The organism is Paenibacillus sp. FSL R5-0407, assembly GCF_038009185.1.
Taxonomy (GTDB): domain Bacteria; phylum Bacillota; class Bacilli; order Paenibacillales; family Paenibacillaceae; genus Fontibacillus; species Fontibacillus vini.
The window spans coordinates 346029-402016 of record NZ_JBBPAX010000001.1; the positions used below are offsets into that span (position 1 = coordinate 346029).

Genomic DNA, 55988 nt, shown 5'->3' on the forward strand with positions numbered 1-55988 from the left:
GCAGGCGGTGAACGATATTTTTCAGGTAGTCGAAAGAAACGCGCATATCCACAACCGGAACCGGCTGCTGGAAGAACTGCTGCATTTGTTCCAAGGCGGCAGCCGATTGGAGGAACCCCGCGAAGAGGATTACGGCTTGACCGCACTGCTGGCCCCGGAATCGATCTCGCTCGGAGCGGAGGGCATGTCTTGGGAGGACGCGGTGCGAGAGGGGAACCGGCTGCTTATGCAGCAAGGCGTCACGGACATCAGTTATGGAGAGAAGCTGATTGAGATCATCTCCACTAACAAGCATCCGTTCATCATCCGTGCGGGCGTGGCTTTTCCTCACGTATACATGCCGGAGTGCGTGAAGCGCACGGGCTTCAGCATCATGACCTTTCAAGAGGAATTGGCCTTCGGGCCGTCCGGTCACCCGGTCTGGTTTGTCATCACGCTGGCTGCGGTGGACAAGGAGCGGCATGTTGCCGCGCTCGGCACGCTGCTGGATGCGCTGAACGATGATGCATTCATGGCGGAACTTAAGAGTTCGCGCAACGGTCGGGAGATTTGGCAGAGACTGCGGGAGAAGGAGGGCTTCGAATGAAAAGAATCATCGTAGCTTGCAACAGCGGGCTCGGCACCAGCCTGATGATTCGGCTGAACGTGGAAGCACTCCTGAAAGAGTGGGGTCTCAAGGCCTGGGTCGAGCATACGGACATTTCGTCGGTCGACACCTTTGATGCCGATCTGATCATCGGCTCCAATTATATTATGGAATCGCTGCAACTGATCAGCGGGGTCGAGATCATCGGCCTGGACGATATTACGGACCGGCAATATTTGAAAGCGAAGCTGCTGGACAGCGAAACGTTCAGACAGTGGCTGGCCGGTTAGGCTTGTTAGAGTCATTGAGCGGATTACGAATATAACTTACAGACAAAAGCGGGGGTTGCCCATGAACGCAACGCAATTGGTCAGCAAGGGTTTGCTTGGGGAGCCTGCCCTGCTGCTCGGGTTAATCGCGTTTCTCGGATTGCTGCTGCAGAAGCAGCCGTTCCAGCGGTTGATCCACGGCACGATCAAGACGATGCTCGGCTACACGCTGCTCCAGATCGGTGCGAACGCCGCCGGCTCGTCCCTATCCAATTTATCGGCGGTCATCCAGAAGGGATTTCAAATCATCGGGATCATTCCGCATAACGAGACGATTACGGCGCTCGCACAGATTAATTACGGCGAGGAGATCGCGCTCATTATGCTGGCCGGGATGATCGTCCACTTGATGATCGCCCGTTTTACGCGGATCAAATATATTTTTCTAACGGGACACCATATGCTGTTCATGGCTTCGCTCCTCGCGGGAGTGCTCGTGTCGATGTCGATGCCGCTATGGAAGGTGGCCATTGCCGGAGGGATCGTTTTGGCTTTGTGCATGTCCTTTGCGCCCATGATCTCCCAGCCATATATTCGGCGGGTAACGGGAAACAATGACTTTGCGGTGGGACATTTCAACAGTATCGGCTATGTGCTGAGCGGGTTCGTCGCTTCCTGGTTCAAAAAGGGACCGGAGCCGCCGGAGTCGAAGGGGCTGCAGAAGCTGCGCTCTTTTTTTCAGGATCATATGGTTGTCATTACGGTGTTTACCTTCGTGCTGTTCCTCTTCTCCGGGTTGTTCATTTCCCCCGGGGGGATCGAAGAGATGTTCTCGGGACGGCATATTCTCGTCGTGTCCTTGATACAGGCGACCTGGTTCGCAGGGGGTTGCTACGTTATCTTGGCAGGGGTGCGCATGCTGTTGTCCGAAATCGTGCCTGCCTTCAAAGGAATTGCCGACCGGGTCGTACCGGGAGCGATTCCTGCGCTGGATTGCCCGGTGTTGTTCAAATTTTCGCCGTTCGCCGCGATGATCGGATTCCTGCTCAGTTTCACCGGTGGCCTGGCGGCGATGGTCGTGCTGTTACAGGTGCAGTATACCGTCATTATTCCTGGAGTCATCCCGCATTTCTTCGCTGGCGGCGCGGCGGGCGTTATCGCTTATCAAATCGGCGGCCGTAAAGGGCTGATCGTATCCTCCTTGATCCACGGATTCGTCATTACGATTCTGCCGGCATTCCTCATTCCGCTGCTGACGAACCTCGGATATTTGCGCGCGACTTTTGCCGACAGCGATTTCTCGGTCATCGGGGTGCTAGTGCATCAGCTGTTCAGCTGGTTTCAATAACGCCGGTACCCGTCCCGGAAAACATATGCTACACCTCCAAAACAATAGTAGTACGAGAGCCTGATCTCATCCTCATCAGAGGGTGAAATCGGGCTATTTTGTGTGTCTGTTTTATTGCCGCGAGAAGTGGCAGAGACTTGGACTCACAGGTTTGTAAGCGCAACCAATATAATTAAGCCATAAACATTGAAGGGGGATATAACAGATGGGAAAGAAAAAATGGATCAGCTCAATCTCCGCTATAACGATGGCCGCGTTGCTGTTTACGGGCTGCGGATCTTCGGGCGGCAACACGGCTGCACCAGCAGCTAACGGAGGCGGGGATGCCGCTCCGGCGAAGCCGCAAGGCAAGCTGACCGTATACATCGGTTTCCAGGAAGATCACGCGGTCGCCGCGATCAAGAAGTTCACCGAGGACACGGGCATTGAAGCCAGCATGATCCGGATGTCGGCAGGCGAGATCCTCGCCAAGGTCCGGGCGGAGAAGGATAACCCGCAGGCGGACGTCTGGTACGGCGGACCGGCAGACACCTTCGTGCAAGCGACTTCGGAAGGACTGCTTCAGCCGTACAAGTCGCCGGTTGCCGAGAAGATCGATGCGAAGTATAAAGATGCGGACGGCAATTGGACAGGCGTCTATGTCGGCGCGGTCGGCTTTGCTTCCAATAAAGAATTTTTGGCCAAAAAAGGCGTAGAAGCCCCGAAGACATGGGAAGATCTGCTCAACCCGGCGTTTAAAGGCGAAATCGTCATGGCGGACCCGGCTTCCTCCGGAACCGCGTACACCGCAATGTACACGGTGCTGAAAGTAATGGGCAGCGAAGAGAAGGGCTTCGAATACCTCAAGAAGCTGCATCCGCAGGTTCAGCAGTATACGACGAGCGGCGCCGCACCGGGCCGGATGGTCGGTATGGGCGAAGCCGGCGTAGGCATTCTGTTCGCGCACGACATTATCAAGTACCAGGAAGAAGGCTTTAGCAGCCTTGAAATGACGATCCCAGAGGACGGAACAGGCTATGAGACCGGCTCGATCGGCATTATCAAGAACACGAAGAACGAAGAGCTGGCGCAAAAATTTGTAGACTGGGCACTGTCCCCGGCCGCTCAAGAGCTGGGTAAAACCGTAGGCAGCTTCCAGAACCTGACGAACCCGGATGCGGTCGGACCAGAGCAAGCCGTTAATCTGTCTGAAATCAATACGATCGATTACGACGTCGTTGAAGCCGGTAAAGAGCGTCAGCGCCTGATCGACAAATGGAGTGCCGAAGTTAAGAAATAATATCAGTTTGAACTCAGAGAGGAGAGAGCTTGAATGAGCGCCATGTTCAAGAGATTCAAGCGCGAGCCGCTCCTGCCGATTCTCATCGTGTTGGTCATGCTCTGCTTACTCGTTTTTATCGTCTATCCGCTATTCCAAATCGCAAAGTCCAGCTTCGTCGGGTCCACCGGCGAAGTTGGCTTACAAGGATATCGGCGGGTGCTGTCCGGGGGCGGATTATTCCACGCCCTGGTCAACTCCCTCGTGCTGGCCGTCCTGACGGCGACGTTGTCCACCGTGATTGCGTATGTTTTTGCATATACGTTCGCTTATGTAAAAGTACCGTTCAAAAAACTCTTTAACGGCATTGCCATTCTCCCGGTCATTTCACCGCCGTTTGTCATTGCCTTATCCGCCATGCTACTTCTCGGGAAGCAGGGGCTGATAACGAAAAACTTACTGGGACTTGAAAATGCGAATATTTACGGGCTGCATGGCCTGGTTCTTGTACAGACGCTTTCTTTTTTTCCGATAGCCTTCCTGACACTGTCCGGGCTGCTGCGTTCGATTAGTCCTTCGTTGGAGGAGGCCAGTCAGAACATGGGGGCCAGCCGGCTGAAGACGTTCATTAGCGTCACGCTACCGCTGTCCGTCCCGGGAATCGCCAACGCGTTCCTGCTCGTGTTCGTTCAGTCGCTTGCGGACTTCGGGAACCCGATGACGATCGGCGGGAACTACTCCACCGTAGCCAGAGAGATCTACTTACAGGCCGTCGGAAGCTACAACTTGCAGGCCGGGGCCGCCTTGGCGATGGTGCTGCTGACGGTGACGATCATCGTCTATATTCTGCAAAATTTCTGGGTCGGCAAAAAAAGCTACGTTACCATCACAGGCAAGCCTACCGGACAACGGAGAATGATCGAGTCCGGGGCGATTAAACATGGACTATTCACATTTTGTATGATCATGTCGTTCGTCGTTATTGCCTTCTATGCCCTTGTCCCGATCGGTTCGTTCATCAAGCTGTGGGGCATCAACAACAGCCTGACGCTGGATCATTACAAATATGTTTTCTCTATAGGACAGAAGGCGATCAAGGATACGCTGACGCTCGCCATTGTCGCCACGCCGATTGCAGGATTGCTGGGTATGATTATCGCATTCCTGATTGTCCGCAAACGTTTCTTCGGTAAAAGAGCCTTGGAAGTCATCAGTATGCTCTCGATCGCCGTACCGGGTACGGTCATCGGGATCGGGTACATTCTCGCGTTCAACAAAGCGCCGTTAGCGCTGACCGGAACCGGCATCATTATCGTTGCCGCATTCGTGGTACGCTCCATGCCGGTGGGCATCCGCTCCGGAGTTGCTGCCCTGCAGCAGATCGATCCGAGCATCGAGGAAGCCGCGACGAATCTCGGAGCCAGCGGAAGTAAAGTGTTCACGAGCGTCGTGCTGCCGCTCATCAAGTCCGCTTTTTTCAGCGGTCTCGTGAACAGTTTCGTCAAGAGCATGACCGCGATGAGCGCCGTTATTTTCCTCATCTCGGCCAAGTACAATCTGATTACCGCGTCGATTCTGGCGCAGGTCGAGGCCGGCCGGATCGGTGTAGCAAGCGCCTACTGTACGATTCTGATTCTGATCATGATCGTGGCGCTCATTCTGTTAAACTTGCTCGTGAGATGGATGGGCGGCAAAGAGCGGTCCGCATAAGCGGCCGCGCCCATCCTTAAGGAGGTATGTTAAAATGGCTAAATCCGTCACACTGAAAAATATATCGAAAGCCTTCATGAACGATAGAGGCGAGAAGTCTTACGCCGTCTCCGGGGTGAACCTGGAGATCGGAGAAGGGGAGTTCGTCACCCTCCTCGGTCCGTCCGGCTGCGGAAAAACGACGACGCTGCGCATGATTGCCGGTTTTGAAGACATCACCGAAGGTCACATCTACTTCGGAAACGAGGCGGTGGACCAAATTCCGCCGAACCGCCGGGACTGCACGATGGTGTTCCAATCGTATGCGCTGTTTCCGCATCTGAATGTATTTGACAACATTGCTTACGGCCTCAAAATCAAGAAAATGGCCAAATCCGAAATGATCTCGAAAATTGAATCCGTCTTGGATATAATGAATCTACAGGATTATCGGGATCGGATGCCAAACCAGCTGTCGGGCGGTCAGCAGCAGCGTGTGGCGCTGGCCAGAGCGCTTGTCATGGAGCCGGGCGTTCTGCTGTTCGATGAGCCGCTATCCAACCTCGACGCGAAGCTACGCCTAGTGATGCGGGATGAAATCCGCCGCATTCAGCAGCAGATCGGCATCACCGCCGTGTATGTAACGCATGACCAGAGCGAAGCAATGAGCATGAGCGATAAGGTCATCGTCATGAATAAAGGAAAGATCGAGCAGGTCGGCACGCCAATGGAAATTTATCAGCGTCCGAAGAGTAAGTTCGTGGCCGATTTCATCGGAACCGCCAACTTCCTGGAAGGCACTGTCAAGGGAACGGAAGACGGCCGGCTGCTCGTGGAGACAGCTTCGGGTGTGCTGCGGATTCGCCGCGACGGGTTTAAAGCGGGGGACCGCGTGACCGTGGTAATCCGCCCGGAAGCCGTCACTTTAGCTAAAGGCACAAGACATCAGGGCATCGTGCAGAAAAGCGTGTTCATGGGCCAGACCCAGGAATACGAGGTTCTGTTCGAGGGCCAGATGTTCCAGATTACCGAGCATAACCCGATTCAGGAGAAGGTGTACTCGGTCGGCTCTTCCGTATCTCTGCAGTTTGCGGAGGACGCCCTTCATGTAATTTAACTTCTGTACTCATCCAAAGAAATGACATCACACCAAGAAAGAAGGGATTGCATGAGAAAAATAGCGCTATCCGCGTTGCTGCTCTCCTTGCTGATGTCATTTCTTCTTTCTGCCTGCGGCAAGGAGAGCAAAGGCACGCTTACCGTGTATGCCGGATTGTATGAGGATCATGCGATCAAGGCGATGGAGACCTTTCAGAAGCAGACTGGCATCAAAGTAAATTATGTGCGCATGTCGAACGGAGAGATTCTGTCGAGAATTCGGGCTGAGCGGAATTCCCCCAAAGCGAGCATCTGGTTCGGAGGGCCGGCCGATACGTTCATCCAGGCCAAATCGGAAGATCTGCTGGAGCCGTATGTATCCAAAAATGTGGAGGCCATCCCGCCGGAATATCGCGACCCGGAAGGGTATTGGACCGGCATATATGTCGGGGCGATCGCCTTCGTCTCCAACAAAACCTGGCTGCAGGAGGTCGGTCTGCAGGCTCCGCAATCGTGGTACGATCTGCTGAAGCCGGAATACCGGGGCATGATCTCGATGGCGGATCCACGTTCCTCAGGAACAGCCTATACCATGCTAGCGACGCTCGTACAGCTGTTCGGCGAGGAAGAAGCGTTTGACTTCTTGCGTCAGCTGCATCAGCAGAATGTCATTTACACCACCTCCGGCAGTGTCCCTGGACGCACCGTGGGAATGGGAGAGGTCGGGACAGCAGTCATGTTCTCCCATGACGCGCTGAAGTTCTACAAGGAGGGCTTCCAAAACCTCATCATCGGATTCCCGACGGAAGGCACGGGCTACGAGATCGGTGCCGTTGGCATCATCAAGGGCGGCCCGCACCAGGAGGAAGCCCGCCGATTTGTCGACTGGGCGCTGACCAAGCAAGCCCAGGAGCTCGGCAAGCAGGTTGGCAACTACCAGCAGCTTACCAATCGCGATGCCGTCGCGCCCGAGGAAGCCATTCCGCTGGAGAAGCTGAACGTCATCCCCTACGACCTCGACTGGGCCGGCCAAAACCGTGAGCGTCTGATTAACAAATGGACAACCGAGGTGCTGGGGGCGCGGTAACCGTTTTGCTTTACGTGCTTCAAGCTCAATCTTCCAGATAAGAAAATAAGCTCAAGATAAACGTCCCAGCCAAAGATGAGTGCTGTCTAAGGTTGGGGCGTTTTTGTAAACTTGGTTTGGAATGAATTGAAGGATAATAAGAGATTGATCGTGAGCCTGGCTGTCATTGTGAGCTAGGCTCTTTTTGCGGTTTTCTCAAATTTACGTATGGTGTATATTGGGTATAAATGGGACTGTTTAGCAAGGTCGATGGCTTAAACGTGTTGCATTTTGTCCCACAAAACCGGATCGTGTCTCAGATGCGGGAACGCTAGCTGAGATAACTGCAATACAATAAAAACAAAGGCCGGATCTTTTCATGATTAAGGATCATCTCAAATTTTTAGAAATAGCATTTGAATAAGCAACGTTAGCAGAGAGTGAAGGGACCTACCCAATCGGGGCTGTAATTGTTGATAACGAAGGCAAAGTAGTTAGTAGAGGGAGAAATAGAGTATTCACGCAGGAGGACTGCACCGCACATGCAGAGGTGGATGCAATTAGAAAGGCCGGACACATCTTGTTAGATACATCTAATAAAAGATTCAAGAAAAACGACTTGACTCTAAATACAACTTGCGAGCCGTGTCCCATGTGTACGTGTACTATTTTGCTATCAGGGATTAAACAAGTCGTTTGGGCAGCGGATGATGATGAATATGGAGCAATAAGACGTATGAAAGAAGGCCCTCATTTCATAAATCAATTTAATACAATCAATTACATAGCATCACCAAGTCTGGATTTAGAGAATAAACAAAGGAAAATGCTGAAAGAATGGAATATTAGACGTGGAATAGTAAATACAGAATGGGAAGCGAAATAAATAAGGGAGGCCGTATGAAGACAACTATATATGGTTAGGCATGGAGAATCACCATATACTGAAGGAAATGAAAGAACAAGAGGGCTTACCCCAAAAGGAAAGGTCGATATTGAAAAGGTAACGAAGATACTTATAGGTGAAGGAATAGACATGATTATATCAAGTCCTTATACACGGGCAATTCTTAGTGTTGAGGGATTGGCCAAGCTTTTAAACAAAGAGGTTCAAATATTTGAAGATCTTAGAGAGCGTCATTTTGCCGCAGAGCTTATTGAAAATGCAGAGTTAATGTCTAGTATCCGAGAGAGTTTTAATGACCCTGATTATACCTTAATAGGTGGAGAGTCTAATGCTGAGTGTCAGAATAGAGCAATCGCAATTCTAAAACCCATACTAAATGAGCATAGAGGGAAGAAAATAGCTGTCGGAACCCACGGTCTTGTAATGACTTTGATGATGAATCATTTTGATCCGGCTTATGGTTTGGATTTTTTGAATCAATTAACGAAACCGGATATCTATAAAATGCAATTTGAGGATTTAGAATTAAAAGAAGTAACCAGATTGTGGAATGATGATCTTTCATAAAAAAGGAGAATTGAACATGAGAAAACTCGTTTTATTTCTGCATTCATCGCTTGACGGCTTTGTAGAAGGGCCGAGCGGTGAAATGGACATTGGCTGGGTTTCCTACGATGCTGACTTGGAAAAGCACGCCAAGGAAATTCTGAGTACTGCCGACACGGTCCTTTGGGGACGCGGGACTTATCAGATGATGTACAGTTACTGGCCTTCCGTGCCTTCGAATCCAGCAGCTTCGGAGCATGAACGGAATCATGCCGAGTGGATCGAAAAGACTGACAAAGTCATTTTTTCCACGACGCTGGAGAACGTAGAATGGAACAATTCCAGACTGGTGAAAGAAGATGTTGAAGAAGAGATCAAAAACCTCAAACAGCAGCCAGGGAAGGATATGGTTATTCTCGGCAGTCCAAGGTTCGCACATTACCTTATGCAGCTTGATTTAATAGATGAGTATAAAATTACGGTTTCTCCTGTCCTGATCGGCAGCGGATTGCCGTTGTTCCAAGGTCTCAAGGAGAAGATCGATCTTAAACTTATCGAAAACAAGACCTTTGATTCTGGAGCCATAGGTCTCGTTTACCAGACGATAAGATGAGCTCAGCAACAAACTATCGCCCCTTGGTTGTCAGATGTATAATCATAGAATAAACTCAGACAACAACACGACCCAGTCTATGATAGGAGTCTATCTAAGGCTGGGTCGTGTCGTAGAAACCGTCTTAAGGAGTTGTATTGAGTATCTACAAAGATAGATTTGAACCGATTGTCATTTTAGATGATGCAAAAAATGAAGTAGAGGCATACGCCAATATTTATGCGGATGAGCTTGAAGATGATAGTTTTTGGCTAGGAAACGTAATTGTTTCACCAGCAAGCAGGGGGAGCATCCCAGTATTTATTAAATGTAATGATTGAAAAAGCCAAAAATACATTGAAAACTAAAAAGCTGAAATTAGCCTGTCATAGTACGAATTCAAGAGGGCTGGCTTTTTATTCAAAAAGTGGCTTCAAACCATTCGATATGAAGATTCATGATATAGGTTCAAAGAAATTCATAACCATCCATATGATAAAAAATTTAGTTTGAGCGTTCCTTTTTTAAAGCCTATTAGGAGTTGGATTGCCACTGACAATTAATATTACCAAAGGCATGAAGCTGGAATTGAGGCAAGTGTTGAAAAATTAATATACGCTGTAACTTTTCAGACGGATCAGAATAGACAAATCGTTCTACTATCTTCCAAAGGCAATAATTGAAGATTTTAATAAATACAATGTTTTGAAGATGCCTGATTTAATATAATAATACTGACTAAGTCTGTCGGATCTCGCTAAAATATCTGTTTTTCGGGGAGGATTGCATAATGATTTATTCAAAACCAAAAATAATTGCTATTGCTGCGGTTTCTGGTGGAGGAAAAACTACGATTACTTCGCGTTTAAATCAAGTGTTGAACAATTCAAGAGCTCTTTATTTCGATGATTATCATGTTGAAGGACCAGAGGATATTATAGATTGGGTTGAGCGGGGAGCAGATTGTAACGAGTGGAGCATCGAACCGATCGTAACTGATGTAAATAGCCTAATAAACTCCCGTGATGTGAGGTACATATTAATAGATTATCCATTTTCAAGACTGCACCATGATTTGAAGACCATTGATTTGACTGTCTTTGTAGATACACCTCTAGATATAGCTATGGCAAGAAGGTTATTAAGAGATTTTAGAAACACAAATACAGAAGTGATAATGGATGAATTAAGTAATTATCTATCCCGGGGAAGAATGGGGTATGAAAGTATGTTAAAGACAACAAAACCTAATTCAGACGTTGTTATTGATGGGGCTTTACATACAGACGAGATTATTAAGCTTATTTTGGATGAAATAAATAAGACCGAAGGTAAAATCAAAGAAAATAGGTGATAAATGTGGAAATCATAAATTATAACGGGAAAACTTTTAGAACCATAAAAAACACTAAAAACGGAGAAGTGACTCAAGAAACAATTTTTCACTACAATCAGGAAGGAAATCGAGTATGGGCAGAATATGCCGGGGGCGGGATACTAGTAGGTCATTTAATTGCCTTGGTAGATGAGGCTGGAAATCTGGACATGAGATATCAACATATTAATGATAAGAATGAGTTGATGACGGGGATATGTAAATCGAGACCAGAGAAACAAGAGGATGGAAGATTGAGAATGCATGAAGAATGGGAATGGACTTGCAAGGATCATTCTAAGGGATGGTCAATTATTGAAGAGATAGAGATCTAAGATTGGGATCGAAGGCCTTCTAATCGGATTGTTTATAGAAGCTTACAATAGGGAGAACCACAATGAAGAAAATCCTAAGTAAAACAGGCACATCAATAATATATGTCATCCTACTTATCGCAATCATTACTACTATAGCGTGTTGAGATGAACTTGGCAGTTTGGTAAGGACAGGGAATTATGATACTACGGATAAAATGGTGGAAACCATCATGGCCAAATCAGCGACTCCAGGAGTGACCATGGTAGTATCAGACCAGGGCAAGACTGAATTTAAGAATTACGGATATGCAGATGTGAATAATAAAAAGAGGGTAACTGAAGAGTCATTATTTGAGTTGGGATCGACTACAAAGGCATTTACGGCTCTGGCCGTTATTTTATTGGAAAATGAGGGCTCCTTATCTCTTTCAGATTCTATTACAGATTATATTCCATCGTTTGAGCCAACCATTAAGGGTGAGAAAGTTAATATTACGATTCATCAGTTGTTAGCACATACAAGCGGAATTCCTCCGTGGAGTATTCGGTTAATTCCTGAGGGTACCACGGAAGATATGCTCAAAAAAACGATACATAATGTGTCAGACATTGCATTAGATACGCATCCTGGGACAGCATATAATTATGCTACTGTTAATTATGATATTTTAGCGATGATTATTGAAAAAGTTACAGGCAAACGCTATCAGGATTATATGACTGAAAACATACTGGTTCCTTTAGGGATGATTCATAGTTATTTTTCAACAGGTCAGGAAAAGGAATCTGATACGCTTACCAAAGGATATCGTGTATTTTTTGGAAGAAGCTTAGAATATGATGCCCCTAGATATTATGGGAATATCGCTGCAGGATATTTGGTAACGAATTCAAAAGATCTAGAACGCTGGATTAATGCCCAAATGGGGATAGGCGATATACCAGATAATTTATTGAAAGCGATACAACAATCACATCAAGTGGACATCAAAACGGCGGGATACGAAAGTGAAAATCAATACTATTCATTCGGATGGAGTGTCGATACGAAAAATAGAGTTATAAGTCATAATGGATCTAATCCTAATTACTCTTCACAGGTTCTTATTGATTTAGAAAAGCAGCAGGCCATATTTGTTATGGCTAATTTGAATTCAACTACACCAACGCTAATTGCTAATAACATTTATGAGAATATGAATGGAAATCAAATGAATAAATTTAATTATGATGACGTGTATCTATTAATTGATTTGGTATTTTCATTCTTAGTAATAATAGCCATCATTATCTTATGTGTCCAAGCAAATAAGCTCATTAGAGGTATAAAACTTAATATTAAAGATGAAAAGACAAGGTTCAGAAAAATGACAGGAAGCAGTGTAGCACTAATTCTAAGCATTCTACTTTTGGTATTGGTAATAATCTGGCCTTATCTATTAGACAATAATTATATGATGATAAAGGTGTGGATGTCGTATTCAATATTTATTTGGATGGGGCTAACTTTTATTAATTGTATTTTATCGATAATAATTAATATGAAGAAAATCGGAATGATTAGACGAAAGTTAAAATGGAAGGAGAATATATGATAGTAAGAGTGTTACAAGAGCCGGATGCTAAATCGTATCAAGAAGTTCGATTGAGTGGACTTAGAAACGATCCGGACGCATTTGGATCCACCTTTGAAAGAGAGAAAGAATTCTCCCTGGAAACAGTAATTAGTCGAATAAGTCCTAATCAAGATAGATTCGTTCTCGGAGCATTTGTTGAAGGTGAATTAGTTGGAATCGTTGCTTTTGTACGTGAAGTTGGGATGAAAATAGCCCATAAAGGAAATATATTCGGCATGTATGTAGTACCCGAGGCGAGAGGAACTGGTGTAGGACGAGAGTTATTACTTGAGTTGATAAAAAAAGCTAAAGACATGGAAGATCTGGAACAAATAAATTTAACTGTTATTTCCGGCAATAGTAATGCCAAGAAGTTATATGCATCACTCGGATTTGAGATTTATGGGACAGAAAGAAATGCTCTTAAATATAATGGACAATATTTTGATGAGGATTTAATGGCTCTTAAATTATGAAGAACTGCAGTAAGAGGGAGGGCTCAATGAAAAGAGTGGTATTAGTCGAAGGAATTCCTGGATCGGGTAAATCGACATTCGCTAGATTTGAGTCTGTAAAATAATTTGTGTAAACTCCCAATTCTACTAAAATGGAAAGTAATAGAAAGGTTGGGGGAACACATGGGACTTTGGACAAAAGAGCAATTACGAGCTTTCATTAAGGAGAACAAACTGGTAACGGCTCAAGATGCACAGAACGCTTTGAAAGAGTTGTTTGCAGAGACCATTCAAGAGATGTTGGAGGCAGAACTCGATACACATCTTGGATATGAGAAGCATGAAGTTAAAGCCAAAGTAACACCCAATAGCCGGAATGGCAAGAGTAAAAAGACAGTGGTTAGCGAGTACGGTGAGCAAGAAATCATGGTCCCTCGGGATCGTTTGGGTGAGTTTGAGCCCTTGGTTATACAGAAACATCAGAAGAATGTGACCGGAATCGAAGATCAGATTATAGCTCTTTACGCTAAAGGTGTCAGCACTCGGGAGATTCAGGATCATCTCCAAAATCTGTACGGAATCGAAGTCTCGCCTACACTCATATCCAATGTTACGAACAAAATCGTACCTCTCATCAAGGAATGGCAAAATCGGCCACTTCAAGGTGTCTACGCGGTCATATACATGGACGCGATTCATTTTAAAGTGAAACAGGACGGAGCTATTGTAAATAAAGCTGCATACATGGTGATCGGAATTGATCTGGATGGGAATAAGGATGTGCTGGGTATGTGGATTGGCGAGAACGAATCCAGCAAGTTCTGGCTCAGCGTACTCAATGACCTTCGAAATCGAGGGGTCCAAGATATCCTTATTATCTGTGTGGACAACCTAAGTGGCTTCTCTGAAGCGATTGCAGCTTGCTATCCAAAGACCGAAATCCAAAAGTGTATCATTCACCAGATCCGTAATTCCACTCGCTACGTATCGTACAAAGATCTTAAGAAAGTCACCGCTGACTTGAAGCCGATTTACAAAGCAGCCACGGAAGAAGGCGCCCTGCTTGAACTGGATCGGTTCGAGGAAGTTTGGGGCACCAAGTATCCGCTCATTGTTCGCTCTTGGAGAAACAACTGGGGAGAGCTCTCAACGTTTTTCAAATACCCGCCGGAGATCCGCAAACTCATCTATACTACCAACATGATTGAAAGCTACCACCGGCAGCTTCGTAAAGTGACCAAAGGAAAAAGCATTTTCCCTACCGATGAAGCCTTGCTTAAAATGCTCTACCTAGCCACAATGGATGTTACTCGTAAATGGACAGGTCGTGTCCAAAATTGGGGGCAAATGCTACTCCAGCTATCCGTCTTCTTTCCGGATCGCATCAGTAACTATTTACGTTAGAAACGCCAAATCCCCCTCGGGGGATTTGCTTGACAATGAGTTTACACAAAAATCTTGACAGACCCCTAGATTTCTTGCTAATCAATTTGAGAGAAATGGCCACACATGCAACTTGTTTTTCGAGACTACCTATAACCATCCGATCATTCATTCTGTATCCTTTGACGATTACAATATGTTTATTGAGTCGTATTTAGATAGATGGAACAAGTTCCTTTCTAATCAATCTGGTGGCGATGTGGTTGTTATGGAATCTGCTTTATTCCAAAGTCCCATTGTTCACTTGTTACATAAAGATGTCGATCGAAACTTAATTAAATCTGTAATTGTTAATGCGAGCGAGCTTTTAGGAGATATTGATTGCAAATTGATATATTTCTATCAAGAAGATGCTGAAGCCACAATTCATAAGATGATTGACGTTAGAGGCAAAGAAGACTTTTTACTAAAGAAACATAATGAGTATAAACATGAGATGTATTTCATAAATCGGATGGAGTTGGGCATAAATTCACATATTAGCTTTTTTCTGGATTATGCTGCACTTGCTAATGAAATTGTGAAAGAAGTATCCCTCGAAACAATATCTATTGAAAATTCAAAACAAGATTATTCGTTATACGAGCAGCAATTGATCAATGAATTTGACTTGGAATATTTTCCTGATCCTTATGTCGATATAACTATACTTACTAAGTATAAAGGAATCTATTACAATCAGGATTTAAACTTTAGTATAAATATCGAACTGATCGATGATCAATTATTTATATTTGGTAATAAAAAGCTGAAACCTAAAGATAATAGTCAATTCTATCTTGATGACATGAGCGTAACTGCAAATTTTATTAAAGGCGATAGAGTTAATCGGGTGGTTATAACTGAGAAGGATTTATATGCAAATAGAAATGACAATGGAACTGTTTTTGAAAGAATCTCTTAGTAGTACCCGAACATCTGCTAAACACCCTATACACGGTGGTGATTTTTTATGGGAGTCGCTTGTATTTTTAGTTGTCGTCAATGCTCATACAACAAGAATGTTTTTTTGGGGATTGGATTTAGATATATTAGTTTGCAGGCTATTTTAGAATGGTACGAAGAGGAAGAAGGAAGAAAGCAAATAGCCGAATATATTAATAAGAAGGAACCGATTTATGAGTGCTATGATGGGCTTTATTGGAAAATGAACCTGAGATCAACAGGCTGAAATGTCCGGATTGTAAGTGCAGCAATCTAAAAGTTGAATTTTATATGGATTGGGATTAGGTACATAATCAGATACGCAAATCTAATATGTGAGGGTGATTTGCTTGAAGCAAGGAATCATTGTGTTATTGAATGGAACTTCAAGTTCAGGAAAGACTAGTATTTCTAATGAGCTGGTAAATCAGAAAGAGATTCTTTTTCATCACCTATCTATAGATGATTTTTTTATTAATTTTAATGAATTTGTTGATAAAAAATTTCCGGACCTTAAACCTACAAGAGAAGTAGATGATCAAGCTGTCGCGCAAATCATTTTTGATCCCATCGCCTCAATGTTCTACTCGACGATTAAATTGTTTTCCGAAATGGGTTTGAATGTAATCGCAGATACGGTAATCGATAATGATAAGAGTTTTAATCAGTGTCTTGATGCATTTTTTGACCAGCCTACATTATTCATAGGTGTAATGTGCTCAAAAGAAGAACTCATGAGAAGAGAGCAAATAAGAGGCGATCGGCAGATTGGACTAGCAAATTCTCAGTTTGACAAAGTGTATTGCTTTAATGAATATGACCTCGAAGTAAGCACGGAAGAGTTGAGTCCAATAGAATGCGCCGAAAAGATATTAAGTTTTATTAAGTCCGATAAGGATTACTCGGTTTTTAAGAAATTAAGTAAAAGGGAAATTAGTGTTTCTTAGAAGGCGAATCCGTTAGGGGCTATCGTCCCGTGGTTGTTAGGTGTGTAAATGTATAATAGTGGAAGAAGCTCAGCCGTAATATGACCTAGCCTAAGGTAAGAGCTATTAAGGGCTGGGTCATTAGTGAACACAACCTATAAGAAATCCACATATTAAATAAAGTATGGAAAAACAATATAAGGAGACTCTATGGGTACAGACATTTGGTTTTTTGTAGAGAAAAGATACTATAAAGAATATGAACAGTTGGATGGTACTTGGAGGAAAATTAATAAGAGTAAAGAGGATTTAGTTAGTACTTCTATTTGGCTAAGTGTTGATAAGTGGACCGTTAACGGGTCTGTCAAGATTTTTGTGTAAACTCATTGTCAAGCAAATCCCCCGAGGGGGATTTGGCGTTTCTAACGTAAATAGTTACTGATGCGATCCGGAAAGAAGACGGATAGCTGGAGTAGCATTTGCCCCCAATTTTGGACACGACCTGTCCATTTACGAGTAACATCCATTGTGGCTAGGTAGAGCATTTTAAGCAAGGCTTCATCGGTAGGGAAAATGCTTTTTCCTTTGGTCACTTTACGAAGCTGCCGGTGGTAGCTTTCAATCATGTTGGTAGTATAGATGAGTTTGCGGATCTCCGGCGGGTATTTGAAAAACGTTGAGAGCTCTCCCCAGTTGTTTCTCCAAGAGCGAACAATGAGCGGATACTTGGTGCCCCAAACTTCCTCGAACCGATCCAGTTCAAGCAGGGCGCCTTCTTCCGTGGCTGCTTTGTAAATCGGCTTCAAGTCAGCGGTGACTTTCTTAAGATCTTTGTACGATACGTAGCGAGTGGAATTACGGATCTGGTGAATGATACACTTTTGGATTTCGGTCTTTGGATAGCAAGCTGCAATCGCTTCAGAGAAGCCACTTAGGTTGTCCACACAGATAATAAGGATATCTTGGACCCCTCGATTTCGAAGGTCATTGAGTACGCTGAGCCAGAACTTGCTGGATTCGTTCTCGCCAATCCACATACCCAGCACATCCTTATTCCCATCCAGATCAATTCCGATCACCATGTATGCAGCTTTATTTACAATAGCTCCGTCCTGTTTCACTTTAAAATGAATCGCGTCCATGTATATGACCGCGTAGACACCTTGAAGTGGCCGATTTTGCCATTCCTTGATGAGAGGTACGATTTTGTTCGTAACATTGGATATGAGTGTAGGCGAGACTTCGATTCCGTACAGATTTTGGAGATGATCCTGAATCTCCCGAGTGCTGACACCTTTAGCGTAAAGAGCTATAATCTGATCTTCGATTCCGGTCACATTCTTCTGATGTTTCTGTATAACCAAGGGCTCAAACTCACCCAAACGATCCCGAGGGACCATGATTTCTTGCTCACCGTACTCGCTAACCACTGTCTTTTTACTCTTGCCATTCCGGCTATTGGGTGTTACTTTGGCTTTAACTTCATGCTTCTCATATCCAAGATGTGTATCGAGTTCTGCCTCCAACATCTCTTGAATGGTCTCTGCAAACAACTCTTTCAAAGCGTTCTGTGCATCTTGAGCCGTTACCAGTTTGTTCTCCTTAATGAAAGCTCGTAATTGCTCTTTTGTCCAAAGTCCCATGTGTTCCCCCAACCTTTCTATTACTTTCCATTTTAGTAGAATTGGGAGTTTACACAAATTATTTTACAGACTCCCGTTAACCCGGATTACTACCTTTATCCAGGGTACAAAACTTCTAGATTGAAACCCAGCGATCCTACTGAATTTTATAGTGAGGATAGAAACTATGATTTATTTAGTATTTTATCGAATACAAGGAATGATCATAATCTAAAATTTATTTCTTTGCCAAGAGGTCTCCCGGTTGATATTTCTCCTGAATTGAGAGAGATTGCATTCGAGAATAAAGAAGATTTTTATGACCACAGTTGGCTATTTTTGAATGAGTTAGTTACTTTTAATTGGAATGAAATCTATTTTTGTGATCAATTTCAAGAACACAGGAATACTTTGAATACATGTTCAAGTTTCATAAATGAGACAATTCCCAAACTAACTAAATTAGGAGAACCTGAAGATGTGAGAGTTATTTTCTGGTTTGGTTAGTATAGATTTATTATTTTTTGCGGGTAAAGCTATGAAGCTGATCAAGTAGGTGAGAGTATCTCCTAGAAGGCAGCTTTCTTATAACACCATCACGCTTTTGGGCTACCGCCCCTTAGTTATCAGATGTAAAATCGTGGAAGAAGCTCAGACAACAAACGACCCAGCCTAAGATAAGAGTTATTTAGGACTGGGTCGTTTTCGTGAATACAGGGATAAGGGTGGGGGCATGAACAACACTAAATTAATTCTTTTCGAAGGAATTCCGGGGTCTGGAAAAACAACTACCTCTCAGCAACTATTTAATCACCTTTTAGAAGACGGTGTACCTGCAAAACTTTATATTGACGGCAGTGAACATCCGATTGATTTGCCCTTTTTTGCTTATCTTACTCAATATGAATACAATGATCTCTTATTTAAATTCCCACAACAAGCAGAATGGATTAAAGTCAATTCTATTATTGAACTTGATTATGTACTAATTCCTTATAAAGAACCTGTGCCGATACCATGGAACGATGAATTAATTGAGTATTTGAAATCGAAGGAATTTTGTTATTCGGATAAGCCGGTAGTCCCCTTTAAGATTTTTAAAAGAGTATTTTATAAACGCTTCGAACGATATGCTGCCAGTATGGCTAATACGGATACAGTAACCATTTTCGAGAGTGTCCTATTCCAACATCAAATTCATGATATCCATCGATTGTATCCTGAGATAACTGAAAACGAAATCATCGAATACTTAGGGGAATTAGCAGTATTAATTTCTCCTTTAAATCCTGTTTTATTTTATCTTACTCAAGATAGTGTAAAAGAATCGCTGGAACATACAGCTGCTATTCGTTCAAAACCCAAATGGGCAAGCAGTAAAACAATTGAGTACTACATAAAACGCAAAGGTATCGAACTAGAAGCAGTTAAGTACTTACCGTTTAATACGTATATTTTGAATAACAGTGATAGGGATTGGAAAAAGATGCTTGATGTAATTAGAACCACACTTTCGTTGGAGAATACGACGTTGTCATGAAACCCCTATAACAACGGGTTCAAGTTGCGTCGCAGCCGGCCGTTTGGGCCTTAAGGTTTGGGTTCGGAAACACCTAAACGTCGTTAAACGAAACCCCAGTAAAGGAGTGTAAGAATGAATGAACAATGAGTTTAGTGAAACATTCCTAAAAATCACATTGTATCGAATGTGTGATCTCTACTTTGAAAAAATGAAGGTTACGCTAAATTCATCAACTTTATCACCTTGTAGAACATACGGGGTATCATTTAGGTCAAATCATAGATAGAGTTCAAGGAAATACAAAGAAGAAGTTTGAATTTTGTAATAACGGATTAAATGAATCATATTTAAGAAACAAGATAGAATCGGATAATATCATGTAGGCATAGCTCCTTGATTCGTCCGAAACTTAAGAGCTTTATCGAAAGTTGGGAGGACTGTGAATGCATCTCGAAAATGAGGATGTTTACCCTAATCGTCTTATTGGTACAAGAACCATGGAGATTGGCGGACTTACTAAATCACAGCTTATTCAGAAAATGCAAGAGCACTCTATCATGATTAATGAGTATGGAGAGCAATTATTAACTGATAATAGATTTTCGATTTCTGATAAAAAGTACAGGTTGCAGACCGTTGAACTAACTGTTAGTGATCTTGGGTTTCGAGATGGGGCTACTACGGATCAGATTTTTAAAAGAGCAACTGAACTCGGCTTGGAATTATGTCCGCTTGAGCTTGGCCCTTACTTAAGACTGCAATACTTGGATCAGCCCGAAGGTTATTCGGGCGATGCTTTACAACGACATCAAGCTCCATCCGGTTCTATTACTATAGCATCGGAGATACTAACCAAAGACGATGATTTTCCCAAAGGCTTTTATCTTAGACGAATTAGCGATACTTTATGGCTGCGGGGATACTGCGCTGATGATCTGCACGTCTGGAATCCTTATGATCATTTTATTTTTGTCAAACCAATAAAACATTCCTAAATTAGATACTTATCATTTGCAGGATAGTAATGGGGAGGAGGACTCAAGGATGCATGAGATTTTCAAACCAATAACTGCTTCTATCGCATTTACTGGTGATTTAAAGACAGATATTAAGTCGTTTTTAGAGGTGAATAATTGTTTAGATACAGCAACTCACTGTATAGATGTTGGCACCGAATGTAGAAGAATTGCACTGATGTTTAATGCCAATCCGACGAAAGCTGAACTCGCTGGTTGGTTGCATGATATTAGTGCTGTATTTCCAAATAACGTGAGATTGGATGTAGCAAGACAATTGGAAATAGAGGTGTTATCAGAAGAAACAGTATTCCCAATGATTATTCATCAGAAGATATCGAGAGTAATGGCAAAAGAAATATTTGATATTACTGATCAGGAAGTAATTGATGCGGTCGGTTGCCATACTACTTTGAGATCAAACTCTTCCTTGCTTGATAAGGTGCTCTTTGTTGCTGATAAGATATCCTGGGATCAAAAGGGGACACCGCCCTATTTAGAGGATCTTAATAGAAATTTACAAATATCATTAACACATGGGGCATTTGCATACATCAATTTTTTATGGGAAAAGAGAGATACTTTGAAAGTAATTCATCCTTGGTTAAGGGATGCATATGAAGAATTGAAAGACAAAGTTCATTTAGTGTAGTGGTTCGAGGGCGTCATTGAATTATAGGAATTAACTTAAATCAAGCACATATATTCAGGAGATTGAAGATGAAGAAAAGTAAAATGATATTGTTATTGGTATTCTTAATAATTCTATTGTTTTTCATTATAACTTGGCGAACTGGCCTACTTGAACTTTGGAGTAAGGGGATATCCTCTATCGCAAACAACACAGAAAAGTATAGTGATGAGGCAGGTTATGTTCTTGATGGTAGCTATACTATCCAAATTGACCTTGCGGATATTCAAAGCAATATTGGCAAAGAGCTATATAATGATGGAAGACATAAGATCATAGTGGAATGGATAAATATTAGTGGTGATAGTGCAGAAGGTATAAACATTGGGTTTAGATCATTTGGTGACTACTCAACGGATGGAGCAACATTGATTTCCGGTGTGCATCATATAACAAATAATGATCGGTCGTTTAGTACATTATTGACTGCAAAGTTGATAGCCAAATATAAAAATAATCAATACGATGGAACTGTTTCTGGGGTTGCAGGATTGAACTATAAATCGGGAGATGACTTCTCATTTAATATTAATCCAGTAGAAGCATTAAGGGATAAAGGTAAAGTAGAGCTTACAATTACAAATCTGTATTTGAATATTTGGAAAAAGAAATAGTGCGTTGCCCCCATAACAACATATTCACTCAATCGGGCAAACCCACGGATCGGAGATCAAACACATGAGTAAATCAAGTTCACAGAATTGCAATTTAAATATATGGTATTATCTACCCGATGAAGAGTGGAATAAAGTTTCGCATCTATATGAGAGGATGCCTGAGTGGATAGGTTATAAAAACGGAAACCCGTATTGGTTTGGTCAGGAAGATGATGAAATTTTTATTACGGCATCAGTTGAACCAAGTGGATTATCTTTTCATGGACAGATGAATAATAGCGATTGGAATTCATGGATCAATAAGTTTAAATCAGAAGCTACAAAATTATTAGGTTTTGAGGTTGGTGAGCCTGAGGATGGATTTGTGTAATAGAGGTAACTGAAATTAATTTTGGTGGGAAGTACTATTGGTTTTAAGAAAGAAACCAACCTATACTCGTTATTGAAATGAGGGCCCCCTTTAGTGATAAAACTAATAAGAATTAGCTTAACATTCATTTGTTTAGCAGCATATGTTCAATTTATTAGTTTGTTCTCGTTTGATATTGGGAAGAGATTTTATCCTTTTTTTAAAGAAATAGATCCAGATAATGTTTTCATGGTACTAGTCATTCACCATATATTGCAGGCAATAATAACGTTGTTGGCTATTATTATTATTTCCAAGTTGTTGAATATACGTTTTAAGGATTTTGGATTTAATTTAAATAAACTAAGGTACTCTATTGTATTTATTTCTGTATTCCTGGGTGTATGGATCCTAATCCAGGCCGTTATTGGCATTTATCTAATAATAGAGCATGGGGGTTCTCCCGGCTTCACATTCCCGCTCAACTTCAGAAATTACATTGGCTATTATTTATTTGAGGTACTTTTATCAGGAACAAGTGAAGAAATCATGTTTAGATCATTAGTAATAACTCTAATGTTGAGTTTGTGGGGAAAGTATTTTTCCAATAGTAAAAGATTCTCGATCGTAGTTATATCTGCCTCTACATTAATATTTATGATAGCGCATATTAATTTCAATTTATTTCCATTTAAAATAACTCATTTTGACATTCTCCAACAACTAACCTGTTTAGCGTCCGGTTTATGTTTTGGGTATTTGTTTTTAAAAACAAAAAGCATAGTAGGGTGCATGATTGCCCATAATCTGTTAAATGGTATTATTACTTTGATGACATTGCTGTTTGTTTTATCATTTTAATGATGCTCGGACAACAAACGACCCAGCCTAAGATTAGAGCTATCTAGGGCTGGGTTGTTTCGTGATTGTAATAGAGTCATTAACTGATTTGGAGGCAATTTTGTAGATAATTCATAGAGAGAAGAGGTTTTTCAAATGGCTATTTGTGTTGAATTTGAGTTGATTGAAATTGAAAACACTATTGCAAGATATCGTTTCGGTGATTGCCTAGGGGATTTGAACGGAGAATTTGAAACAGATTTATATAGATTTATATCAGGAGAATTTCCGGGAGACACCTCGATGTCTGAAATAGTAGTATTATTAAATGATAAACAGAGCCAATGGAAGGCTATAAAAGCATTCACTAAAATATATAGACACTTTAAAGTACACAAAGAATATTTATCTAAAGGCGGATACTATGCATAGATTGCCTTAAATGACATGTGAAATATGTTGATCGTATAATCCCAGCAATTAATAAAACGAGTAAGGTCGTGATTTGTATGGGACTTGAGGAATTTTATAATTACACAAGTGGAGATGAGCGACACCTATTTAACGAAATAGCTGATCAATTGGAGGAACTGGGATATAAATCTAAAAGGGCGAAAACCAAAGATGTGAATTATGTATTCACCAATTCTAAGACCCCGAAAAACGTTCTTAAGTTCTCAATTGAGAAGGGGAAACCAATAATAAAAATGAAGTTTTTCGCTTCCAGTGATTACTCTGATTTTTTTCATGAATGTATAAGAAAAACTGTTGAAGAATTTAACTTCAGATATACGGGTTGTTACAACTGTGGGAGATGTAAGGATAAATTAGAGGGTTACGAGTACACATATGCGGATGGACGAAAGTATTTTAGATGTGGAACAGAGTTAATTAGTATATATGGGATCTCTTTATCAGAAGTTGATGAAGTTATAAGACTATTCAAAGCGCAGCATGAGTATTACTTATCCAAGAGATTCAGCCACTAAGGGTCGATAATGCTTGTATGTTACGGAAACACAGGTTAGGGGGAATAGGCATTGAGGAATATAGCAAAAGATGTGAAGTACCTTGAGAATAGGAAAGAGGTAGTGTTATCTCTTCAAAATAAACAAAAAGATGATAAAGTTGATATTTATTACTCACCGGATAAGGAATATAAGTTGACGATTGAATATTTTATTTTTAGGGAGAATGAAGGATGGGATTATACTAGAGGGATCGTAACACAATGCAGAACAGGAAATGAAATTGTATTGGTACGTAATATAGGCACTTTTCTGTTCGAATTGGTTCTGAAAGACAAGGAGAATTATTTAATATGCGGTCAAGATTATCAAGGATACACAATAGTAGATTTAAAAGACATGAAAGTCGTTGATTTCGTACCGGAGGAATTTTACGAGGGTATGGGGTTTTGCTGGGCAGAAATACAATATACAAACGAGATAGATATCCTTGTAGTAGGAGGATGTTACTGGGCGGATGAATACGAAATTGTATTTTATGATTTTTCTAACCCACTTCAATTACCATATAAAGAATTAAAGAGAATAAAACCTTATGAAAAAATAATCGGCTGGATAGATAATTGTAATTTTCAGTATGAGGATGAAGAAGGAAATAAACAAATAATAAGGATTTGTTGAGGTAATTTCAATAGAGACCCCGATATCGGAAGAAAACCCTAAGGTGGTAATATGAGTGGAACGTGATCGTTACAAAGAAAAAGTTATGAATGCTGTCTCAAAAAGGCAATTAGCCTCAAGAATGAATAATACGAAGTGGAGAGAGTTACAAACCGCTGTTCTTAATACCTTGCCATTTCCACCCCCTTTTCAAGCAAAGTATGTATTGGTAGAATCTCCATCTCCAAGTGAGTTTGAAGATGATGTGTGGTATTTGGGAGATTGGGTTGAAGGACTGATGCCTTTTTATAATATTGAATGGATCAGGGTTAGACCGAGACGGATTGTAAATATAGGGAGATTGATACCACCTGAGATTTTGGATATTACTGAAGAGTTTAAAGGGATACTCAAAGAGTTTTCAATTCCATATTATTGTGACAATGAATCGATCTATATTTATGGATATATTTCCGAAACAGATAAAATAATCAAAGAATAGAAGATGCTCAGACAACAAACGACCCAGCCAAAGATAAGAGTTATCTAGGGTTGGGTCATTTTCATTTGAAAGAAGGTTATTCATAGATGATTGATGAAATAAGATACCCTATTGGTCAATTTGAGCCGATTCCCATTTTCTTTGAAGAGGACAGGAATAAGCTTATTAATCAAATTTTATTAATTATTCCTAAGCTTCGAGCACTGATAGTTCGCTTAACACCCGAACAACTCCAAACGCCATATCGGGATGGTGGTTGGTCGATTCAGCAAATTATCCACCATATGGCCGATAATGATATGAACGCTTATTTAAGATTTAAAAGGGCATTAACAGAAATAGAACCCATGGCTTCATCCTATCGAGAAGACCTTTGGGGTGAACTTCATGATTATGTTGAAACCGATATTGAAACCTCTTTATTACTCCTAGAATCTCTCCACAAACGTTTTTACATATTACTCTACAAGTTAGATTCACATCACTTCTCCAGGACACTCAGAACTCAAGCGTTAGGGATAATTAACTTAGACACTGCATTACAAAGATTTATTTGGCATAATCATCATCATAAATCTCAAATCGAATTATTAATAGTTAGAAGAGCCTGGTAAATAGAGATACTCTGATAAAAAAATAGAACGGATGAATAATGATGGATTGTCTCGGATGCCGAATCGTAAATCAAATTGAACCGGATGTTAATGTGATTTATGAGAACGAATTTGTAGTTTGTATTTTAGATATTGCACCGTTCAATGATGGCCATATACTGATTTTGCCTAGAAAGCATTACTTGGATGTTGAAGAAATAGACGAACTAACGTTAAGTGCCATAATGAACGCATCGGCTAAGATCTCTATTTTATTAAAAAAGACATTTAATCCGGATGGAATTACATTTTGTCAGAATGGCGGAACTTTCAATGACTTACAACATTATCACATGCATGCAATCCCAAGATTTATTGGTGACGGATTCAGTTGGTCTGAGCCAAAAGAGGAATTCAAGACAGAAAGATCATTAAAAGAGATAAAACTCTTATTGCTTAAGGAATTAGTCGCATCGGACTAAAGTCCACGGGAGTGTTTTTGTGGAAATACAGTACGAATTCTTGTTGAGGGGAGAGCCTCCTTATGAAATTCATATTATTACTTGTATTTTTATTACAGTCTTTATTAGTTGGGGATTCTAACTACAAAAGCTATATTAATGATGGACCGTCGATGGTTCCTACGATCTACGATGGAGATAGATTGCTTGTAAACACTGACACATCAGAAGGAATTAAACGTGATGATTTAATTATTTTCAAAACAGAAGAAAAATCATACTGTAAGAGAGTCATCGGAATAACTGGGGATCAAATAGAAATAAATAAAAAAGGGATCTTTGTGAATGACAAATTATTTAAAGAAACAAGTGATTTAGGATTGCCAGACTCAAAAATAATAATAAAAGATAATGAGTATTATGTTGTAGGGGATAATACAGGCAACAGTATTGATAGTAGATTTTTTGGGCCGATCTCTGACACTCGAATTATAGGTAAGGTAGTAAAGATTTTTCACACGAGGGAGAGCTCTTATGATTGAGGATGAAAGATTAGAACAGATTATAAGGTCAAAGAATTATATCGAGCACGTACCAGAATTGTTAGAAGGTATCCGAGATTTGAATTGGCCAAACGCAAGTAGAATCGTTGATTTTCTAAAACCACGGGCTAGGGAAGTATATCCATTTGTAAAGAATGTGCTTAGCACAAACGACGAAAGTTGGATCTATTGGGTTCTATCGGAGTTAGTTAGTTCGTGGCCTAATGAAATAGTTAAATTCCTAGAGGAGGATTTGATAGTTCTTGCGGAAAATTTAGATATTTTTGTAGAAACAGATTTATTATCTATCGAAATACTTTTAAATAACAATTTAATAAGTCATCAATATACTAGAGAGTTATTAGAAAATAAAGAAGCTTATATAAAGGGTGAAATAGGAAATTTTCAACCTGAATTAATAGACGAATTTATAGAATTAGAGAATATAAGAATAGAGATCCTTCTAACAGATGTGAGTCAAATTGTAGATTATGTTAAAGAGAACAGTAAGAAATTACATATTAAAGATAAATATGAAGCGCTCCATCGATTTTTAAAATCAGTACAAGATATATTAATGAAGCTTGATAAATAATACGAAGTGGTGTAACCAAATATGAAGATCTATCTTGTAAGACATGCAATAAAAGAAAAAACCATCGGCGATGTTCCCATAACTAAAGAAGGGGTTAAGCAAGCTCAATTAATTGTTCAATACTTTAAAAACATTCCTTTATCTTCTATATTCTCAAGCCCGCTAAGGCGAGCACGGGAAACAGCTGAATACACAGCAAGAATGCATGATTTATCCGTAAGAATTGATAATCGATTGCGTGAAAGAGCTAATTGGGGAGACTTGCCTGATCAAACATTTCAAGAGTTTGTAGAGATGTGGGATAGATGTACTAAAGATCCCGACTTTGTCCCACCTGTGGGGGATTCCGCTAGGCGAGCATGTGAAAGAATGTCCTCTTTACTATATGAACTCGCAGAAGGGCATACTTTAGAATCTCGTGTTTTAATTGTAACGCATGGAGGTTTAATTACTGATTACTTGGCGAATACGTTCCAAGAGAATGTTCTTAATCAATATCATCCCCAATTTATTATTGAACAAAGTAACCTGATTCCGGAATGTTCAATAACGAAATTGAGATATGATAATAAGAGCTTTTCAATCGAACAATTTGCCTATACCGAACATCTGGAAACCATGGAGGTAGGTCATGGAACTTCTATCCGAGATATCTGACAAAGATTTTGGTTTTGAAAGTTCTTCATCCAATGTCAAGTATTGTGTCAGAAGAGCATCCAGAGCTGTAGTAATTAACCGGAACAATCAGATTGCTATTTTGTTTGTATCGAAGCATAACTATCATAAGCTACCTGGCGGTGGAATCGAAGAGGGCGAAGAAATGGCCAATGCCCTGATTCGTGAAGTTGTCGAGGAGGTTGGAGCAGAGATAGACATAGTCTCCGAAGTAGGGACAATAATTGAATATCGTGATAAGTTCGAATTAATTCAACTATCGTATTGCTATCTAGCTAAGGTCAAGACATTACTGGATCACCAATTCTTAACTGATGACGAAAAAGCTAATGGTTTTGTTTTGAAATGGGTATCACTTGAAGAAGCAATAGCTCTAGTTCAAGCCGATAAGCCATTTGATTATATGGGAAACTTCATTCGGAAGAGGGATTATACTTTTTTGGCTAAGGCTGAGAAAATACTTAAGGATTTCGAGGGATAACTAGAAGAAGGACGGAAAAATCATCTAACCATGAGTGTCCCCGGGGTGTTGGAGAAGGCTAGAATTGCGGCGTTGGGCTAGATGAACAAGGGGGAAAGTTATCCCCCTTATTCGATGAACTTTTTTGTGGAAGGGATTAATCTTTAACAGATGTATAGACTTGGCCGTTCTTGGCCTGATTGGCATCCGTCTCTAAAGTGATTTGATTCGCGCTTGAAATGGTGAATACAATTTCGGATAATTCCTTGGCCGACGGCGTAGGAATTCGATCCACCTGGAGCGTAATTTGATTGCCCGATATGGAATAGGTTCCTAGATATTTGCTCGATCCTTTCGGCAAGCGATCCAGAAAGATGAACTCGCCGTTTGTCTTTAAGACCAGCTTTGAAAACTGAGTATGGTCTTCCTTCTCCGATGTCAGATAGACGGCTTCTTCGTTCTTCAGCATAGCTGTCAGAGCATTTCCGGCATCGGCTGCTTCCTCAGCCTCATTTGCATTCCCGGTGGTGATGGCTTCGGAATTGCTGGATTCATGATCTTCATTCGTTTCGGTTGTACCTTGGGCTGGCTCATTAATGGTTTGTTCAGTGTTAGTGGGTGCGGCCGACTCGGACTTGATTCCCGTTCCGGCGGATTCGGCCGGAGAAGTACAACCTTGCAATAAGGCAGAAGCAAGAAATAAGAGTAAAACAGTTTGCAGCAAAGAAAATCGTTTCATAAGTCCTCCTGGTGTATTAATCTCGACAGCTTGTTTATTATAACAAATGAATGGTAAGAAATTAATAGAACTAAAGGCTTCCAGTCCGGCTCGTACCCATGATACGAGTTTTTTTGGTTAAGGGTGAGGATTTTGGAATCCTCGCTGACGCTTTTCCCGGCCTTCACCGAGTTGTATACTAAGTATAGAGAATAAAAACTTGGCGGATGCCTAAGTGGACCCTACCGGATGAATAGATCCCTGCGAGGGTCTTCCTTTCCTGGCATTCCAGCCGTAAACCTTATTGGATAAGGAGATAGGAGGAGCTTGTTTGCAATATGAAGTGATTCTTTTTGACCTCGACGATACGCTGTATGATTTTGCAAAAACCGAAGATTTCGCTTTACGTCAAGCTTTCCGTCATTTCGGAATGGAGGATACGGAGGAGCTGATGGGTCAGTACCGTGACATTAATCGTCAGCTATGGAAGGAGCTTGAGCAAGGGCTTATTTATCTGGATGTGCTGCGGGTGGAGCGATTTAGAAGACTGCTTGAATTACGTGAGTTTTCACAAGAACTCGACGCCGCAGAGTTTAGCCAAACGTATGTGGGGTATTTGTCTGAGGCATCCTTCTTGATGGAAGGGTCTGCGGAAACCTGCAATCGATTATTGGATGCGGGATACCGGGTTGCGGTGATTACGAATGGAATCAGGGAGGTACAGCTTGGAAGAATAAGCCGCTCTGAGCTATCCGGCAAGTTTGAGCAGGTGATCATTTCCGAGGATGCCGGTTCGCAAAAGCCTGACCCGGCTATTTTCGATTACGCATTTGAAAAGTTAGGGCATCCGGACAAAAGCAATGTGCTGATTGTCGGGGATTCGCTGACATCGGATATTTACGGCGGAAATCAATACGGAATCGACACGTGCTGGTTCAATCCGAAACAAGCCGACAATACTTCCGAGGCAAAGCCTGATTACGAAATTCGGAGTCTGACGGAGCTCCTGGAGCTTTTGAAGGTGTAGCCCGCTGCTTAAACATACAAAAATATGGAGACTACTGCTTTGGCGGTAGTCTTTTTTTATTTGTTTAGGTGAAGTACCCGAAATTATTAGACGATTCCGCTGAAAATAAGGTTGACTCAACATGTCAGATGTATAATCATGGAAGAAGCATACCCTAACGATGAATTGGAGTACAGAATGAATACATATAAGTGGATCCCTATAATAATTTGTTTTCTTCTGCTTTTAGCAGGCTGTAGTACTACCCACAGCATAGATACCAGTTCAACCAGAACCTTAAAAAAAGACTTGAAGGATCTATCACCGTCGATCAAAAGAGTTCAATTTACATTTACTCGTCCAAACCTTTTTTGCAGAATTGATATGAGCAATGAACCGAGTACAGAAGAACTGGAATCGATTCTTGCGGAAATCAAGGAATTTTCAACAATGGATAACATGAATGAGATCGCTCGCAGTGTCAAATGGGGATTGGAAATATCGGAAATTCATGTTGATATCAATACGGATCAAGATAAAAAAACAATTGAACATGCGTATTACGCCAGTTATTTCAAGACATTCGATGCTAGTGATCACTCGGAAGCAAACATTGAGGGGTACAGAATTTGGTATGAAATATAACATAACTGTATAACTGGGAGGTGTTTAGTAAAATGAAAATTCCATTAATCGTCTTAGATTTAGATGGTACACTCCTCAACTCAAGCAAAGAAATAACCAATCGTAATTCTAAAGCTATTGCAGATTGCGCAGGATTAGGAATTAAATTCATCTTTGCGACAGCGCGTCCTCCAAGGGCAGTCAGATCATTTATGAATGATGAGTTATTCAGATTAGGTTCTTTTATTTATTACAATGGCGCCTATATCGATTGCAAACACACGGGAATCCAGGATCATATATCGATTGAATCCAACATTACGGCTGAAGTTCTAGATTACTGCCTTCAATGCAACCCGGATCTTGATTTAAGTCTGGAAGTGAAGGATGAATGGATGAGTTTAAGGGAATATGACTACACCACACTCATTAAGGTCAAAGATAATCCTGCTGTAAAGTCACTGGAAGAACTCAAACGACATGATGCATCAAAGATTCTTTTTTCAGGGAGAATGAATTTGGATTTATTTATGGATAAGTTTAATACGAGATTAAATATTTTAACTACAGACAATGGAGAGCTTGTTCAGCTTTCATCCCTAAGAGCTTCGAAAGAAAGTGCGGTATCGGTTTTGTGTAAGGCGATGAACATCCCGCTCGAAAAGGTCATGGTCTTTGGTGATGATTTTAATGATATCGGACTATTTAAATCTTGTGGATGGCCCGTGGCAATGGGGAATGCAATTGAAGAATTGAAACAGATATCTAAAGAGATTACCGAAACTAATGATAATGATGGAGTAGCCATGGTTTTAGAAAAACTTTGCAGATCATAGGAGAATGATTCATGGATGTAGAGATTAGATTGTTAGGCCCTAATGAAGCTGTGCCAATAGAGTTATTACTGTTAGCTGATCCTTCGGAAGAAATCATCTTAAATTACATAGATAGAGGGGAGTGTTTCATAGCTACCAACAATAATGAAATTATCGGTGCATTGGTAATTATTAAAACTCGCCCTGAAACCATTGAAATTGTAAATATTGCAGTAAAAGAAGATTTTCAAGGTAAAGGAATCGGAAAGCAATTAATTAATTTCGCAATAATCTATGCAAAAGAGCAATGTGAAAAAACGATGGAAATCGGTACGGGAAATAGCAGTATATTTCAGCTGTTTCTATATCAAAAATGTGGTTTTCGAATTGTTGGCGTAGATCACGATTTTTTTATAAGACACTATAAAGATGAAATTTATGAGAATGGAATACAGTGTAGGGATATGATTAGATTAAGGCTTGAACTTTGATAGTTTTGGCTACCGCTCGCTGACTAAGCCCGTCGGATGTATAAGGAGGTGTAAAAGACACTTGCTGAAGTTTAAAATACTCTTTTTACTGTTATTAGTTCTAATGTCTACAGGATGTTCGTTTTCAAGTGAAGACACATGGAAAGAACGGAGCCATATTAAGCAGGGTGATGTAAAGCAAATTTTGATAGAAAACTCAGAAGGGGTAAGTGCCAGTTTGACCGATCGGGTTAAAATTTCTGCAGTTATTAATGCATTGAAAACGGGCGTGTTTGATCCTGGAGTTTTTGATATAAGAGTGCAGGATTTCACTGTGACTATTGAATTAAACAACAGTGATAAAAAGAAAATTCATCTTTGGCTTTTATCCGGTGCGAACCTCTTCACCGACTCTGAGGATGATGGTCATTTTACATTAAATGAAGATGCACAAGAAAAATTGGTTGAAATCATCAAAGAAAATGAATTATGGAATGAAGATTCGGCGGCTAATTAAATAAGCCCCCATGATTCTCAAGAGGATGAAAGGAGAATATCAGTTGCATGACGATTATGAAATAGATGATTACATTATCCAAGCAGATGTTTCCGTTCCATTAGTAGTGATGATGTGCGGAGTAGCCGGATCAGGAAAAACAACATTTGCTCAAAGATTAGAGAAAAGAGGTTTTGTACGTCTTTCCATTGATGAAGAAATATGGGCTACACACGGACGTTACGGAATTGACTATCCAATTGAAATGTATGAGCAATTAAAAAGTGAAGCCGAGTTAAAGTTGCGCAATGAATTAGTAGATCTTATAAATGAAAAGCGTAACGTGGTAATCGATTTCAGCTTTTGGCAACGAAAGAGACGGAATGAATATAAGAAATTAATTGCAGATGAAGGCGGGGGATGGAAGCTTATATATTTGAAAGTTCATCCTAATGAATTACGTGAACGACTCCGTATTCGGAGTCAGCGGTTCGATGCAAATGCAGCATTTACAATAACAGAAGAAATACTAACTTCATTTCTAGAGGGTTTTGAAGTGCCTTCCGGAGAAGGGGAAATTATCATTGAAGCAAACGATTGAACATCTTTGAGTGGAACTTAAACAAAGACCAGGTGTTATCGACACTTGGTCTTTGTTACATTAAAGAGCCATTTCTCAAGATGCATCCGTTCTCGATGATACTTATCATTCATTAAGAAGGAAATGGGTAATAACAAAGAATGTGTGTTTGAATTACGGAGTGCTGGCTGAGTCGGTTAGCATGTACATCATGTAGGAGGATAATACGAATGGTAGAATTGAAAAAAACAGAAAATTGGGTTGCAGGGCTGCAGTGGCTATTTTTCATATTTGCGAATATTGTGATTATCCCGGTCACCGTAGGACAAGCCTTTCAATTATCAGATAGCTCTATTATGACGACCCTGCAGCTATCCTTCATAGTGACGGGGTGCGCGTGCATATGCCAAGCATTATGGGGACATCGCCGGGCCATTTTGGAAGGGCAATCGGGTTTATGGTGGGGAATGATCCTAACTACCGTAAGCATTGCTGCTTCTCAAGGGATTTCCTTGCCTGAAATAGGGGGCAGTCTCGCCGTTGGGATTCTAATCTCTGCTGCTATCACCGTGTTTGTGGGCCTATTCGGCTGGGGCAACGCGCTTGCAAAACTATTCAAGCCAGGCGTGATGGGAGTGTTCATGCTACTGTTTGGCTTCCAGTTAATTCAGATTTTTCTCAAAGGCATGTTGGGAATCCCTATGGGCAACACGCCAGACCATGTGTCGATTCAAGGGAATATTGCTCTTCTTTCCATCATCATGATGTTACTTATGGTTATTGTTAATGTGACGCTACCGAACAAGATCAGTAAATATTCTCTGCTCATCGGCATTGTCATTGGGTGGGCTGCATTCGCTATATTTTTGGGCGAGGAAGAGACTGTAAAGGAGAGTGCGTCGCTAACCTTCGAATTCTTTTTGTTAGGAAAGCCTGAATTCAATGTCGGCATTATTATTGTGGCTGTGGTAACAGGCATTTTGAATTTAGCGAACACCTTTGGCGCATTGAAGGGAACCGAAGATTTATACGACAGCGAGACTAGCAAAAAGCAGTTCAGCGCAAGCCTCATCATATCCGGCATATTCACCGGAATAAGCGGATTATTTGGGCTGGTTCCGTACGCTCCGTTTGTATCATCCATCGGGTTTTTAAAACAATCCGGCATTATTCATCGAATGCCTTTTTTGATTGGCGGGGCGCTATTTCTCATGATGGGTGTATTTCCGCCGGTCACTCTATTTTTCTCCAATATTCCGTTAAGCATTGGTAGTACGGTGTTGTTCGTTTCTTATTTGCAGTTGCTGTTGTCTTCACTGGATTTCTTGAAAAAGATCGAATTCAATAAACGCAATGTCTATCGATCCGCTATACCGATCTTTGTAGCCGTGGTGATCATGACGTTCCCGGACTCCTATTTTGCCGGCGTTCCGACTTATATTCAACCTTTTATTCAAAATGGCCTGCTGGTTGGAATTACACTGGCTTTGGTCCTGGAAAATATCATTCCATGGGACAAAATTGTAAAACCGGGTCAAAGTAACAATTAATGCATAAATGACGAAATGGGGGGTTAGCTTTGACCTCTTTCGGGTACCCAATGCCATTTCTTTTTTAGCAAATAATGGATCACTAAGGTTATAATGATCTTGAATAGATAGTAAAAGGAATGATATAGACATGGAACAACAATTAGAAGTTGCCATTCAATTAAGAGAATCAGGGAAATTGGAAGAGGCACGATCTTTATTACTTGAATTATTGGATCAACAACCATTAGATCCCTCTGTCTGGTATCAATGCGCTTGGATTCATGACATTCTGGGATTAGAAAGTGAAGCCGTGCCTTATTATAGAAAGTCTCTAGAGCTTGGATTAAGGGGAGAGGAGAGACAAGGTGCATTATTAGGTCTGGGAAGTACATATAGAACTTTGGGGATGTATGAGGAAGCCAAAACCATATTTGAGACGGCAATGAAAGAATTTCCGGACCGAAGAGAATATCAAGTTTTCTATGCTATGGTTCTATATAATAAGCAGGCATTCAGCGAGTCAATGTCCATATTATTAAAGCAACTGGCGGAAACAAGTAACGATGAGGGGATCCTAAGCTATAAGAACGCAATTTTATTTTACTCGGATAAGTTGGATCAGATTTGGGAGTAAAGGGAAGGAGATCAGATTTGATTAAACGAATAGTCTCTTGTATGTTCATTTTAACATTGATTTGTATATCAGGATGCTCCAAAGATAAGGAAGTAAGGATACTTGGGAATTGGGTAGGGGACCAGGCTTCCCAAAAGATTGGAACATATGAGGAATTGAGTCAATACAATTACATGGAAATAACCGTGAACGAATTCATAATGAAAAACTTTGTGTATTCGAGTCAGGATAATAAGATGGTAAAGATCTTCAATCAAGATGAAAAAGAAATGAAATATAAACTATTAGAAAATGATCAAATACAGATTAACAACAAACGATATAAAGTGAATTTGAAGAAAAATGAAATGACAATTAGTAATGAAAACATAGAAATCCATTATATAAAAGAAGGATAGTACCGAATGAATCATTATTCAGAACGAATTGATGATGTAATTAAATATATCGATGATAATTTTTCAAGGAAAATAAGTCTGGAGGAACTTGCAAAAGTCTCCAACTTTTCTAAGTATCATTTCTGCAGGGTGTTCTCGTCGATTGTTGGAATGACGCCATATAGTTTTTTAAATAGAAGAAGATTGAACACTTCAGTAGAATATCTTTTAAATACAGATAAGACAGTACTGGAAATATCTATGTTGTGCGGGTTTGATTCTGCGTCAAGTTTTAACCAAGCCTTCAAAAAGCTTTACGGTAGTACTCCTGGAGATGTAAGAAAAGATCCAACCCTGATTAGCAATATTCCCTTATATCATGGCAACAAACAGGAAGAAACATTACAACCTTCTCGTTATTCTGAAAGTGGGATTACAAATAACTTTCTGAGGAGGATCTGGGAAATGAATATTGCCATTAAGGAGCTGCCGGATTACGAGGTTGCGTATGTAAGACACGTTGGTAGCTATCTGGAAACCCGTAAAGCATGGGAGGTATTGGGTGAATGGGCCGCTATGAACGGCCTCTATCCACCCGAGCACTCCTATATCGGGATCTCTCTTGATGACGCAAGTTTAACGGATGAATATGCATGTCGTTATGATGCCTGTATCACGATCAGGGGGGAACACAACAAGGATTTTGACCCGAATATTAAGTATAAAACTTTAAAGGGAGGCCTTTATGCATTGTATCCGTTCTACGATACGATCGAAAAATTCGCTATCGCATATCAAGTTGTATACGGACAATGGATGCCGGGCAGCGAATACGATCCCGATGATAAACCCTGCCTGGAGTTTTGTATGAATAATCCCTTTGAGGATCCCGATGGTAAAGCTAAGGTTAATCTATATATACCGATAAAGAAAAAAGCAGAAGAGTAATCACAATAGAATCCCGGACATCTCACGACCCAGCCTAAGATATAAGAGCTATCTAGGGCTGGGTTGTTTGGTAAATGCAATAATCTTCGGATTAATAAAATAAGGTTATGAGGGATGTGAAAACATGTTTTACAGACGAAAATATTACATTGTAAAAAACGAATTCGTCGAGATTTTCAATTCTCATTTTAATGAAATAAATTTACCGAACCAAACTAAACACGGCGCTCGATTAGTTGGGCGATGGATGAGCCAGCATGATGAATCTACTACTGAAATTTTTGCCATTTGGGAATATGACAGCTATGAAACATATAGGGCTATTGAAACCAAAGTAAGAGGAGACATGGAACACGTTTCGAAAATAGAACAATGGTATGAGAAATTCGGAGGACGGGAGAATGTATTTAAGGAGTACATACTGGACGTTAAGAATGATCAGATATTTTCAACATTATCAAATGAAAATAATCAAAACGAATCCGATCATCAAGATGTACAATTTTGGTTGAAAACTGAAAAGTGACCCTAAATACAAAAGAAAGTGAGATCGAAATGCCTAAAAGAAAAGTACTCCATTATGATGCATTTTCATCGATCGCCAACATGGGAAATCCGGCTGGCGTCGTTCTGGAAGCTGATGACTTAGATGAAAAATCAATGCAAGCGATTGCTGAAAAGGTTGGATTTAACGAAACCGTATTTATAACGAGTTCGAAAAAAGCAGATTTTAGACTGAGGTACTTTACGCCAGGTCATGAAATTAATCTTTGTGGTCATGCTACGATTGCGTCAATGTATTGCTTGAAAACCTTAGGATTGTTACAAAATAAAGATTCGATAACGATCGAGACGAATGTTGGTAATTTACCCATTTCCTTTGCAAATAGAAAAGGAGATTTATTTATAACCATGAAGCAGGATCAACCCCGATTTATTCCGTATCATGGTTCAATCTCGGCCCTAGCCGACAGCATGGGGCTTCCGGAAGAAACGATCGATATATCCAAGCCTATTGTCTATGGAAGCACTGGTACCTGGACGCTGTTAATACCTATAAAAGGGTTGGATCCATTCGCAAGAATGTGTCCCAACAACGAGATGTTTCCTGAAGTATTGCGCGAGAATCCAAGATCATCCATACACCCGTTCTGTATTGAAACCATGGATAGGAATGCTTTTATGCACGCGAGGCACTTTTCATCCCCGTACTCAGGGACGAAAGAAGACGCGATTACAGGTACTGCATCGGGCGTGATGGGGGCCTATTATCTGACGTACTTGAATGAAAATAGTGAGGCTGCAGATTTTTTTGTTGAACAAGGTCAAGAAATTGGCAGGGATGGAAGAGTACATGTCCAAGTTATACGTAATGAAAGTAAAATGGATGTTTATATTTCCGGAACAGGAGTTTTCGTTCAAGAATTTGAAGTTCAGTATCCTTAAGGAGCGGGATAAAATGAAATCTCCAGGTGGCTCGATATTTCCTTATTATTATAAGGGTGGCGAAATTCATTGCTTGAAGTATGGTAGTAAATATAAGGATGAAGGAACGCTTTTTGAATTAATGAGACAGGAAGAAGAGTTTATCTTTAAAACCAATAAGAAACTTAAAATATGGATAGATATGTATAAGACATCGGTTACAAGTGCGGTTCTTAATGAATTAATAAACAATCTAACTAATTTAGATCCCTATATTGAAAAACTAGCGTTCGTTGGCTTTTCTAGAATAAATCAATGGCGATTTAAGCGATACGTGAATAAAGCAGGAATCAAGAAACCAGTTTCGTATTTTTCGGACCCGGAGGATGCTAAGACCTGGTTAGTATATGAAAGATAGAATCTATTTTAATGGGAGGAACGATTATGCGGGAAAACGAGGAAATCAAGATAGAGGAAAGTCTGGAGGACATTACGGGTGTAACTTGTATTTATGTACCAGTTAATGATGTTTACGAGTCTATTAAATGGTACCAAAAGAATTTGGGGTTTCAACCCGCACACCGAGATCATGTTGAGCCAGGGATGGAGACTGCAGTTTTGAATTTACCTGATCGGAACGGAAATATGCCTTCGCCTGGGTTACGGCAAGTTGTGCCTGCTCTTTTCCTGCATAAATCGGACGAGGAAGGCGGTCGATTACGCTTTGCCTGGACATTGGATAACGGAAGACCCCATGCCATGGCCTGTTTCATAACTCCACGGATCGAAGAGCTATATGAACGTTTTAAGGAAAACGGTGTGAATATCATTGGAGAACGAATGACAAGCGGACCAAACATCACGTTCGCAGATCCGGACGGCAACATATGGGAAGTATGGCAACCATAGAGGAAGGGGCACTTAAGATGATAGACTTGTTTAAATATAACTGGATGGTTAGAGAAGAATGGTTTAGTAAATGTTCAAAATTATCGGAAAACGAACTTGTTCAGGAGCGTCAAGGGGGGCATGGCTCAATACTTAAAACTCTCTTTCATATTATTGATGTGGAATGCAGTTGGATACAAGCAATACACGGCGATGTGGTTTCCGAACCGGATTATGAACATTACAAGTCATTGGAACTGATTCGACAATTATCAAGGGAAAGTCAAGAGATAGTGAATAAACACCTATTGAAATGGTCTCCAACAGAAGAATTTAAGACTGTAACCGTGCCATGGTCAGCTGATACTTATTATTATGGTGAAGTCATAAAGCATGTGATCGTACACGAAATACATCACATGGGTCAATTATCCATATGGGCGAAGGATGTAGGGCTTGATGCGGTCAATGTAAACTATATAGGTAGAAGAATCATGGATGGTCATAAGGGGTGTTCGAAATATGTTTTGTAGTAGATGCGGGGAGGAGCAGAAGGAGCAGGAGAATTTAGTCTGTCCCAATTGCGGTAATAATGTTTTTACCCCCTATAAACTTAAGGGTTTAAATTGGAAGAAGCCCAAAGAAAGTGATAGAAAATTTGAAGATATAACTTTTTACCCGAATATTAAAGTAAACCCCGAACACGAAGCCGAAAAATGGTTCTATGTGTTTAATGGGGAGAGGTACGGCCCTGTTTCAAGGCTTGAGCTGCTTCATCTTTATAACGCTGAAAGAGTATTTTTAAGCACTAAGGTATGGAAATCAGGAATGTCAGATTGGGCCGATATAGGCCAGACAGATTTAATTGATAGAAGTATTGTACCGCCGCCTTTGAAGGGTGAAGATATTAACAATACATTAGTATGGATATTGGCGTTCACACCCATTTTAGGGACTTTGTTAGAGTACATACTATCTGGAGCGATCGGTGTGGCTAGCGGTTCACTATGGTTCATTACGACAATACTCAATACCATACTGTGTGTAATTGATGAAAGAAAGATAAAAAGAGCAGGTCATAACACTAAAGAAATGTTGTTGTGGGCCATATTCATCATTCCCGTTTATCTTTTTAGAAGAGCACATATATTGAAACAGAAAAGTGCTTACGCCATTGTTTGGTGTATTACGTTTGCAATTTTGATCTTCGCCCCCACGTGGATTTCCGGAATTATCGGCATTGCCGACCCAAGTGCTGTTAATATGGTTAAAGAGGGGACCATGAATTCGTATCCTGATAAAACAATAAGTCAGATGGTAGATAACTATTTTCTAAATCCAAAATGGAAAGCCATTGTAGCGGACGATAATAATACATATGTTAATGTGATGGGCAAGATTACATATCTAGGAGACGACACCAAAGTACTGATTCAATACAAACTGATTGATGATAGTTCATTTGAGTTTTATGCCTTGGAATTTAATGGGGTGCCGCAAGATATGACAACTTATACTGCATTAATGAATAGCATGTATGCCGAGTGAAGAAAAGGAATGATGAAGGATGGAAGTTAGACAAATGTCTACAGCCTTTCTATTTAATGAAAACAAAGTAATTATGATGAAGAAGGATTCAAGTAGAATTACAGATACTGTGTTTTGGACAGGACTCGGTGGGCATTTGGAGGCGGATGAGCTGAATTCTCCGAAAAGGGCCTGCATTCGAGAAATTTACGAGGAATCCGGAATACAAGAGGAAGAAATTGAAGAACTAAAATTAAGATACATATTATTACGAATAAAAAAGGAAGAAATAAGGCAGCAATTTGTGTATTTCGGAAAAACCAAAGTATTAGACTACATAAATTCAGAAGAAGGGGAATTACACTGGATTGATAAGGATAAGATTTTAGAGCTGAGACTATCAAAAATTGTAAGCTTCATGATGGAACATTATTTGGAGAACCCAGATAAAAACGAAATTTTTGTAGGAACCATTACAATAAATCATGAAGAACAACCAGAAATACAGTGGGCGGAACTTAAAGATCCAAAGATATTTTAGATAATCGGGAGACTAATTCGAATTTTTCAACCGCACATGAAAAGGCAGTAATATGGTATAACAGATTTTAAGGCACGAGTGTTTTTCGCGGAAAGGAGATGGATCAAGGATGTATAGGATCCTCGTTGTTGAGGATGACGTAAAGATCGCGGACAAACTTCGTTCATCCATGATGAAATACGATTTCAGCGTGACGGTTGTCGAGGATTTTAGTCAGGTGCTTGATATGTTTCTGGAAACGGAGCCTCATTTGGTGTTGCTGGACGTGAATCTTCCGAAGTTTGACGGTTTCTACTGGTGCCGGCAAATCCGGGCGAAGTCGCTTTGCCCGATTATTTTTATCTCAGCGCGCGATGGACAGATGGATCAGGTTATGGCTCTGGAGAACGGGGCTGATGATTATATAACGAAGCCTTTTGACATGGAGATTGTGATGGCCAAAATCCGCAGCCAGCTTCGTCGTGCCGTCGGGGCGTACTCATCCGGGCGGGAGCAGGAGCGGAGTATCGAATATGCGGGGCTCGTGTTGTATCCCGAGCGCTTTATGGCGTCATACCGAGGGACTTCGACTGATTTTACGCAAAAAGAAACCGATCTGCTGACGATGCTGATGGAAAAGGGCGGCCGGGTCGTCAGCCGGGAACGATTGCTGGATATGATGTGGGAGGATCAGCACTTTATCGATGACAATACGCTAAACGTCTATATCACGAGAGTACGCAAGAAGCTTAGAGAGCTGGGAGCGGAAGCCGGGATCGAAACGGTCCGTGGCGCCGGCTACCGGATTGCCGCGGAAGAAGAGCCTCCGGTATGAAGCTATTCTGGAAGGAACAGTTGCCGCTGATTCTGTTTTTTACCGCTCAAATGCTGCTTGTCCCTTTCGTTTACGGGTTGACGGGCGAAGGACGTCCGGTACGGATCATCCTGTACGGGATTCTGCTGAGCGTCTCGGTGCTGGGGATCTATCTCGGTTACCGGTATTTTACGCATCGTGCGATGTATAAATCGCTTTCCTCCGAGGAGCCGCCTGGCGAGTTGTTCAATCCGCCGCTGGGAGACGCTGCGCTGCCCGAGGCTTTTCACGAGCGGCTCGCCCAATTCGAGGGGCTGTACCGCGAACAGCTTCACCGGCATCAGAGCCGGACCGAGCAGCATCTGACTTTCATGAACCGTTGGGTCCATCAGATGAAAACGCCGCTCTCGGTCATCCAGTTGACACTCTCCGACGTGGAGGAAGAACACGCCGAGAGTATCCGCGAGGAGCTTGAACGAATCCGGAAAGGATTGGATATGGTTCTCTATTCCGCCCGCCTTGAGCATTTCGAACAGGATTTTGCGGTTGAGGCCATCGGACTGCTCGGGGCGACAAGGGAAGCCGTCGTGGAGAACCGCGCGCTGTTCATCCGTAAAGGAATCACGCCAAAGTTCGAGATCGACCCAGAGGCGCGCGTGTTTACGGATGCCAAATGGTTTCGCTTTATGCTGGGCCAGATTTTAACCAATGCGCTGAACTATTCCGGCGGTCCCGGGAAAGAAGTGGTTCTTACTGCGGAGGACGCCGGAGAGCACATCAGGCTCCATATCCGTGACGAAGGCATCGGGATTGCACCGGAGGATATCGACCGGGTGTTTCGTCCCTATTTCACGGGGGAGCGGGGAAGGCAATACCTCGAATCGACCGGCATGGGGCTTTATCTCGTACGGGAAATCGCCGGAATGTTAGGCCATAATGTTGAGCTGGAATCCACGCCCGGGAAAGGGACGACGATCAGCTTATCGCTTCGCAAAGTGTAGAGCAACAATGAAGGCACATCCTGAGGAGGGTGTGTCTTTTTGGCTCTGATTTTTTAGGCATATCACTCTACGCGAACGAAAAAGCGAACATAACCTTATCGCAAATGTAAGCTTCGGTTCACCTAAACCGATGGCAGCCCAAAGATGAACTGTCGTAAAGTTAGTGTATAATTTGAACACAGAACAGAAAGGAGCTGCTTCAGCTTTGGATATTCTCGAAGTGAAGGCACTAAACAAAGTCTACTCGGGCAAGGTGGCCACACAAGCCCTGACTGATATTCATTTGACGATCCGCGAAGGGGAATTTGTCGGCATCATGGGGCCGTCGGGCAGCGGGAAGACCACCCTGCTGAACATGGTATCCACCATCGACCGTCCCAGCTCGGGCGAAGTCAGAATTGGGGGACAGAATCCATACAACATGAGAAAAAGGGAACTGGCCCTTTTTCGCCGCCAACAGCTCGGCTTCGTCTTTCAGGATTTTAATCTGCTTGATACGCTTACCGTCGCCGAGAATATTGTACTACCGCTCACGCTGGACAGACGTCCGTTAAAAGAAATGGATGGCCTGCTTAAGCAAACAGCCTCTAAGCTTGGAATCGAAGGCATTTTGAACAAACGCATCTATGAAATTTCGGGAGGCCAGCGGCAGCGGACAGCGATTGCCCGGGCCATTATCGGATCGCCCCTGCTGCTGCTGGCGGACGAGCCGACCGGTGCGCTGGATTCCCAATCCTCGCGGGCGGTCATGGAGTCGATGGCTGAGATCAACGAGAAGGACGGGACGACGCTGATGCTGGTCACACATGACCCGGTGGCCGCCAGCTATTGCAACCGCATCGTTTTTATCAAAGACGGAAAACTGGCGGCGGAAATTCACCGCGGCGAGAACCGTCAGGCTTTTTTCCAAAAAATCATCGATATGCTGTCGTTCTGGGGAGGGAATACGAGTGAACTTTCCTCAATTCGCGTTTAACAACGTCCGCCGCAATGCGCGAGCTTATATCGCCTATTTGCTGAGCAGCTCGTTTATGGTCATGATATTTTTCACTTATGCCGTATTCGTGTATCACCCGAAAATCGCCAACTCCGAAATGGGAAACATGACCCGGGTTGGCATGAGTATCGCGACTGCCATCGTCTATGTGTTTGCCTTCTTTTTCGTGATGTATTCCATCAGCGTGTTTCTGAAATCGCGTAACCGCGAATTCGGCATTCTGACAATTCTGGGCGCGGAATCCCGCCAAATCAACCTGTTAATCTTCCTTGAGAATATACTGATCGGCGCCGTGGCCATCGTGACGGGAATCGCGGCTGGCTTGATATTGTCCAAAGTGTTTCTGCTCGTTAGCACCAAAGTGATCGATTTGGACGACTTGCCCTTTTACTGGCCCGCCAAAGCGATCCTGCTGACTGCCGGAGCATTTATTCTGCTGTTTCTGTTTATTTCCATGTTTACATTAATGTTTATCCGGAAACGCCAAGTGCTGGATCTGCTTACGGGAAGCAGCAAGCCGAAAAAAGAACCGAAAGCGAACGTTTTTACTTTCCTGCTCGGCATCGCCCTGCTAGCGACCGGGTATTGGGCTCTCCATGGGAAGAAACTCGATGAGCTCGGACTTTTGATCGCGGCCGTCACCGGGATCGCAGGAACGTATTTTTTCTACTCCCAGCTATCCGTCTGGATTGTAAAAAAGCTGCAGCGCAGCCGCAGTGCCGCCTGGAAAGGCACGAATCTGCTGTGGATCTCCGAGATGAGCTATAAGTTGAAGGATAACGCACGAATGCTTTTTCTCGTGACTGTCGTCGTTGCTTTGGCATGCATGAGCACTGGATTTGTTTTGGCTTCCCAGCAGGCGATCAAGGATTCCTATATAAGCAACCCGTTCAATTTTAGATACACGACTTACAGCGATGGGGATGTAAAGAAGGCTGAGGAAGACCTTGCCTACATCGAGAAATCTCTAGGCGCGGAAGGCGTGGAATATCGCGTGGCGAAGGTGGATTTGATCCCAGACAACAGCTACGCGGCGGGGAAAGAGAAGACCGTGCTGATCTCGCAAAGTCAGTTTAACCACTTGGCATCGGTCATGACAATCGACCCGGTGGAACAACTCGGGCAAACCGAATCGGTACTGGTACAAACTCCGGAAAGGGAACGTAAATACCCCCCTCAAGGGAATACCATGGATGTTCGAATTGCTGACTCGACGTATGCGTTCCGGTTTGTTTCCCGTACGGAAAAAGTCGCTTCTCTATCCTATACGGGGAAGCTGCTGGTCATCCAGGATGAGGAGTTTGAGCGGCTGAAGCGGGAACATCAGGCCTGGGGAGATTACATTCAAAATACCACCGTCTATATGGCTCCCGATTCCGGGAAGTTTCCCGGCAAGGAGGATCCGGAAACGAAGCTGGGCCTTGAGCTGGCCGAGTGGAACCGAAGCGGAGATCATGGAGGTTTTCTTCAATCCCGGGCGGAAAATTACTATTCCTTTAAACAAACCTTCTCCCTCTTTAGTTTTATCGGTGTATTTATCGCGCTGATATTCTCGGTCTCCTCGGCAAGCTTTCTCTACTTCAAATTGCACACGGAGCTGTCAGGCGATGCGGTGATGTATCGCTCCTTGTCGAAAATCGGGCTAAGCAGCCGGGAAATGAACTTCTCAGCGACCATTCAGATAGCCGTTTTGTTCTTTATTCCGATCGCGGTGGCCACGCTTCAGTCGCTGGTTGTACTCGGGCCGGTCATGGAGATGATGAATTCGATGAGTCCCGTCTATGTCCCTGTGATAACCGCCTCGGCGGCCTTTCTCGCCGTTCAGACCGTGTATTTCCTTGTTGTAAGAGCCCGCTATATCAAAGCGGTCAATAAAACGATGGTTTAAAGCCCGCTTTTCGTGAGAGGAAAATAGAAATGAACCAGTCTACCGCTATCAACGATAGATTTCCGTTTTTGGACCTCTCTTATTGCTGAACGGGACCCGTGCGGGAGCACGGCTGCTTCAGCCGCTTCAAGCCTACGGCCGAATGGCGCTGAGCAATTATATCGGACAAACCGTGCTTCTGCTTGCCATTCAGTCTATTTTCCTGAAAACAGACACGACGACCTATGTTGTATCTACGCTGGTGAGTCTTGGAATCGTAGCGGTACAAATTATTGCGAGCAACCTTTGGATGCGGCGATTTCGATTTGGACCGTTGGAATGGTTGTGGAGATGCGGGACTTATTGGAGTATTGTGCCGATAAAAAAGGAGAAGAATTAACGTAGAGCCAGGAGATCAGAACCTAAGGGAGTGTCATTGATGCAACTTAACATACGGTACTAACGTATTACCATTTATCATACACAGGGAGTGAAAGATGATGAATGACAAAGGGTGCATCAAATGCGGAAGCAGAGACGCTAAGACGAAAGAAGTCGCCATGACCGGGACGGGCCTCTCCAAAATGTTCGATATCCAGCACAATCAATTTATCGTTGTATATTGCGGAAATTGCGGATACTCGGAGTTCTACAATAAACAATCTTCGGCAGGATCGAACATTCTTGATTTATTCTTTGGATAACCCTAATTAATGGTTCGGCGGGCTATCGCCCGTTTGCTGACCGATGTATAATCGTGGAAGGAAGCTCACACACAACTATTGCCTCAGCCTAAGATAAGAGTTATCTAGGTTGGGGCATTTCTTTTATCCAGAAAGTTAATACAACACAAAAAATTCAGATGGAAAATAGGTGTGGGGAATGTTGAAGTCAATATATCTCGTTAGACATTGCCAAGCAAGTGGCCAAGATCCGCAAGCCCAACTAACCGATGAGGGGGTTCATCAAGCAGGGCAGTTAGCTGAGTTTTTTAAACATAAACCAATCGAATATATAGTATCAAGTCCATTTGTTAGGGCGATAAATACGATTCAACCTTTAAGTGAATTAATTAAAGTGGAAATTCATAGGGATGAGCGGCTGCAAGAACGGATTTTAAGTGCAACCCCCTTAGCAAATTGGATGGAGAAACTCGAAGAAACCTTTTATGATTTCGAGTTAAAGTTTGATGGCGGTGAATCTTCAAACGAGGCGTTAGGAAGGGGACTGGAAGTTATCGCAGAACTGTTGGACAGACCGGAAAAGAATTTTCTAATCGTAACTCATGGAGCATTACTTTCCCTAATTATTAAACAGTACAACAAGGATTTTGGATTCGAGGACTGGAGGCGGCTCTCGAATCCAGATGTATATAGATTAGAAATTCAAGATCATATAACTGAAATAAATCGAGTTTGGCCAGATCATATATGAAGAGGGGGGCGTCGAAATGACCGTCGAAATGACTACGTGTAGACTTGTTCATGAAGATGAACTGGAGGATCTCCTTCTGTTATATAAATTTTTGCAACCAAGTGACCCTGAATTAGTCAGAGACCAAAAATTGTACGGGCATTGGCATGAAATCTTAGCTGATAAAAATATGAAGATAATTGTTGTAGAACACCATGGAGTTATCGTGGCGTCATGCGTTTTAGTGGTCATAAAAAACCTAACCCGAAATGCTCGACCTTACGGATTAATTGAGAATGTTGTGACGCATGAAGCTTACAGAAGGATGGGATTTGGACGAATGGTATTAGGGAAAGCCAGGGAGATTGCTAGAGAACACGATTGCTATAAAATCATGCTTATGACAAGTTCCAAGAGTGATGAAGTACATACATTTTATGAGAGTGCGGGCTTGATGAAGGGGAAGAAGATGGGCTTCATTTCATATATGTAGAGAATTTATCAAATATCCTATTTGATAAGTGTAAAGGAGGAAGACAGCAATGCTTTATGATTTACAAGGTGAAGCCAATATGGCGCCTATTGTTGGAATGCTATGGTCCGCTGTGAGAGAAAACAACCAAAGATTAAAACTTATTACGGAAGGCATGACCCTGGAAGAAGTAGATTATAAAGGTCCTGACGGCAGCTATAACAGCACCGCTCAATTAATCAGACATCTTCTGTATGTAGATCTCAATTGGGTGTATAGGATAAAGGGCGAGTCGCTTCCTAAAACATTAAAAGAGCAATTTGGTCCCATGATCGATGAGAATAATCGGCTTCCCATGATTGAAGGCAAGTCTGTAGTTACTCTTATGACAAACTATGAAGAAGTAATTAAATTGTTGGAAGATGTCTGTATACAATTATCAGATAGTGAGCTTGAGAAAATCGTCTATTTCGGACATGAAAATGAAAAGCAAGCAACCATCCGGTGGGGAATTTGGCATATGGCCGACCATAGCAGGTATCATCAAGCCCAAATCAATCAGCTTAGAAAATGGTACAGAAACGTTATCTGATAATTGTCGAATAACAATAAAGAAAAAAGGAGCTATATCATGACTTGGAAGCAAGCTCTCACCACTTTTTGCGATTTTTATTCGGAATCCGGCCTAACGACTAAGTGGATTATTGTAGGTTCGGTCGGTTCAGTACTTCAGCACGCCGTCATGACTCCAAATGATTTAGATATTTATGTGCGGAATAGCGAAGATGTTGCTCAGATCGCTGAACTTTTGAGTCCATTCCATATAAAGAATAAAACTGAACTTTCATATTTTGATCCGGAATGGCTCTCCTCGGATGAAGAACCATTTTTTACTCAATCCTTCCCTTCCGGGTTTACATGGACAAAAGGGAAATGGAAGATTCAAGATTTTCATGTGGAAGTGGTGCAAATTTCGAATTCAGCGGGAATACCCGATTCAGAAACGGGGGAAGGGATATGGGAAGGCGGACAGCATATTTGGAATTTAACGAAATATGTTGAGTTTGAGAATCGCCTGATTCCGGTCGTTCCCTTAGAAATCCAGCTTGAATCCAATATCAGAAGAGGAAGACAAGATCGGGTGGATGCCATTTTGCAAGCATTAATAACTCATGGTTACGACAAATCGTTGTTAAGTAAGGCACTATCAAATACAAACAAAGAGCAATATAAAGATCTGATTACGTAAATCGATCATTAAGGAAGTGAGATTGCATGAACTTAAAGATTCGGAAATTAGCAGAACATGATCCATGGATCATTTCAAATGCTTTTAAGGAACAGGGTTGGGAAAAACCGGCTGCTCAATTCGAAAGGTATGTTTCCGAACAGAGTAATGGAGATAGAACGACACTAATAGCCGAAATCGATGGTGTATTCGCTGGCTATGTGAATGTTATTTGGGAATCCTATTATCCAGCATTCAAGGAAAGAAATATTCCTGAAGTAAACGACTTTAATGTTCTATTGAAGTTTCAGCGGTTAGGAATAGGATCAAAGTTAATGGATAAAGCAGAAGAAGTCATAAGGGAAAGATCATCCCTTGCCGGTATCGGGGTGGGCGTCTTTGGTGACTATGGTAATGCCCAAGTGCTATATGTAAAGCGAGGATATGTCCCGGATGGGAAAGGGATACACGATGGTCAACATTATATTAAATATGGGGATAGCGTCGTCATAAATGATGACATTGTCCTCTATCTCATAAAGACATTGGATTAGTACTCTCTAGAAGGGAGCTGAACTTATGACTATTAATAAGAACCCATCCAGTAATAAATCAAAAAAGCTATCAGGAGAACAACAAGTCGCTAATTTTCTGGCAAACCTTGAACATCCCCTAAAGGCGGAAATCGAAGAAGTTCGAACCATCATATTAAGTGCGAATGACGAAATAACAGAACATATTAAATGGAATGCACCAAGTTTTTGTATTAACAATCAGGATCGGGTGACTTTTAATCTCCATGGTAAGGAGGGTTTCCGTCTTATTTTCCATTGTGGATCTAAAGTTACAGGTAACGAAGCGAAAGAACCGTTTTTCGAAGACACCACCAAACTATTGGAATGGGTAACGGGGGACAGGGCAATTGTAAAGTTCACCAGCATGAACGATGTAGTAACCAACAAAGAGAACCTGAAGGAAATCGTTAAGAAATGGATTGGAGCGAATTAGATGCTCGGATTTGAGGATATTGTTCAATCGGAGGAAGAAATTCGGGAGTTAATCGGTTACCCGAGTGAACTTGTAAATAATAAAGTTATCGATTCTCTGGACGCACATTGTAAGGAGTTTATTTCCTTGTCTCCATTATTGTTTATATCTTCGTCAGATAACCTGGGATTTTGTGATGTTTCCCCACGTGGAGATGAGCCGGGATTTGTATATGTTTTGGACGAAAAGAGGATTGTCATTCCCGAAAGGCCCGGTAATCGAAGGATCGACTCTATGAGAAATATTTTGAACAATCCAAGAGTTGGTTTGATATTTGTTATACCTGGACTTGAAGAGACATTACGGGTAAACGGCAGAGCACAGATTATTAAAGATAAGCAATTATTAAACCGCATGCAAGCCCATGGGAAGACGCCTTTGCTTGGGTTAGGCATCGTTATTGAAGAAATTGTGCAAAAGCCTTTAAAAGATCGAAACTATGGAGCCCGGATTCCTGGACAGATAAACAGGAGTTGCCGAATATACCCCAAATGATATCCAAGCATGCCAATAAACTAGGATTATCAGAAAGCGAGGTATCTGATGCTATGCATGAGAGCTATACAAAAAGGCTTTATTAGTAGCATGCTATTAATTCTGATGATTGTCTTGCTCGCGGGTTGTAACTCCGATGAAGGGTCTTTGAACCAAACACGATATGATGGAGAAGGATATATTTTGGAAGTAACCGGAGATCGTATTTTAGTGATTGACCAACCCTATGTAAACAAAACTTGGAAAGATATTATGGATGTTTATACCGGTGAAGCAATATGGTTAAGCACGAATACAAGAAATTTGAAACCCGGTCAAAAGATCCATTACAAGATTAGGGGCGGAATCGATGAATCCTACCCATCTCAAGCAGAAGCTAAAGAGATTGTTATTTCAAAATAAAATCCATAGATTTCTCTATTTCCAACCCAAGCTTAAAATATAAAGTATACGCACCTGAAGGCCATTGTAAGTTTTAAGCATCAGCGCTATGAAAGGAAGGACTCTGAAGATGCGAATTGTAAAAGCTGATCGACAAGACCTGAAAGAGATTCTGGAATTGCAGTATCTGGCCTATCGAAGTGAAGCGGAAATTTATAACGATTATAACATACAACCGCTTAGACAAACCTTAAAGCAATTGGAAGAAGAGTTCGATCAACAAGTTATACTTAAAGCGGAAATGGATGGATTGATCGTTGGTTCGGTGAGAGCATTCGTGGAGCAAGGAACGTGTTATATCGGTAAATTAATCGTACATCCTGAATATCAGAACAAAGGAATCGGAACGACTCTCATGAATGAAGTGGAGAATTACTTTAAAGGATGCTTGAAATTTCAATTGTTCACCGGTGATAAGAGTCTGAGGAATTTACACTTGTATACTAAATTAGGATATAAGGAGTTTGAATCAGAAGAAATCAACCCAAAGCTGAAGATTATTTATTTAGAAAAGGAGGCGTCTAGGGACAATATTTTGAAGGGCGGCAAGCATCTATGATTAGATCCGTTATATTTGATCTGGACGGAACTTTATTGGACCGTAACATTTCCTTATACCGCTTCGTGGTCGATCAGTATGATAGGATCATTAAGAACACTAAGAATATAGACAAGGAGAGCTATATCCATCGTTTTATTGAACTGGATCATCGAGGATATGTTTGGAAGGATAGAGTCTACCAGGAACTAATCAAGGAATTTGACTTACCGCTGGATTGGAATGAATTATTAACGGACTATAAAGATGGATTTTGTAAGCATACCACACCATTTCCCAACACCACTGAATTATTGGAAAATCTCATAGGCAAAGGATACAAACTTGGGATGATTACAAACGGATTTGGTGACTTTCAATCCAGCAATATTCAAGCTTTAGGGATACAGGAATATTTTGCAGTGATATTGATCTCGGAAATAGAGGGCATTCGGAAGCCGGATCCGGCTATCTTTAAAAGAGCAAGTAGTTTGCTGGGCGTAAGACCTGAAGAGTGTGTTTATGTTGGCGATTATCCTATCAACGATGTTACGGCCAGCAAAAGTGTGGGAATGAAGGGGATCTGGAAGGAAGACACCTTTTATAACGATGACTTTGAATATGATGGAATTGCACGAGACTTACTGGATATAGAAAAGTTGATTGAACAATGGAGCTGAAATGTGAAGGGGGTTGGTGACCTATCGTTAAGCAATTCATAAGTATGAATATGGTCAGCATACTCTATGCTTTCTTTATATTCGTGCCGATCGAGCTTATGGTAAATGTATATAGAATTAGCCGGCTGACTGGCTGGGATCTTAAAACAATCAATACATTAAATACGATCCTCCTGTGTGCAGATATTATATTTGGCACAGTGATCTTATATATGCTGACCACAAAATGGTTAGGCAGAAGGAAACTAAATTACCTGACGATCATCCTTTGGGCACCCTACTTTATTTTGTTTACATATATCTTTGCTAGATTATTTCCTATTACTTATGGCGGAGACGATCCAAATCCGGTAACAGGTTTACTAGCCATTGGAATGCTGTTGTTATATCCGATTTACATTTTTTTTATGAACCTGATTCATGCATTGAAATGATTTCATATCCATAATCGACATAAAGATGCAGGAGGAATATTGATGATACAACTTAAGGAAATCGACCGCAACAATTTTTTTGATGTCATTAAGCTAAGTGTGGCAGAGGAACAAAAGGATTTTGTAGCGACAAATTTATTTTCGCTCGCCCAGGCTAAAGCTTTTCCGGAATGTATTTGTTTAGCCATTTATGATGATGACGTTCTGGTTGGATTTACGATGTACTGTATAGATGAGGACGACCATGAATATTGGATTTACCGGTTAATGATAGACGCCAAGCACCAGTCCAAGGGCTATGGAAGGGCAGCCATGGAGCTGCTTATAGATCGGATTAAAGAAGATGAACAACATCGGGTTATCCACATTAGCTTTGAACCAAATAATGTGCAGGCTAAACATTTATACGAAAAATTAGGCTTTGAAGCGGATGGCCGCGTGATTGATGGGGAAGTCGTTTACAAGCTGGAATATTGATCGATCATTATAAGATTTCTTCAGGGAGGGAATGAATCATGGAAGAGGCGGAAATCCAATCTCTCATTAAACGCTACATCCAGGCGTATAATTCTTTTGATGTTAATGGAATGGTTGATCTCTTGCACGAGGATATTGAGTTTCGAAACATTTCCCATGGTGAAGTGGATACAGAAACTAAAGGAATGGATCAATTTCGTAATTTAGCCGAGCAATCGATGACGATCTTTTCGCAAAGGGAACAAACGATAACACAGATGATAGTTAATGGGGATAAGGCAGAGGTGGAAATTAATTATGAAGGCAAATTGGCGGCGGATCTGCCTAACGGATTGAAGGCTGGGGACTCCATAGAACTTAAGGGGAAAACCATCTTTCTTGTAAGAGATCAAAAGATAGCTGTGATCGAAGACTATAGTTAAACAAGGAGCTGGGCTTGATGGAGAAAATGCTAAAGCAATTTAACTTCATAGTTGAAATAGATAAATTAAAAACCATTGAAAGAAGAACGAAAATCATACATGGATCCAGATTAGAAAACGATGCAGAACATTCATGGCATCTTGCAATGATGGCGATGATTTTGCAACATCACGCAAATGAGAACATTGATTTGCTCAAAGTGATTAAAATGCTTTTGATACACGATTTAGTGGAGATTGATGCAGGCGATACATTTGCATACGATACGGATGGGCAAGTTGATAAATTTGATCGTGAAACTAAAGCTGCCAAAAGATTGTTTGGAATGTTACCCGCCGAACAAGAGGAAGAATTTACTCAATTGTGGCTTGAGTTTGAAAATAAAGAGACGGACGAAGCAAAATTCGCTTCCTCACTGGATCGACTGCAGCCGCTCATACATAATTCATTGAATCAAGGGGATACATGGCAGAAATACGGAATTACCAGCGAACAAGTTATCAACCGGAATAAGGAGATTCATCACGGATCGGAGAAGCTGTGGGAGTATGCTCAAACCATTATTAAGAGTTCCGTCGAGCAGGGAATTCTGAATAAGTAATATAACATTAATAGGACGGTTATGATGTCAAAGAAAAAAGCAGCTATATGGATAAGCCTAGTCATTATTATGCTTTTAATAGGTTGGCTCAATTTCAAAACCCCATCGAATCCAGTATGGTTAGAGAGCGGGACTGAAGATAACACCTCATTTTTATCGGATGAATATTTTATAGGGCTTAATGATTTATTCGAGAAAGTAAGAGAAGATCACAAGAAGTGGTACATTGTGGATGGATCTAGTGAAATAGCAGCCCGAGCCGTCATCGTGAAAATGATGAAAGATCTGGAGAGCAATCCAGGCGCTTTAATAAATCATGAGAACTCCGTTCGTTATTTTGAGACATTTGATAGAAACATTAGAAAGGCAGGAAGCATTACAGAGGGAGTACATTTTTTTAGAAACACATTGAACTCGTATAGTGGCGCACCTGTAAGTCTGGATGACATGATCACTTTAGCGGCAGAAGGAAAATGGAAGTTATTCAGTGCGAAATACCATAGATATAATCATGAGGGAGTAAAAGGAGCACTTAATCTTAAGTTTATTTCCAAAGACGGCAGATTTGAAGCTGTTTATAATTCGGAAACAGGAGAAATGGTTACGGATCCATTTAACATGGGGACCTATAACTATGCTCCGGGATCAATAAATCCGCTGAAATACTACAAGCATTATACGTTTGATAAACAACCTTGGAAAAAGTGGGGGAATGAAAGCGGAGTCTCTTTTGAGGATATCATGAGCCTGGAGTCGGGACATGGTTCATCCGAAGAGAAGAATAATTCAAAGGAAATTAAAAGGTGGATAAAGCAAAGAAAAGAAGAATTGAAGCTGGAATAAGTAAGCGCCCAAAGCGGTCGAGCTTTATCGTAGCCAGCCCCACCGCTCGGAGCGTCTTGTCGCGATAGCTAAATTAGTCGGTATGTGCAACGGCGCGGATTTCAATCAGTTGATGAGGAAACGCCAGCCCTGATACGCCAACGAGGGTACCGGCAGGCCGATGGTCGCCTACATATTCTTTGAACAGTTCTACGCACTTCTCAAAATGCTCTTGCGGATTTGTCAGAAAGATTTCCATCTCCGCGATGTTCGATCTTGTGACGCCAAAACCCGCCAGCACACGATCAAGATTCTCCAGCGTCTGCCGGGTCTGTGTTTCGATATCGCCCTCCCCTACAAAAGTGCCTTGCATGTCATGCGAAAATTGTCCTGAAATGTAGATGGTACCATTGACGCTGTATCCTTGTGAAAGGCCGAACTCTTCCTCCCATGCAACGCCGTGACCGTAGGTAGCAATTGTTTTAGTCATTTATAACTCCCCTTTCAATCAAAGTAAGGCTAGTATAAACTGAGCATAATATAAAGAGTAGTACGCACTTTTTGGATAGGTACTACCCGAAAGGATAGTGTTAATGTGGGAATGGGTGAATTTATAGGTAAAGTCAAAACGATTCAAGATACACCTTTTGGCTATACAGTTTCAGTGATTGGCGGTAAATGGAAAATGGTCATTCTTTATCTTTTGGCAGAAAACCACCCGGTTCGATTTAATGATTTGAAAAGACAAATAGGTGCCATTACGTATAAAACATTAAGTGCGCAACTAAAAGAATTGGAAGCGGATGGTTTGGTGAAACGGAAAGAGTATCCTCAAATACCTCCTAAAGTGGAGTACAGTCTCACGGTCAAAGGAGAGAGTTTACTGCCTGTATTGGAGAATTTATGCGAGTGGGGAGCAATAAACCGGGATAAGGAGAGACTATGAAAAAGCTGACGGTTTTTTTGAGCATACTCATTCTGATAGCCATAGCGGTTTTTGTTGGAATTAACTTATCTCCTAAGGACATCCATATTAGCGCTCAAGGTTTTAAATATAGATTAGGAAACGACAACACAGAGCCCGAAAAAGTTGTAAATGTAAATGTTGAGGGGAAATTGCACAAAAGCATTACCGGAAAAAGAACATTTA

The 55988-nt window shown here is 41.6% G+C and carries 76 protein-coding genes and 2 pseudogenes (2 of these 78 cut by a window edge); 75 read left to right on the forward strand and 3 right to left on the reverse strand.

Annotated elements, in window-relative coordinates; translation table 11 throughout:
* From NYE70_RS01680 to NYE70_RS01770, 19 genes and pseudogenes are all read left to right on the forward strand, one after another.
* Nucleotides 1-586: the final stretch of a BglG family transcription antiterminator gene (locus NYE70_RS01680; protein WP_341044815.1), read on the forward strand. Its footprint begins 1490 nt before the window's first position; 586 of the gene's 2076 nt are visible here — the last part of the coding sequence; the start codon falls outside the window, past its left edge; it ends in the stop codon at nt 584-586.
* A complete protein-coding gene (locus NYE70_RS01685) occupies nt 583-876 on the forward strand; it encodes a PTS sugar transporter subunit IIB (RefSeq protein ID WP_211021166.1) in 294 nt (97 codons plus the stop codon). Before NYE70_RS01680 ends, NYE70_RS01685 begins: the two co-directional genes overlap by 4 nt.
* 61 nt (nt 877-937) lie before the next feature.
* Entirely contained in the window at nt 938-2203 is a 1266-nt protein-coding gene (locus tag NYE70_RS01690) for a PTS ascorbate transporter subunit IIC (RefSeq protein ID WP_341044816.1), read from the forward strand.
* Between the two features lie 205 nt (nt 2204-2408).
* On the forward strand, nt 2409-3482 hold the full coding sequence (locus NYE70_RS01695; protein WP_341044817.1) for an ABC transporter substrate-binding protein: 1074 nt from the start codon (nt 2409-2411) through the stop codon (nt 3480-3482).
* A gap of 33 nt (nt 3483-3515) precedes the next feature.
* Nucleotides 3516-5171 carry an ABC transporter permease gene (locus tag NYE70_RS01700; RefSeq protein ID WP_341044818.1) on the forward strand — a complete coding sequence of 552 codons (1656 nt, stop codon included), beginning with the start codon at nt 3516-3518 and terminating at the stop codon, nt 5169-5171.
* 34 nt (nt 5172-5205) lie between these two features.
* Nucleotides 5206-6267: an ABC transporter ATP-binding protein gene (locus NYE70_RS01705; protein ID WP_341044819.1), complete on the forward strand. Its 1062-nt coding sequence runs from the start codon at nt 5206-5208 to the stop codon at nt 6265-6267.
* Between the two features lie 51 nt (nt 6268-6318).
* Nucleotides 6319-7335, forward strand: a complete 1017-nt coding sequence (locus NYE70_RS01710) for an ABC transporter substrate-binding protein (RefSeq protein ID WP_341044820.1) — start codon at nt 6319-6321, stop codon at nt 7333-7335.
* A gap of 427 nt (nt 7336-7762) precedes the next feature.
* A pseudogene (locus NYE70_RS01715) lies at nt 7763-8200 on the forward strand (nucleoside deaminase); the annotation flags it as partial.
* Between the two features lie 30 nt (nt 8201-8230).
* Nucleotides 8231-8788, forward strand: a complete 558-nt coding sequence (locus NYE70_RS01720) for a histidine phosphatase family protein (RefSeq protein ID WP_341044821.1) — start codon at nt 8231-8233, stop codon at nt 8786-8788.
* A gap of 16 nt (nt 8789-8804) precedes the next feature.
* A complete protein-coding gene (locus tag NYE70_RS01725) occupies nt 8805-9380 on the forward strand; it encodes a dihydrofolate reductase family protein (protein ID WP_341044822.1) in 576 nt (191 codons plus the stop codon).
* A 137-nt stretch (nt 9381-9517) separates the two neighbouring features.
* Complete coding sequence (locus tag NYE70_RS01730) at nt 9518-9700, forward strand: hypothetical protein (protein ID WP_341044823.1); 183 nt, start codon at nt 9518-9520, stop codon at nt 9698-9700.
* Complete coding sequence (locus NYE70_RS01735; protein ID WP_341044824.1) at nt 9693-9872, forward strand: hypothetical protein; 180 nt, start codon at nt 9693-9695, stop codon at nt 9870-9872. The genes NYE70_RS01730 and NYE70_RS01735 overlap by 8 nt, the downstream gene beginning before the upstream one ends.
* A gap of 280 nt (nt 9873-10152) precedes the next feature.
* Entirely contained in the window at nt 10153-10713 is a 561-nt protein-coding gene (locus NYE70_RS01740) for a hypothetical protein (RefSeq protein ID WP_341047492.1), read from the forward strand.
* 5 nt (nt 10714-10718) lie between these two features.
* Nucleotides 10719-11069, forward strand: coding sequence for a n-acetylglutamate synthase (locus NYE70_RS01745; RefSeq protein ID WP_341044825.1), 351 nt, complete (start codon nt 10719-10721; stop codon nt 11067-11069).
* Between the two features lie 197 nt (nt 11070-11266).
* Complete coding sequence (locus NYE70_RS01750; protein WP_341044826.1) at nt 11267-12646, forward strand: serine hydrolase domain-containing protein; 1380 nt, start codon at nt 11267-11269, stop codon at nt 12644-12646.
* Nucleotides 12643-13143: a GNAT family N-acetyltransferase gene (locus tag NYE70_RS01755; protein ID WP_341044827.1), complete on the forward strand. Its 501-nt coding sequence runs from the start codon at nt 12643-12645 to the stop codon at nt 13141-13143. The genes NYE70_RS01750 and NYE70_RS01755 overlap by 4 nt, the downstream gene beginning before the upstream one ends.
* 162 nt (nt 13144-13305) lie before the next feature.
* Nucleotides 13306-14526: an IS256 family transposase gene (locus NYE70_RS01760; protein WP_211020084.1), complete on the forward strand. Its 1221-nt coding sequence runs from the start codon at nt 13306-13308 to the stop codon at nt 14524-14526.
* 175 nt (nt 14527-14701) lie between these two features.
* Nucleotides 14702-15469, forward strand: a complete 768-nt coding sequence (locus tag NYE70_RS01765; protein WP_341044828.1) for a hypothetical protein — start codon at nt 14702-14704, stop codon at nt 15467-15469.
* Nucleotides 15470-15839: 370 nt separating this feature from the next.
* Nucleotides 15840-16436 carry a chloramphenicol phosphotransferase CPT family protein gene (locus NYE70_RS01770; RefSeq protein WP_341044829.1) on the forward strand — a complete coding sequence of 199 codons (597 nt, stop codon included), beginning with the start codon at nt 15840-15842 and terminating at the stop codon, nt 16434-16436.
* 401 nt (nt 16437-16837) lie between these two features.
* On the opposite strand, the gene NYE70_RS01775 is transcribed toward NYE70_RS01770, so the two are convergent.
* A complete protein-coding gene (locus NYE70_RS01775) occupies nt 16838-18058 on the reverse strand; it encodes an IS256 family transposase (RefSeq protein ID WP_211020084.1) in 1221 nt (406 codons plus the stop codon).
* Between the two features lie 120 nt (nt 18059-18178).
* Here NYE70_RS01775 and NYE70_RS01780 point away from each other — a divergent pair, with 120 nt between their 5' ends.
* The 17 genes from NYE70_RS01780 (at nt 18179) to NYE70_RS01855 (ending at nt 28549) form a co-directional block, all read left to right on the forward strand.
* On the forward strand, nt 18179-18544 hold the full coding sequence (locus NYE70_RS01780; protein WP_341044830.1) for a hypothetical protein: 366 nt from the start codon (nt 18179-18181) through the stop codon (nt 18542-18544).
* Between the two features lie 226 nt (nt 18545-18770).
* Entirely contained in the window at nt 18771-19577 is an 807-nt protein-coding gene (locus NYE70_RS01785) for a hypothetical protein (protein WP_341044831.1), read from the forward strand.
* Between the two features lie 425 nt (nt 19578-20002).
* Complete coding sequence (locus tag NYE70_RS01790; RefSeq protein WP_341044832.1) at nt 20003-20554, forward strand: helicase; 552 nt, start codon at nt 20003-20005, stop codon at nt 20552-20554.
* 49 nt (nt 20555-20603) lie between these two features.
* Nucleotides 20604-21227, forward strand: coding sequence for an HD domain-containing protein (locus NYE70_RS01795; RefSeq protein WP_341044833.1), 624 nt, complete (start codon nt 20604-20606; stop codon nt 21225-21227).
* Between the two features lie 68 nt (nt 21228-21295).
* Nucleotides 21296-21880, forward strand: coding sequence for a hypothetical protein (locus tag NYE70_RS01800; RefSeq protein WP_341044834.1), 585 nt, complete (start codon nt 21296-21298; stop codon nt 21878-21880).
* A gap of 64 nt (nt 21881-21944) precedes the next feature.
* Nucleotides 21945-22253, forward strand: a complete 309-nt coding sequence (locus NYE70_RS01805; protein WP_341044835.1) for a hypothetical protein — start codon at nt 21945-21947, stop codon at nt 22251-22253.
* Between the two features lie 228 nt (nt 22254-22481).
* Nucleotides 22482-23093 carry a CPBP family glutamic-type intramembrane protease gene (locus tag NYE70_RS25985; protein WP_445323824.1) on the forward strand — a complete coding sequence of 204 codons (612 nt, stop codon included), beginning with the start codon at nt 22482-22484 and terminating at the stop codon, nt 23091-23093.
* Nucleotides 23094-23228: 135 nt separating this feature from the next.
* A complete protein-coding gene (locus NYE70_RS01810) occupies nt 23229-23504 on the forward strand; it encodes a hypothetical protein (protein WP_211021186.1) in 276 nt (91 codons plus the stop codon).
* 77 nt (nt 23505-23581) lie between these two features.
* Nucleotides 23582-24061 (forward strand): hypothetical protein, encoded by a 480-nt coding sequence (locus tag NYE70_RS01815; RefSeq protein WP_341044836.1) that lies wholly within the window; start codon nt 23582-23584, stop codon nt 24059-24061.
* A 51-nt stretch (nt 24062-24112) separates the two neighbouring features.
* Nucleotides 24113-24721 (forward strand): hypothetical protein, encoded by a 609-nt coding sequence (locus NYE70_RS01820; protein ID WP_341044837.1) that lies wholly within the window; start codon nt 24113-24115, stop codon nt 24719-24721.
* 55 nt (nt 24722-24776) lie between these two features.
* A complete protein-coding gene (locus NYE70_RS01825) occupies nt 24777-25202 on the forward strand; it encodes a DUF6678 family protein (protein ID WP_341044838.1) in 426 nt (141 codons plus the stop codon).
* An 86-nt stretch (nt 25203-25288) separates the two neighbouring features.
* Entirely contained in the window at nt 25289-25816 is a 528-nt protein-coding gene (locus NYE70_RS01830) for a YfiT family bacillithiol transferase (RefSeq protein ID WP_341044839.1), read from the forward strand.
* A 38-nt stretch (nt 25817-25854) separates the two neighbouring features.
* On the forward strand, nt 25855-26277 hold the full coding sequence (locus tag NYE70_RS01835) for an HIT family protein (protein WP_341044840.1): 423 nt from the start codon (nt 25855-25857) through the stop codon (nt 26275-26277).
* Nucleotides 26278-26339: 62 nt separating this feature from the next.
* Nucleotides 26340-26798 carry a signal peptidase I gene (gene lepB, locus NYE70_RS01840; protein WP_341044841.1) on the forward strand — a complete coding sequence of 153 codons (459 nt, stop codon included), beginning with the start codon at nt 26340-26342 and terminating at the stop codon, nt 26796-26798.
* On the forward strand, nt 26791-27393 hold the full coding sequence (locus NYE70_RS01845) for a DUF5071 domain-containing protein (RefSeq protein WP_341044842.1): 603 nt from the start codon (nt 26791-26793) through the stop codon (nt 27391-27393). The genes lepB and NYE70_RS01845 overlap by 8 nt, the downstream gene beginning before the upstream one ends.
* A 21-nt stretch (nt 27394-27414) precedes the next feature.
* On the forward strand, nt 27415-28050 hold the full coding sequence (locus NYE70_RS01850; RefSeq protein WP_341044843.1) for a histidine phosphatase family protein: 636 nt from the start codon (nt 27415-27417) through the stop codon (nt 28048-28050).
* Nucleotides 28025-28549, forward strand: a complete 525-nt coding sequence (locus tag NYE70_RS01855) for an NUDIX domain-containing protein (RefSeq protein WP_341044844.1) — start codon at nt 28025-28027, stop codon at nt 28547-28549. The genes NYE70_RS01850 and NYE70_RS01855 overlap by 26 nt, the downstream gene beginning before the upstream one ends.
* Before the next feature lie 136 nt (nt 28550-28685).
* Here NYE70_RS01855 and NYE70_RS01860 read toward each other — a convergent pair whose 3' ends face one another.
* A complete protein-coding gene (locus NYE70_RS01860; protein WP_341044845.1) occupies nt 28686-29267 on the reverse strand; it encodes a hypothetical protein in 582 nt (193 codons plus the stop codon).
* A 310-nt stretch (nt 29268-29577) separates the two neighbouring features.
* Here NYE70_RS01860 and NYE70_RS01865 point away from each other — a divergent pair, with 310 nt between their 5' ends.
* The 37 genes and pseudogenes from NYE70_RS01865 to NYE70_RS02045 all read left to right on the forward strand — a co-directional run bounded on the left by NYE70_RS01865 (nt 29578) and on the right by NYE70_RS02045 (nt 54859).
* Nucleotides 29578-30273: a YjjG family noncanonical pyrimidine nucleotidase gene (locus NYE70_RS01865; RefSeq protein ID WP_341044846.1), complete on the forward strand. Its 696-nt coding sequence runs from the start codon at nt 29578-29580 to the stop codon at nt 30271-30273.
* Between the two features lie 138 nt (nt 30274-30411).
* Nucleotides 30412-30897 carry a hypothetical protein gene (locus tag NYE70_RS01870; protein ID WP_341044847.1) on the forward strand — a complete coding sequence of 162 codons (486 nt, stop codon included), beginning with the start codon at nt 30412-30414 and terminating at the stop codon, nt 30895-30897.
* A 32-nt stretch (nt 30898-30929) separates the two neighbouring features.
* Nucleotides 30930-31712, forward strand: coding sequence for a Cof-type HAD-IIB family hydrolase (locus tag NYE70_RS01875; protein WP_213654908.1), 783 nt, complete (start codon nt 30930-30932; stop codon nt 31710-31712).
* Between the two features lie 11 nt (nt 31713-31723).
* A complete protein-coding gene (locus NYE70_RS01880; RefSeq protein ID WP_213654909.1) occupies nt 31724-32182 on the forward strand; it encodes a GNAT family N-acetyltransferase in 459 nt (152 codons plus the stop codon).
* A 61-nt stretch (nt 32183-32243) separates the two neighbouring features.
* Complete coding sequence (locus tag NYE70_RS01885; RefSeq protein ID WP_341044848.1) at nt 32244-32678, forward strand: hypothetical protein; 435 nt, start codon at nt 32244-32246, stop codon at nt 32676-32678.
* 109 nt (nt 32679-32787) lie between these two features.
* Nucleotides 32788-33258: an AAA family ATPase gene (locus tag NYE70_RS01890; RefSeq protein ID WP_445323825.1), complete on the forward strand. Its 471-nt coding sequence runs from the start codon at nt 32788-32790 to the stop codon at nt 33256-33258.
* A gap of 209 nt (nt 33259-33467) precedes the next feature.
* The gene (locus NYE70_RS01895) at nt 33468-34787 is read left to right on the forward strand and encodes a uracil/xanthine transporter (RefSeq protein ID WP_341044850.1); all 1320 of its coding nucleotides are present in this window, start codon (nt 33468-33470) and stop codon (nt 34785-34787) included.
* 130 nt (nt 34788-34917) lie between these two features.
* Nucleotides 34918-35403 (forward strand): tetratricopeptide repeat protein, encoded by a 486-nt coding sequence (locus tag NYE70_RS01900; RefSeq protein WP_341044851.1) that lies wholly within the window; start codon nt 34918-34920, stop codon nt 35401-35403.
* 41 nt (nt 35404-35444) lie between these two features.
* Entirely contained in the window at nt 35445-35801 is a 357-nt protein-coding gene (locus tag NYE70_RS01905) for a hypothetical protein (protein ID WP_341044852.1), read from the forward strand.
* Nucleotides 35802-35807: 6 nt separating this feature from the next.
* Nucleotides 35808-36728, forward strand: a complete 921-nt coding sequence (locus tag NYE70_RS01910; RefSeq protein ID WP_341044853.1) for an AraC family transcriptional regulator — start codon at nt 35808-35810, stop codon at nt 36726-36728.
* 124 nt (nt 36729-36852) lie between these two features.
* The gene (locus tag NYE70_RS01915) at nt 36853-37254 is read left to right on the forward strand and encodes an NIPSNAP family protein (protein WP_341044854.1); all 402 of its coding nucleotides are present in this window, start codon (nt 36853-36855) and stop codon (nt 37252-37254) included.
* A 29-nt stretch (nt 37255-37283) separates the two neighbouring features.
* Nucleotides 37284-38174 (forward strand): PhzF family phenazine biosynthesis isomerase, encoded by an 891-nt coding sequence (locus NYE70_RS01920; RefSeq protein ID WP_341044855.1) that lies wholly within the window; start codon nt 37284-37286, stop codon nt 38172-38174.
* Nucleotides 38175-38187: 13 nt separating this feature from the next.
* Nucleotides 38188-38571: a hypothetical protein gene (locus tag NYE70_RS01925; RefSeq protein ID WP_290408024.1), complete on the forward strand. Its 384-nt coding sequence runs from the start codon at nt 38188-38190 to the stop codon at nt 38569-38571.
* A 26-nt stretch (nt 38572-38597) separates the two neighbouring features.
* Entirely contained in the window at nt 38598-39062 is a 465-nt protein-coding gene (locus NYE70_RS01930; protein ID WP_211021212.1) for a VOC family protein, read from the forward strand.
* Entirely contained in the window at nt 39041-39574 is a 534-nt protein-coding gene (locus NYE70_RS01935) for a DinB family protein (RefSeq protein ID WP_247681658.1), read from the forward strand. Before NYE70_RS01930 ends, NYE70_RS01935 begins: the two co-directional genes overlap by 22 nt.
* Complete coding sequence (locus NYE70_RS01940; RefSeq protein WP_211021213.1) at nt 39564-40589, forward strand: DUF4339 domain-containing protein; 1026 nt, start codon at nt 39564-39566, stop codon at nt 40587-40589. The genes NYE70_RS01935 and NYE70_RS01940 overlap by 11 nt, the downstream gene beginning before the upstream one ends.
* Before the next feature lie 19 nt (nt 40590-40608).
* Entirely contained in the window at nt 40609-41109 is a 501-nt protein-coding gene (locus NYE70_RS01945; protein ID WP_341044856.1) for an NUDIX domain-containing protein, read from the forward strand.
* 109 nt (nt 41110-41218) lie between these two features.
* Complete coding sequence (locus NYE70_RS01950; protein WP_213654920.1) at nt 41219-41923, forward strand: response regulator transcription factor; 705 nt, start codon at nt 41219-41221, stop codon at nt 41921-41923.
* A complete protein-coding gene (locus NYE70_RS01955) occupies nt 41920-42903 on the forward strand; it encodes a sensor histidine kinase (protein ID WP_213654921.1) in 984 nt (327 codons plus the stop codon). The genes NYE70_RS01950 and NYE70_RS01955 overlap by 4 nt, the downstream gene beginning before the upstream one ends.
* Before the next feature lie 205 nt (nt 42904-43108).
* On the forward strand, nt 43109-43879 hold the full coding sequence (locus NYE70_RS01960) for an ABC transporter ATP-binding protein (protein ID WP_211021217.1): 771 nt from the start codon (nt 43109-43111) through the stop codon (nt 43877-43879).
* The gene (locus NYE70_RS01965) at nt 43854-45788 is read left to right on the forward strand and encodes an ABC transporter permease (protein WP_341044857.1); all 1935 of its coding nucleotides are present in this window, start codon (nt 43854-43856) and stop codon (nt 45786-45788) included. The genes NYE70_RS01960 and NYE70_RS01965 overlap by 26 nt, the downstream gene beginning before the upstream one ends.
* A gap of 82 nt (nt 45789-45870) precedes the next feature.
* On the forward strand, nt 45871-46167 hold the full coding sequence (locus tag NYE70_RS01970; protein WP_211021219.1) for a DUF418 domain-containing protein: 297 nt from the start codon (nt 45871-45873) through the stop codon (nt 46165-46167).
* A 100-nt stretch (nt 46168-46267) separates the two neighbouring features.
* Complete coding sequence (locus tag NYE70_RS01975) at nt 46268-46471, forward strand: zinc ribbon domain-containing protein (protein ID WP_213654923.1); 204 nt, start codon at nt 46268-46270, stop codon at nt 46469-46471.
* Between the two features lie 178 nt (nt 46472-46649).
* The gene (locus NYE70_RS01980) at nt 46650-47201 is read left to right on the forward strand and encodes a histidine phosphatase family protein (protein WP_341044858.1); all 552 of its coding nucleotides are present in this window, start codon (nt 46650-46652) and stop codon (nt 47199-47201) included.
* A gap of 16 nt (nt 47202-47217) precedes the next feature.
* Nucleotides 47218-47673, forward strand: coding sequence for a GNAT family N-acetyltransferase (locus NYE70_RS01985; RefSeq protein ID WP_341044859.1), 456 nt, complete (start codon nt 47218-47220; stop codon nt 47671-47673).
* A gap of 49 nt (nt 47674-47722) precedes the next feature.
* The gene (locus tag NYE70_RS01990; RefSeq protein WP_213654924.1) at nt 47723-48244 is read left to right on the forward strand and encodes a DinB family protein; all 522 of its coding nucleotides are present in this window, start codon (nt 47723-47725) and stop codon (nt 48242-48244) included.
* Between the two features lie 39 nt (nt 48245-48283).
* On the forward strand, nt 48284-48901 hold the full coding sequence (locus NYE70_RS01995; RefSeq protein WP_341044860.1) for a hypothetical protein: 618 nt from the start codon (nt 48284-48286) through the stop codon (nt 48899-48901).
* Between the two features lie 26 nt (nt 48902-48927).
* Nucleotides 48928-49434 carry a GNAT family N-acetyltransferase gene (locus NYE70_RS02000; RefSeq protein ID WP_211021223.1) on the forward strand — a complete coding sequence of 169 codons (507 nt, stop codon included), beginning with the start codon at nt 48928-48930 and terminating at the stop codon, nt 49432-49434.
* A gap of 25 nt (nt 49435-49459) precedes the next feature.
* On the forward strand, nt 49460-49888 hold the full coding sequence (locus NYE70_RS02005; RefSeq protein ID WP_341044861.1) for a DUF1801 domain-containing protein: 429 nt from the start codon (nt 49460-49462) through the stop codon (nt 49886-49888).
* Nucleotides 49889-50508 (forward strand): annotated as a pseudogene (locus NYE70_RS02010) (pyridoxamine 5'-phosphate oxidase family protein). It begins immediately after the preceding gene.
* Nucleotides 50480-50824, forward strand: coding sequence for a YobA family protein (locus NYE70_RS02015; protein WP_341044862.1), 345 nt, complete (start codon nt 50480-50482; stop codon nt 50822-50824). Before NYE70_RS02010 ends, NYE70_RS02015 begins: the two are co-directional and overlap by 29 nt.
* Nucleotides 50825-50933: 109 nt before the next feature.
* Nucleotides 50934-51422 carry a GNAT family N-acetyltransferase gene (locus tag NYE70_RS02020; RefSeq protein ID WP_341044863.1) on the forward strand — a complete coding sequence of 163 codons (489 nt, stop codon included), beginning with the start codon at nt 50934-50936 and terminating at the stop codon, nt 51420-51422.
* The gene (locus NYE70_RS02025; protein WP_341044864.1) at nt 51419-52081 is read left to right on the forward strand and encodes an HAD family hydrolase; all 663 of its coding nucleotides are present in this window, start codon (nt 51419-51421) and stop codon (nt 52079-52081) included. The genes NYE70_RS02020 and NYE70_RS02025 overlap by 4 nt, the downstream gene beginning before the upstream one ends.
* Nucleotides 52082-52551: 470 nt before the next feature.
* Nucleotides 52552-52992 carry a GNAT family N-acetyltransferase gene (locus NYE70_RS02030; RefSeq protein ID WP_341047494.1) on the forward strand — a complete coding sequence of 147 codons (441 nt, stop codon included), beginning with the start codon at nt 52552-52554 and terminating at the stop codon, nt 52990-52992.
* Between the two features lie 38 nt (nt 52993-53030).
* On the forward strand, nt 53031-53414 hold the full coding sequence (locus tag NYE70_RS02035; protein WP_290408039.1) for a nuclear transport factor 2 family protein: 384 nt from the start codon (nt 53031-53033) through the stop codon (nt 53412-53414).
* A gap of 17 nt (nt 53415-53431) precedes the next feature.
* Complete coding sequence (locus tag NYE70_RS02040) at nt 53432-54016, forward strand: HD domain-containing protein (RefSeq protein ID WP_341044865.1); 585 nt, start codon at nt 53432-53434, stop codon at nt 54014-54016.
* Nucleotides 54017-54037: 21 nt separating this feature from the next.
* The gene (locus tag NYE70_RS02045; RefSeq protein ID WP_341044866.1) at nt 54038-54859 is read left to right on the forward strand and encodes a hypothetical protein; all 822 of its coding nucleotides are present in this window, start codon (nt 54038-54040) and stop codon (nt 54857-54859) included.
* Between the two features lie 73 nt (nt 54860-54932).
* Here NYE70_RS02045 and NYE70_RS02050 read toward each other — a convergent pair whose 3' ends face one another.
* Nucleotides 54933-55328: a RidA family protein gene (locus NYE70_RS02050; RefSeq protein WP_213654933.1), complete on the reverse strand. Its 396-nt coding sequence runs from the start codon at nt 55326-55328 to the stop codon at nt 54933-54935.
* A 111-nt stretch (nt 55329-55439) separates the two neighbouring features.
* On the opposite strand from NYE70_RS02050, the gene NYE70_RS02055 reads away from it, so the two are divergent.
* Together NYE70_RS02055 and NYE70_RS02060 are read left to right on the forward strand one after the other, a co-directional pair.
* The gene (locus NYE70_RS02055) at nt 55440-55784 is read left to right on the forward strand and encodes a winged helix-turn-helix transcriptional regulator (RefSeq protein WP_445323739.1); all 345 of its coding nucleotides are present in this window, start codon (nt 55440-55442) and stop codon (nt 55782-55784) included.
* Nucleotides 55781-55988 carry the beginning of a hypothetical protein gene (locus NYE70_RS02060; protein ID WP_341044868.1) on the forward strand. It continues 374 nt past the right edge of the window, so the window shows 208 of its 582 coding nt (coding positions 1-208); the start codon lies at nt 55781-55783; its stop codon lies off the right edge, out of view. The genes NYE70_RS02055 and NYE70_RS02060 overlap by 4 nt, the downstream gene beginning before the upstream one ends.

Coding starts and splice junctions, on each gene's coding strand:
- NYE70_RS01685 (WP_211021166.1), top strand. CDS start 583: ATGAAAAGAATCATCGTAGCTTGCAACAGCGGGCTCGGCACCAGCCTG.
- NYE70_RS01690 (WP_341044816.1), top strand. CDS start 938: ATGAACGCAACGCAATTGGTCAGCAAGGGTTTGCTTGGGGAGCCTGCC.
- NYE70_RS01695 (WP_341044817.1), top strand. CDS start 2,409: ATGGGAAAGAAAAAATGGATCAGCTCAATCTCCGCTATAACGATGGCC.
- NYE70_RS01700 (WP_341044818.1), top strand. CDS start 3,516: ATGAGCGCCATGTTCAAGAGATTCAAGCGCGAGCCGCTCCTGCCGATT.
- NYE70_RS01705 (WP_341044819.1), top strand. CDS start 5,206: ATGGCTAAATCCGTCACACTGAAAAATATATCGAAAGCCTTCATGAAC.
- NYE70_RS01710 (WP_341044820.1), top strand. CDS start 6,319: ATGAGAAAAATAGCGCTATCCGCGTTGCTGCTCTCCTTGCTGATGTCA.
- NYE70_RS01720 (WP_341044821.1), top strand. CDS start 8,231: ATGGTTAGGCATGGAGAATCACCATATACTGAAGGAAATGAAAGAACA.
- NYE70_RS01725 (WP_341044822.1), top strand. CDS start 8,805: ATGAGAAAACTCGTTTTATTTCTGCATTCATCGCTTGACGGCTTTGTA.
- NYE70_RS01735 (WP_341044824.1), top strand. CDS start 9,693: ATGATTGAAAAAGCCAAAAATACATTGAAAACTAAAAAGCTGAAATTA.
- NYE70_RS01750 (WP_341044826.1), top strand. CDS start 11,267: ATGGTGGAAACCATCATGGCCAAATCAGCGACTCCAGGAGTGACCATG.
- NYE70_RS01755 (WP_341044827.1), top strand. CDS start 12,643: ATGATAGTAAGAGTGTTACAAGAGCCGGATGCTAAATCGTATCAAGAA.
- NYE70_RS01760 (WP_211020084.1), top strand. CDS start 13,306: ATGGGACTTTGGACAAAAGAGCAATTACGAGCTTTCATTAAGGAGAAC.
- NYE70_RS01765 (WP_341044828.1), top strand. CDS start 14,702: ATGTTTATTGAGTCGTATTTAGATAGATGGAACAAGTTCCTTTCTAAT.
- NYE70_RS01775 (WP_211020084.1), bottom strand. CDS start 18,058: ATGGGACTTTGGACAAAAGAGCAATTACGAGCTTTCATTAAGGAGAAC.
- NYE70_RS01785 (WP_341044831.1), top strand. CDS start 18,771: ATGAACAACACTAAATTAATTCTTTTCGAAGGAATTCCGGGGTCTGGA.
- NYE70_RS01790 (WP_341044832.1), top strand. CDS start 20,003: ATGCATCTCGAAAATGAGGATGTTTACCCTAATCGTCTTATTGGTACA.
- NYE70_RS01795 (WP_341044833.1), top strand. CDS start 20,604: ATGCATGAGATTTTCAAACCAATAACTGCTTCTATCGCATTTACTGGT.
- NYE70_RS01800 (WP_341044834.1), top strand. CDS start 21,296: ATGAAGAAAAGTAAAATGATATTGTTATTGGTATTCTTAATAATTCTA.
- NYE70_RS01805 (WP_341044835.1), top strand. CDS start 21,945: ATGAGTAAATCAAGTTCACAGAATTGCAATTTAAATATATGGTATTAT.
- NYE70_RS25985 (WP_445323824.1), top strand. CDS start 22,482: ATGGTACTAGTCATTCACCATATATTGCAGGCAATAATAACGTTGTTG.
- NYE70_RS01810 (WP_211021186.1), top strand. CDS start 23,229: ATGGCTATTTGTGTTGAATTTGAGTTGATTGAAATTGAAAACACTATT.
- NYE70_RS01815 (WP_341044836.1), top strand. CDS start 23,582: ATGGGACTTGAGGAATTTTATAATTACACAAGTGGAGATGAGCGACAC.
- NYE70_RS01830 (WP_341044839.1), top strand. CDS start 25,289: ATGATTGATGAAATAAGATACCCTATTGGTCAATTTGAGCCGATTCCC.
- NYE70_RS01835 (WP_341044840.1), top strand. CDS start 25,855: ATGATGGATTGTCTCGGATGCCGAATCGTAAATCAAATTGAACCGGAT.
- lepB (WP_341044841.1), top strand. CDS start 26,340: ATGAAATTCATATTATTACTTGTATTTTTATTACAGTCTTTATTAGTT.
- NYE70_RS01845 (WP_341044842.1), top strand. CDS start 26,791: ATGATTGAGGATGAAAGATTAGAACAGATTATAAGGTCAAAGAATTAT.
- NYE70_RS01850 (WP_341044843.1), top strand. CDS start 27,415: ATGAAGATCTATCTTGTAAGACATGCAATAAAAGAAAAAACCATCGGC.
- NYE70_RS01855 (WP_341044844.1), top strand. CDS start 28,025: ATGGAACTTCTATCCGAGATATCTGACAAAGATTTTGGTTTTGAAAGT.
- NYE70_RS01860 (WP_341044845.1), bottom strand. CDS start 29,267: ATGAAACGATTTTCTTTGCTGCAAACTGTTTTACTCTTATTTCTTGCT.
- NYE70_RS01870 (WP_341044847.1), top strand. CDS start 30,412: ATGGAAGAAGCATACCCTAACGATGAATTGGAGTACAGAATGAATACA.
- NYE70_RS01875 (WP_213654908.1), top strand. CDS start 30,930: ATGAAAATTCCATTAATCGTCTTAGATTTAGATGGTACACTCCTCAAC.
- NYE70_RS01880 (WP_213654909.1), top strand. CDS start 31,724: ATGGATGTAGAGATTAGATTGTTAGGCCCTAATGAAGCTGTGCCAATA.
- NYE70_RS01890 (WP_445323825.1), top strand. CDS start 32,788: ATGATGTGCGGAGTAGCCGGATCAGGAAAAACAACATTTGCTCAAAGA.
- NYE70_RS01895 (WP_341044850.1), top strand. CDS start 33,468: ATGGTAGAATTGAAAAAAACAGAAAATTGGGTTGCAGGGCTGCAGTGG.
- NYE70_RS01900 (WP_341044851.1), top strand. CDS start 34,918: ATGGAACAACAATTAGAAGTTGCCATTCAATTAAGAGAATCAGGGAAA.
- NYE70_RS01905 (WP_341044852.1), top strand. CDS start 35,445: ATGTTCATTTTAACATTGATTTGTATATCAGGATGCTCCAAAGATAAG.
- NYE70_RS01910 (WP_341044853.1), top strand. CDS start 35,808: ATGAATCATTATTCAGAACGAATTGATGATGTAATTAAATATATCGAT.
- NYE70_RS01915 (WP_341044854.1), top strand. CDS start 36,853: ATGTTTTACAGACGAAAATATTACATTGTAAAAAACGAATTCGTCGAG.
- NYE70_RS01920 (WP_341044855.1), top strand. CDS start 37,284: ATGCCTAAAAGAAAAGTACTCCATTATGATGCATTTTCATCGATCGCC.
- NYE70_RS01925 (WP_290408024.1), top strand. CDS start 38,188: ATGAAATCTCCAGGTGGCTCGATATTTCCTTATTATTATAAGGGTGGC.
- NYE70_RS01930 (WP_211021212.1), top strand. CDS start 38,598: ATGCGGGAAAACGAGGAAATCAAGATAGAGGAAAGTCTGGAGGACATT.
- NYE70_RS01935 (WP_247681658.1), top strand. CDS start 39,041: ATGGGAAGTATGGCAACCATAGAGGAAGGGGCACTTAAGATGATAGAC.
- NYE70_RS01940 (WP_211021213.1), top strand. CDS start 39,564: ATGTTTTGTAGTAGATGCGGGGAGGAGCAGAAGGAGCAGGAGAATTTA.
- NYE70_RS01945 (WP_341044856.1), top strand. CDS start 40,609: ATGGAAGTTAGACAAATGTCTACAGCCTTTCTATTTAATGAAAACAAA.
- NYE70_RS01950 (WP_213654920.1), top strand. CDS start 41,219: ATGTATAGGATCCTCGTTGTTGAGGATGACGTAAAGATCGCGGACAAA.
- NYE70_RS01955 (WP_213654921.1), top strand. CDS start 41,920: ATGAAGCTATTCTGGAAGGAACAGTTGCCGCTGATTCTGTTTTTTACC.
- NYE70_RS01975 (WP_213654923.1), top strand. CDS start 46,268: ATGAATGACAAAGGGTGCATCAAATGCGGAAGCAGAGACGCTAAGACG.
- NYE70_RS01980 (WP_341044858.1), top strand. CDS start 46,650: ATGTTGAAGTCAATATATCTCGTTAGACATTGCCAAGCAAGTGGCCAA.
- NYE70_RS01985 (WP_341044859.1), top strand. CDS start 47,218: ATGACCGTCGAAATGACTACGTGTAGACTTGTTCATGAAGATGAACTG.
- NYE70_RS01990 (WP_213654924.1), top strand. CDS start 47,723: ATGCTTTATGATTTACAAGGTGAAGCCAATATGGCGCCTATTGTTGGA.
- NYE70_RS01995 (WP_341044860.1), top strand. CDS start 48,284: ATGACTTGGAAGCAAGCTCTCACCACTTTTTGCGATTTTTATTCGGAA.
- NYE70_RS02000 (WP_211021223.1), top strand. CDS start 48,928: ATGAACTTAAAGATTCGGAAATTAGCAGAACATGATCCATGGATCATT.
- NYE70_RS02005 (WP_341044861.1), top strand. CDS start 49,460: ATGACTATTAATAAGAACCCATCCAGTAATAAATCAAAAAAGCTATCA.
- NYE70_RS02015 (WP_341044862.1), top strand. CDS start 50,480: ATGAGAGCTATACAAAAAGGCTTTATTAGTAGCATGCTATTAATTCTG.
- NYE70_RS02020 (WP_341044863.1), top strand. CDS start 50,934: ATGCGAATTGTAAAAGCTGATCGACAAGACCTGAAAGAGATTCTGGAA.
- NYE70_RS02025 (WP_341044864.1), top strand. CDS start 51,419: ATGATTAGATCCGTTATATTTGATCTGGACGGAACTTTATTGGACCGT.
- NYE70_RS02035 (WP_290408039.1), top strand. CDS start 53,031: ATGGAAGAGGCGGAAATCCAATCTCTCATTAAACGCTACATCCAGGCG.
- NYE70_RS02040 (WP_341044865.1), top strand. CDS start 53,432: ATGGAGAAAATGCTAAAGCAATTTAACTTCATAGTTGAAATAGATAAA.
- NYE70_RS02045 (WP_341044866.1), top strand. CDS start 54,038: ATGATGTCAAAGAAAAAAGCAGCTATATGGATAAGCCTAGTCATTATT.
- NYE70_RS02050 (WP_213654933.1), bottom strand. CDS start 55,328: ATGACTAAAACAATTGCTACCTACGGTCACGGCGTTGCATGGGAGGAA.
- NYE70_RS02055 (WP_445323739.1), top strand. CDS start 55,440: ATGGGTGAATTTATAGGTAAAGTCAAAACGATTCAAGATACACCTTTT.